The organism is Acinetobacter sp. GG2 (assembly GCF_000292385.1).
GTDB classification, from domain to species: Bacteria; Pseudomonadota; Gammaproteobacteria; order Pseudomonadales; family Moraxellaceae; genus Acinetobacter; species Acinetobacter seifertii.
In genome coordinates this window covers 1-57,671 of record NZ_ALOW01000026.1, presented here as the reverse complement: position 1 = coordinate 57,671, position 57,671 = coordinate 1, and the positions used below count along the sequence as shown (strand labels likewise).

Annotated in this window: 57 protein-coding genes and 1 tRNA gene (1 of these 58 running past the window's edge); 35 read left to right on the top strand and 23 right to left on the bottom strand. The window is 38.2% G+C overall.

Annotated features, from left to right (window positions below; translation table 11 throughout):
• A protein-coding gene (gene tsaA / locus B554_RS0104580; RefSeq protein ID WP_081400301.1) for a tRNA (N6-threonylcarbamoyladenosine(37)-N6)-methyltransferase TrmO crosses the window boundary here: on the top strand, window positions 1-20 show its end. It extends 709 nt beyond the left edge of the window; the window shows 20 of its 729 coding nt (coding positions 710-729); the start codon falls outside the window, past its left edge; it ends in the stop codon at window positions 18-20.
• A gap of 10 nt (window positions 21-30) precedes the next feature.
• Here tsaA and B554_RS0104575 read toward each other — a convergent pair whose 3' ends face one another.
• Complete coding sequence (locus B554_RS0104575; RefSeq protein ID WP_019457135.1) at window positions 31-1,299, bottom strand: MgtC/SapB family protein; 1,269 nt, start codon at window positions 1,297-1,299, stop codon at window positions 31-33.
• Window positions 1,300-1,587: 288 nt separating this feature from the next.
• Between B554_RS0104575 and B554_RS0104570 the strand changes: the two genes are divergently transcribed.
• The 4 genes from B554_RS0104570 to B554_RS0104555 all read left to right on the top strand — a co-directional run bounded on the left by B554_RS0104570 (window position 1,588) and on the right by B554_RS0104555 (window position 5,893).
• A complete protein-coding gene (locus tag B554_RS0104570; protein WP_019457134.1) occupies window positions 1,588-3,345 on the top strand; it encodes a GspE/PulE family protein in 1,758 nt (585 codons plus the stop codon).
• Window positions 3,346-3,420: 75 nt separating this feature from the next.
• Window positions 3,421-3,771, top strand: coding sequence for a NirD/YgiW/YdeI family stress tolerance protein (locus B554_RS0104565; protein ID WP_004700511.1), 351 nt, complete (start codon window positions 3,421-3,423; stop codon window positions 3,769-3,771).
• A gap of 104 nt (window positions 3,772-3,875) precedes the next feature.
• Complete coding sequence (locus B554_RS0104560) at window positions 3,876-4,538, top strand: response regulator transcription factor (protein ID WP_019457133.1); 663 nt, start codon at window positions 3,876-3,878, stop codon at window positions 4,536-4,538.
• On the top strand, window positions 4,535-5,893 hold the full coding sequence (locus tag B554_RS0104555; protein ID WP_019457132.1) for an ATP-binding protein: 1,359 nt from the start codon (window positions 4,535-4,537) through the stop codon (window positions 5,891-5,893). The genes B554_RS0104560 and B554_RS0104555 overlap by 4 nt, the downstream gene beginning before the upstream one ends.
• Window positions 5,894-5,958: 65 nt before the next feature.
• On the opposite strand, the gene hemP is transcribed toward B554_RS0104555, so the two are convergent.
• Window positions 5,959-6,129 (bottom strand): hemin uptake protein HemP, encoded by a 171-nt coding sequence (gene hemP / locus B554_RS0104550; protein ID WP_000993415.1) that lies wholly within the window; start codon window positions 6,127-6,129, stop codon window positions 5,959-5,961.
• A gap of 136 nt (window positions 6,130-6,265) precedes the next feature.
• Here hemP and B554_RS0104545 point away from each other — a divergent pair, with 136 nt between their 5' ends.
• On the top strand, window positions 6,266-7,168 hold the full coding sequence (locus B554_RS0104545) for an NUDIX domain-containing protein (protein WP_019457131.1): 903 nt from the start codon (window positions 6,266-6,268) through the stop codon (window positions 7,166-7,168).
• A gap of 22 nt (window positions 7,169-7,190) precedes the next feature.
• Here the strand turns inward: B554_RS0104545 and B554_RS0104540 are convergent, their stop codons facing one another.
• Together B554_RS0104540 and mrcB are read right to left on the bottom strand one after the other, a co-directional pair.
• On the bottom strand, window positions 7,191-7,742 hold the full coding sequence (locus B554_RS0104540) for a tetratricopeptide repeat protein (RefSeq protein WP_019457130.1): 552 nt from the start codon (window positions 7,740-7,742) through the stop codon (window positions 7,191-7,193).
• Window positions 7,743-7,762: 20 nt separating this feature from the next.
• On the bottom strand, window positions 7,763-10,159 hold the full coding sequence (gene mrcB / locus B554_RS0104535; protein ID WP_019457129.1) for a penicillin-binding protein 1B: 2,397 nt from the start codon (window positions 10,157-10,159) through the stop codon (window positions 7,763-7,765).
• 185 nt (window positions 10,160-10,344) lie between these two features.
• Here mrcB and B554_RS0104530 point away from each other — a divergent pair, with 185 nt between their 5' ends.
• Together B554_RS0104530 and B554_RS0104525 are read left to right on the top strand one after the other, a co-directional pair.
• Complete coding sequence (locus B554_RS0104530; RefSeq protein WP_002049094.1) at window positions 10,345-11,253, top strand: NAD(+) kinase; 909 nt, start codon at window positions 10,345-10,347, stop codon at window positions 11,251-11,253.
• The gene (locus tag B554_RS0104525) at window positions 11,250-11,522 is read left to right on the top strand and encodes a YeaC family protein (RefSeq protein WP_019457128.1); all 273 of its coding nucleotides are present in this window, start codon (window positions 11,250-11,252) and stop codon (window positions 11,520-11,522) included. Before B554_RS0104530 ends, B554_RS0104525 begins: the two co-directional genes overlap by 4 nt.
• Window positions 11,523-11,723: 201 nt before the next feature.
• Here B554_RS0104525 and B554_RS0104520 read toward each other — a convergent pair whose 3' ends face one another.
• Window positions 11,724-12,737 carry a glycosyl transferase family protein gene (locus B554_RS0104520; protein ID WP_019457127.1) on the bottom strand — a complete coding sequence of 338 codons (1,014 nt, stop codon included), beginning with the start codon at window positions 12,735-12,737 and terminating at the stop codon, window positions 11,724-11,726.
• Window positions 12,738-13,236: 499 nt separating this feature from the next.
• Between B554_RS0104520 and B554_RS0104515 the strand changes: the two genes are divergently transcribed.
• Both B554_RS0104515 and B554_RS0104510 read left to right on the top strand, forming a co-directional pair.
• Complete coding sequence (locus B554_RS0104515) at window positions 13,237-14,592, top strand: dicarboxylate/amino acid:cation symporter (RefSeq protein ID WP_019457126.1); 1,356 nt, start codon at window positions 13,237-13,239, stop codon at window positions 14,590-14,592.
• A gap of 159 nt (window positions 14,593-14,751) precedes the next feature.
• Window positions 14,752-15,897: an acyl-CoA dehydrogenase family protein gene (locus B554_RS0104510; protein WP_019457125.1), complete on the top strand. Its 1,146-nt coding sequence runs from the start codon at window positions 14,752-14,754 to the stop codon at window positions 15,895-15,897.
• 50 nt (window positions 15,898-15,947) lie between these two features.
• Here B554_RS0104510 and B554_RS0104505 read toward each other — a convergent pair whose 3' ends face one another.
• Together B554_RS0104505 and B554_RS0104500 are read right to left on the bottom strand one after the other, a co-directional pair.
• Entirely contained in the window at window positions 15,948-16,571 is a 624-nt protein-coding gene (locus B554_RS0104505) for a hypothetical protein (RefSeq protein ID WP_025465084.1), read from the bottom strand.
• Window positions 16,572-16,660: 89 nt separating this feature from the next.
• Window positions 16,661-17,605: an alpha/beta hydrolase gene (locus B554_RS0104500; protein WP_025465083.1), complete on the bottom strand. Its 945-nt coding sequence runs from the start codon at window positions 17,603-17,605 to the stop codon at window positions 16,661-16,663.
• Window positions 17,606-17,789: 184 nt separating this feature from the next.
• Between B554_RS0104500 and pheA the strand changes: the two genes are divergently transcribed.
• The 5 genes from pheA (at window position 17,790) to B554_RS0104475 (ending at window position 25,041) form a co-directional block, all read left to right on the top strand.
• On the top strand, window positions 17,790-18,899 hold the full coding sequence (gene pheA / locus B554_RS0104495; RefSeq protein WP_002049199.1) for a prephenate dehydratase: 1,110 nt from the start codon (window positions 17,790-17,792) through the stop codon (window positions 18,897-18,899).
• Window positions 18,900-19,007: 108 nt separating this feature from the next.
• The gene (locus tag B554_RS0104490; RefSeq protein WP_019457122.1) at window positions 19,008-21,254 is read left to right on the top strand and encodes a bifunctional prephenate dehydrogenase/3-phosphoshikimate 1-carboxyvinyltransferase; all 2,247 of its coding nucleotides are present in this window, start codon (window positions 19,008-19,010) and stop codon (window positions 21,252-21,254) included.
• A 127-nt stretch (window positions 21,255-21,381) separates the two neighbouring features.
• Complete coding sequence (locus B554_RS0104485; RefSeq protein ID WP_004700537.1) at window positions 21,382-21,765, top strand: hypothetical protein; 384 nt, start codon at window positions 21,382-21,384, stop codon at window positions 21,763-21,765.
• Window positions 21,766-21,998: 233 nt separating this feature from the next.
• The gene (locus B554_RS0104480; RefSeq protein ID WP_019457121.1) at window positions 21,999-23,429 is read left to right on the top strand and encodes a formylglycine-generating enzyme family protein; all 1,431 of its coding nucleotides are present in this window, start codon (window positions 21,999-22,001) and stop codon (window positions 23,427-23,429) included.
• A gap of 151 nt (window positions 23,430-23,580) precedes the next feature.
• Complete coding sequence (locus B554_RS0104475; RefSeq protein ID WP_019457120.1) at window positions 23,581-25,041, top strand: aminoacyl-histidine dipeptidase; 1,461 nt, start codon at window positions 23,581-23,583, stop codon at window positions 25,039-25,041.
• Between the two features lie 33 nt (window positions 25,042-25,074).
• Here the strand turns inward: B554_RS0104475 and rtcA are convergent, their stop codons facing one another.
• From rtcA to B554_RS0104450, 5 genes are all read right to left on the bottom strand, one after another.
• Window positions 25,075-26,121 (bottom strand): RNA 3'-terminal phosphate cyclase, encoded by a 1,047-nt coding sequence (rtcA, locus tag B554_RS0104470; RefSeq protein ID WP_019457119.1) that lies wholly within the window; start codon window positions 26,119-26,121, stop codon window positions 25,075-25,077.
• A 259-nt stretch (window positions 26,122-26,380) separates the two neighbouring features.
• Window positions 26,381-26,839 carry a DIP1984 family protein gene (locus B554_RS0104465; protein WP_019457118.1) on the bottom strand — a complete coding sequence of 153 codons (459 nt, stop codon included), beginning with the start codon at window positions 26,837-26,839 and terminating at the stop codon, window positions 26,381-26,383.
• Between the two features lie 20 nt (window positions 26,840-26,859).
• Window positions 26,860-27,360: a hypothetical protein gene (locus tag B554_RS0104460; RefSeq protein WP_019457117.1), complete on the bottom strand. Its 501-nt coding sequence runs from the start codon at window positions 27,358-27,360 to the stop codon at window positions 26,860-26,862.
• A gap of 4 nt (window positions 27,361-27,364) precedes the next feature.
• The gene (locus tag B554_RS0104455; RefSeq protein ID WP_019457116.1) at window positions 27,365-28,633 is read right to left on the bottom strand and encodes an RtcB family protein; all 1,269 of its coding nucleotides are present in this window, start codon (window positions 28,631-28,633) and stop codon (window positions 27,365-27,367) included.
• Between the two features lie 255 nt (window positions 28,634-28,888).
• Window positions 28,889-29,863, bottom strand: coding sequence for a ribonuclease Z (locus B554_RS0104450; RefSeq protein ID WP_019457115.1), 975 nt, complete (start codon window positions 29,861-29,863; stop codon window positions 28,889-28,891).
• 67 nt (window positions 29,864-29,930) lie between these two features.
• Between B554_RS0104450 and rtcR the strand changes: the two genes are divergently transcribed.
• Window positions 29,931-31,529 (top strand): RNA repair transcriptional activator RtcR, encoded by a 1,599-nt coding sequence (gene rtcR / locus B554_RS0104445; protein WP_019457114.1) that lies wholly within the window; start codon window positions 29,931-29,933, stop codon window positions 31,527-31,529.
• 59 nt (window positions 31,530-31,588) lie between these two features.
• On the opposite strand, the gene B554_RS0104440 is transcribed toward rtcR, so the two are convergent.
• On the bottom strand, window positions 31,589-32,221 hold the full coding sequence (locus B554_RS0104440; RefSeq protein WP_019457113.1) for an alpha/beta hydrolase: 633 nt from the start codon (window positions 32,219-32,221) through the stop codon (window positions 31,589-31,591).
• Window positions 32,222-32,346: 125 nt separating this feature from the next.
• Here B554_RS0104440 and yaaA point away from each other — a divergent pair, with 125 nt between their 5' ends.
• Entirely contained in the window at window positions 32,347-33,126 is a 780-nt protein-coding gene (gene yaaA, locus B554_RS0104435) for a peroxide stress protein YaaA (protein ID WP_019457112.1), read from the top strand.
• A gap of 198 nt (window positions 33,127-33,324) precedes the next feature.
• Here the strand turns inward: yaaA and B554_RS0104430 are convergent, their stop codons facing one another.
• The 5 genes from B554_RS0104430 to B554_RS0104410 form a co-directional block, all read right to left on the bottom strand.
• Window positions 33,325-34,110, bottom strand: a complete 786-nt coding sequence (locus tag B554_RS0104430; RefSeq protein ID WP_019457111.1) for a thiazole synthase — start codon at window positions 34,108-34,110, stop codon at window positions 33,325-33,327.
• A gap of 13 nt (window positions 34,111-34,123) precedes the next feature.
• On the bottom strand, window positions 34,124-34,321 hold the full coding sequence (gene thiS, locus B554_RS0104425) for a sulfur carrier protein ThiS (RefSeq protein WP_004700562.1): 198 nt from the start codon (window positions 34,319-34,321) through the stop codon (window positions 34,124-34,126).
• 13 nt (window positions 34,322-34,334) lie between these two features.
• Window positions 34,335-34,700, bottom strand: coding sequence for a DUF423 domain-containing protein (locus B554_RS0104420; RefSeq protein ID WP_019457110.1), 366 nt, complete (start codon window positions 34,698-34,700; stop codon window positions 34,335-34,337).
• Window positions 34,701-34,811: 111 nt separating this feature from the next.
• On the bottom strand, window positions 34,812-35,678 hold the full coding sequence (rpoH, locus tag B554_RS0104415; RefSeq protein WP_002049311.1) for an RNA polymerase sigma factor RpoH: 867 nt from the start codon (window positions 35,676-35,678) through the stop codon (window positions 34,812-34,814).
• A 133-nt stretch (window positions 35,679-35,811) separates the two neighbouring features.
• Window positions 35,812-36,057 (bottom strand): sulfurtransferase TusA family protein, encoded by a 246-nt coding sequence (locus tag B554_RS0104410; protein ID WP_019457109.1) that lies wholly within the window; start codon window positions 36,055-36,057, stop codon window positions 35,812-35,814.
• A gap of 375 nt (window positions 36,058-36,432) precedes the next feature.
• Here B554_RS0104410 and B554_RS0104405 point away from each other — a divergent pair, with 375 nt between their 5' ends.
• On the top strand, window positions 36,433-36,645 hold the full coding sequence (locus tag B554_RS0104405; RefSeq protein WP_000126912.1) for a cold-shock protein: 213 nt from the start codon (window positions 36,433-36,435) through the stop codon (window positions 36,643-36,645).
• Window positions 36,646-36,755: 110 nt separating this feature from the next.
• Window positions 36,756-37,907, top strand: coding sequence for an ATP-dependent RNA helicase RhlB (gene rhlB, locus B554_RS0104400; protein ID WP_004700570.1), 1,152 nt, complete (start codon window positions 36,756-36,758; stop codon window positions 37,905-37,907).
• A 39-nt stretch (window positions 37,908-37,946) separates the two neighbouring features.
• Here rhlB and B554_RS0104395 read toward each other — a convergent pair whose 3' ends face one another.
• The gene (locus tag B554_RS0104395; RefSeq protein ID WP_019457108.1) at window positions 37,947-38,327 is read right to left on the bottom strand and encodes a hypothetical protein; all 381 of its coding nucleotides are present in this window, start codon (window positions 38,325-38,327) and stop codon (window positions 37,947-37,949) included.
• Window positions 38,328-38,530: 203 nt separating this feature from the next.
• On the opposite strand from B554_RS0104395, the gene B554_RS0104390 reads away from it, so the two are divergent.
• The 12 genes from B554_RS0104390 (at window position 38,531) to B554_RS0104335 (ending at window position 50,894) form a co-directional block, all read left to right on the top strand.
• Window positions 38,531-39,106, top strand: coding sequence for a nitroreductase (locus B554_RS0104390; protein WP_019457107.1), 576 nt, complete (start codon window positions 38,531-38,533; stop codon window positions 39,104-39,106).
• A 34-nt stretch (window positions 39,107-39,140) separates the two neighbouring features.
• Window positions 39,141-40,214, top strand: a complete 1,074-nt coding sequence (locus tag B554_RS0104385; RefSeq protein WP_019457106.1) for an NAD(P)H-dependent glycerol-3-phosphate dehydrogenase — start codon at window positions 39,141-39,143, stop codon at window positions 40,212-40,214.
• 56 nt (window positions 40,215-40,270) lie between these two features.
• Window positions 40,271-40,726, top strand: coding sequence for a SixA phosphatase family protein (locus B554_RS0104380; RefSeq protein ID WP_019457105.1), 456 nt, complete (start codon window positions 40,271-40,273; stop codon window positions 40,724-40,726).
• 22 nt (window positions 40,727-40,748) lie between these two features.
• Entirely contained in the window at window positions 40,749-41,888 is a 1,140-nt protein-coding gene (gene gspL / locus B554_RS0104375; RefSeq protein WP_019457104.1) for a type II secretion system protein GspL, read from the top strand.
• A complete protein-coding gene (gene gspM / locus B554_RS0104370) occupies window positions 41,888-42,367 on the top strand; it encodes a type II secretion system protein GspM (RefSeq protein WP_004700580.1) in 480 nt (159 codons plus the stop codon). The genes gspL and gspM overlap by 1 nt, the downstream gene beginning before the upstream one ends.
• An 89-nt stretch (window positions 42,368-42,456) precedes the next feature.
• Complete coding sequence (locus B554_RS0104365; RefSeq protein ID WP_019457103.1) at window positions 42,457-43,461, top strand: quinone-dependent dihydroorotate dehydrogenase; 1,005 nt, start codon at window positions 42,457-42,459, stop codon at window positions 43,459-43,461.
• A gap of 6 nt (window positions 43,462-43,467) precedes the next feature.
• Window positions 43,468-44,055: a CvpA family protein gene (locus tag B554_RS0104360; RefSeq protein ID WP_004700582.1), complete on the top strand. Its 588-nt coding sequence runs from the start codon at window positions 43,468-43,470 to the stop codon at window positions 44,053-44,055.
• 25 nt (window positions 44,056-44,080) lie between these two features.
• Window positions 44,081-45,622 (top strand): amidophosphoribosyltransferase, encoded by a 1,542-nt coding sequence (gene purF / locus B554_RS0104355; RefSeq protein WP_019457102.1) that lies wholly within the window; start codon window positions 44,081-44,083, stop codon window positions 45,620-45,622.
• 78 nt (window positions 45,623-45,700) lie between these two features.
• The gene (locus tag B554_RS0104350) at window positions 45,701-47,590 is read left to right on the top strand and encodes a M48 family metalloprotease (protein WP_031944923.1); all 1,890 of its coding nucleotides are present in this window, start codon (window positions 45,701-45,703) and stop codon (window positions 47,588-47,590) included.
• A 100-nt stretch (window positions 47,591-47,690) separates the two neighbouring features.
• On the top strand, window positions 47,691-48,344 hold the full coding sequence (locus B554_RS0104345) for a hypothetical protein (protein ID WP_019457100.1): 654 nt from the start codon (window positions 47,691-47,693) through the stop codon (window positions 48,342-48,344).
• Window positions 48,345-48,355: 11 nt separating this feature from the next.
• Window positions 48,356-49,321 carry a 2-hydroxyacid dehydrogenase gene (locus B554_RS0104340; RefSeq protein WP_019457099.1) on the top strand — a complete coding sequence of 322 codons (966 nt, stop codon included), beginning with the start codon at window positions 48,356-48,358 and terminating at the stop codon, window positions 49,319-49,321.
• Between the two features lie 145 nt (window positions 49,322-49,466).
• On the top strand, window positions 49,467-50,894 hold the full coding sequence (locus B554_RS0104335; RefSeq protein ID WP_081400300.1) for a M48 family metalloprotease: 1,428 nt from the start codon (window positions 49,467-49,469) through the stop codon (window positions 50,892-50,894).
• Window positions 50,895-50,995: 101 nt separating this feature from the next.
• Here the strand turns inward: B554_RS0104335 and B554_RS0104330 are convergent, their stop codons facing one another.
• Both B554_RS0104330 and rpsU read right to left on the bottom strand, forming a co-directional pair.
• The gene (locus B554_RS0104330) at window positions 50,996-51,442 is read right to left on the bottom strand and encodes a GatB/YqeY domain-containing protein (RefSeq protein ID WP_004700591.1); all 447 of its coding nucleotides are present in this window, start codon (window positions 51,440-51,442) and stop codon (window positions 50,996-50,998) included.
• A gap of 26 nt (window positions 51,443-51,468) precedes the next feature.
• On the bottom strand, window positions 51,469-51,684 hold the full coding sequence (gene rpsU / locus B554_RS0104325; protein ID WP_001136722.1) for a 30S ribosomal protein S21: 216 nt from the start codon (window positions 51,682-51,684) through the stop codon (window positions 51,469-51,471).
• A gap of 145 nt (window positions 51,685-51,829) precedes the next feature.
• Between rpsU and tsaD the strand changes: the two genes are divergently transcribed.
• Window positions 51,830-52,840: a tRNA (adenosine(37)-N6)-threonylcarbamoyltransferase complex transferase subunit TsaD gene (tsaD, locus tag B554_RS0104320; protein WP_019457097.1), complete on the top strand. Its 1,011-nt coding sequence runs from the start codon at window positions 51,830-51,832 to the stop codon at window positions 52,838-52,840.
• 2 nt (window positions 52,841-52,842) lie between these two features.
• On the opposite strand, the gene B554_RS0104315 is transcribed toward tsaD, so the two are convergent.
• Together B554_RS0104315 and B554_RS0104310 are read right to left on the bottom strand one after the other, a co-directional pair.
• A complete protein-coding gene (locus B554_RS0104315; RefSeq protein ID WP_019457096.1) occupies window positions 52,843-53,946 on the bottom strand; it encodes a DUF6670 family protein in 1,104 nt (367 codons plus the stop codon).
• Window positions 53,947-54,049: 103 nt separating this feature from the next.
• Entirely contained in the window at window positions 54,050-54,931 is an 882-nt protein-coding gene (locus B554_RS0104310; protein WP_004700597.1) for an ATP-binding protein, read from the bottom strand.
• 178 nt (window positions 54,932-55,109) lie between these two features.
• On the opposite strand from B554_RS0104310, the gene B554_RS0104305 reads away from it, so the two are divergent.
• The 3 genes from B554_RS0104305 (at window position 55,110) to B554_RS0104295 (ending at window position 57,598) form a co-directional block, all read left to right on the top strand.
• Window positions 55,110-56,618, top strand: a complete 1,509-nt coding sequence (locus B554_RS0104305; RefSeq protein WP_004700599.1) for a DUF3336 domain-containing protein — start codon at window positions 55,110-55,112, stop codon at window positions 56,616-56,618.
• Window positions 56,605-57,411: a protein kinase domain-containing protein gene (locus B554_RS0104300; protein WP_019457094.1), complete on the top strand. Its 807-nt coding sequence runs from the start codon at window positions 56,605-56,607 to the stop codon at window positions 57,409-57,411. Before B554_RS0104305 ends, B554_RS0104300 begins: the two co-directional genes overlap by 14 nt.
• 102 nt (window positions 57,412-57,513) lie before the next feature.
• Window positions 57,514-57,598: transfer RNA gene (locus B554_RS0104295), tRNA-Leu, on the top strand.
• The last annotated feature ends 73 nt before the right edge of the window (window positions 57,599-57,671 follow it).

Sequence of the window (57,671 nt, the reverse complement as noted above, 5' to 3'; positions counted from 1 at the left end):
AAGATGTTTTACTCGCTTAAGCGTCTCATTTTAAAACCAATGTATGTTCATCCAGAGTAGGCAAATTAATATCGCCATGTGAGTGAGTTGTGCGGGAATAAAAGCAAGGGCATAGCGTATTCCACCTGAAATAGCCGAATTAATGCTCTTGGCAATTGCATGCACTGCAAAACCACTCATAAAAGCGATTAGTAGCGATGTGTGAGCGTTATTCGGTTCTCCTTGTACAATTACTGCTGCAATTGCTGCGTGTATTTCAAACAAAGAAGCGAGTAGAGTCCCTGCGATTAAACCAGCATCTCCTAAATATAGACTTAGGCCATAAACACCAATCTGAATGAGTGTGAGTGTTCCCGCAATAATCACGGCTTCTTTTAAGCTGAACATTCTGGAGTCTAATTCGGCTGAAGTCGAACTTGGTTCCGCCTTACGCAATAAAATAAAGGCCCACACCGCTAAAAAAACCAATGCAATCAGCATTGGAAATATAATGACTTTGAACCATGCTAAGCTAATTCCAATCACAATAATTAAGGTCTGAATGAGTGTAGAAACACACGACATTAATGCAGCACCAGCATTTGTGGTGGCGTTCGCACGACCAGAACGAACTTCTAAACCTAGAGTTGCAATAGTCGCTGTACTCGATACAAAACCAGATGCTAAAGAAGAAAGTAATAGAGCATTTTTCGATGACAAAAGCCGCTTTGCAATATGTGCGAGCGCTTGCACAAATAAAATCAAAGTCAGTAATTTTAAAATCACATGTGGGTTTAAAACAGGTCCCCAAAATGGTTTATTGGGGGCTAACGGTAAGGCAATTAAAAGTAATGCCAGTAAAAAAATCCCATCACGCAATTCGGACTCGGTGATCCACTGACTGGCAATACCATGCATCGATTGTTTTGCTAATAAAATAATCGTCATAATGACGGCGAGACCCGCAGCTAACGAAATATTCCAGATACAAAGCGCTCCTATAAAATAAGTCATAATAAAAGCGAGTTCTGTAGTAACACCGGGGTCATTCGGCTGGTTTTTAAGGGAGACTATGCTGATTGCGCCAATAAGTAGAGCGCCTACAATTCCAATTTCAGTACCAAATAAAAAGCAGATTGCACCAAGTAGGGAGCTAATTGCAAAAGATCGAAAACCTGCAAAAGTCTTATATTCGTGTTTGAGCTTGCTGCGTTCACGTTCCAAACCAATTAATAACCCGCAGCCCAATGCTGCTGCAATAATGGTGATAAATTCTTCAAAATATGCAGTTTGTAATGACATTGTCATTGGAAGATTCATAATACTTCCTCATTGGTTTATTGTTATATACAGGTGTTAATCATATTTAAATCATGTATTCATATGCAGTGTATGCTTTTTATTGTATTGAGCCTAGTCTCTTTTTTAATCAAACTATCATAATAAATATCTTTATAAATATGATCTATGCCACAAAACAATAATAAGTTGAGAATTGGTTTAATTAATTGAAGTTAAAAGGTATTTAAAAGCTGAATTTGGAAATTTTCATACCAGTTAAATCTAAAACATCTCTGCTATATTATAAAAATATATTGGGGATAACACATGAATGCACATGTAGAAATAGACGCACATTGGTGCCTAGAACAACTATTACAAGAAGGCCGTATTACTGAGCGTGATAAATTACTGGTACAAACGACAAATAGACAAAAAGATCAATTGAAGTGGCATCCATTACAGTGGATTGCGCATTTTAATTTAAAAGACCAACACCACGTACAGGCACATTTAAGTTTAAACCGCCTGTGCCAATGGTTTGCCGATCGGGCGCAATTGCCTTTATTTGTGATTGATCCTTTAAAGGCAGATGTCAGCGCTTTAACTCAAGTCATGTCACAAGAGTTTGCGATTCGAAACCACATTTTAGCTGTAGAAGTCCATGCGGACCGAATTGTGATTGGTACCGACCAACCTTTTAAAATAGATTGGTTAAACAATCTGGAACGAAGTTTGGCACCGAAAAAAATTGAACGGGTACTGCTAAATCCTGAACAGTTGCAACGTTATTTGCGAGAGTATTATCAGGTTAGCCGTGCAGTAAATTCAGCTCAGAAAGATGCTGCGCATGATCGTGATAACAAGGGGGTAGAAGCACTTTTACAGCTTGGTGATAGCCAAAACCCTGATGCCAATGATCAACACATTGTGAAATTGGTCGACTGGATTTTACAGTTTGCGTTTGAACAAAGCGCCAGTGACATTCACATGGAACCGCGTAAAGACAATGGTAAAGTTCGGTTCCGTATTGATGGCGTTTTACACACTATTTATAATATGCCTTCAAATACACTGACCGCCGTGATTTCCCGAATTAAAATTTTAGGACGGTTAAATGTAGCGGAAAAGCGTAAACCGCAAGATGGTCGATTAAAAACACGCACACCGAAAGGACAAGAAACCGAACTACGTTTATCAACTTTGCCGACTGCATTTGGTGAAAAACTGGTGATGCGTATTTTTGACCCAGATGTATTGGTACGTTCTTTTCAGCAATTAGGTTTTGATCAGTCTTTATTACAACAGTGGCAACGCATAACACAAAATAGTCACGGTATTATTTTGGTTACTGGTCCAACAGGTTCTGGTAAAACCACAACGCTATATTCTTCTTTAAAGCAACTCGCAACTGATCAAGTCAATGTCTGTACCATTGAAGACCCGATTGAAATGCTAGAGCCTAGTTTTAACCAAATGCAGGTCAATAATGCAATTGATCTGGGCTTTGCTGATGGTGTGCGTGCTTTAATGCGTCAAGACCCCGACATTATTATGATTGGAGAAATTCGTGACCAAGACACTGCGAACATGGCCATTCAGGCGGCACTCACAGGGCATTTGGTGCTGTCAACTTTACATACCAATGATGCGCCGTCAAGTTTGACTCGTTTGCATGATTTAGGTGTACAACCATTTCTGACAGCAGCAACTATTTTAGGTGTATTGGCACAGCGTTTAGTACGACAGCTTTGCCCACACTGTAAGCAACAAACTCATATTAATGAGGATGAATGGCAGCACCTAACATTCGACTACATTATGGAAATGCCAGAAAAAGTGTATCAAGCAGTAGGCTGTGAACAATGCCGTCATACAGGCTATAAAGGCCGAGTCGGTATTTATGAATTTATGCCTGTTAGTCTTGAGCTTAAGCATCTGATTGGTAGTCACGCAACATTAAATGAACTAAGAAGCCAAACTAAAAAAGAAAGTGTGGAGCCTTTGCGAATTGCTGGAGCGCATAAAGTCATTGAAGGACTTACTACTTTGGAAGAGGTATTACGTGTTGTGCCTTTAAATTAAATTTTTCTTAAGATTCACCTCATTTATGCTTGTTTTACTGATGTCATTCCAAGATGTAATCAAATAGGTGATTTTATGAAAACATTTAAAGTGATCTTGATGACAGCTATTACTGGTATCGCCATAGCACATCTATCTACGAGTCAGGCAGCAGCGATACCTGCAACGGTCACTACTGTTAAGCAAGCATTAAAGGCAAAAGACAATACGCCTGTAAAATTACATGGGCAAGTCGTGAAGTCTATAGGCGATGAGAAATATCAGTTCCGAGATAAAACAGGCACTATCATTATTAATGTAGATGATGAACTTTGGCAGGGTCATCCTATTTCTCCAACGACTAATATTGGTCTGGTTGGTGAAGTCGATATAGACTTTAAACCCTCAAAACATGTTGAAATTGATGTAGAGCAAGTCCAATTTTAAGCATTGGACTTTGCTTATACCATTTATAGCCGCACGAATGATGCGGCTTTGCTTTTTTAATAAATGCTTGGCAAGATCAAGTCAGAATATAACAGGATAAATAGATGAGAATTTTGCTTGCAGAAGATGATCGCTCTCAAGCGGAAAGTATTCAATCTTGGTTAGAGTTAGATGGCTATCAAGTCGACTGGGTTGAAAGAGGTGATTACGCGCTTACTGCGATTGAACAGCATGACTATGACTGTATTCTACTTGATCGAGGTTTGCCTGAATTGGCGGGTGAAAAAGTCTTAACAACAATACGTTATAAACAAAAAAATGTACCTGTCATTTTTATTACAGCGCGTGACAGCATTCATGACCGAGTAGAGGGGCTAGATTTAGGTGCTAATGACTACTTGGTTAAACCTTTTAGTTTAGAAGAGTTATCTGCCCGTATCCGAGCTCAATTGCGCAAACAAACTTTGAGTCAGCAATCGATTTTAATGTGGGGAGATTTACACCTCGATACTCAAGCGAAAGTTGTATTATTGGCTGGAATCTCTATTGATTTAACAGCAAAAGAGTTCCAAATCTTACGTAAGCTCATGGTTCATCCTGAACATATTATTACGCGTGATCAGTTAGAAGAAGCGCTCTATGCATGGGGTGACGAGATTGAAAGTAATGCAATAGAAGTTTTTATTTATCAACTTCGAAAAAAAATCGGCAGTAGCAGCATTAAAACCATACGGGGACTAGGCTACCGTATGGGAGATGTAAAATGAAACTGAACCGTTCATCTTTACAGTCTCAACTGGTTAAGACCACCATGTGGAGCAGTGTAGTTGTAGGGCTGTTGGCTTTAGGTTTGCTGACTATATTCTCGATTTACCACAACATGTCCGTGCAAGATCAAATTATGGATGAAATTTCAGATACTTTGTTGGTTTCTGATCTTTCTAACCATCCTATGAAGCAGTTTGATGAGCTTAGTGATGAATTTGATATTCAGTATGAATTATTAAACTCTGGTCAATTGCTTACTCATTCTCATACTTATCAACATGAGCTTTTTGAGCAGGGTAATTTATCCAAAGGGTTTTCATACTTTTGGTTTGATGGTCAATTATGGCGTAGTCTAGCCACACAGCAAAAAGATTCAGAGCTGCAAGTTGAAGTCTTTCAGCCCATGAGTACACGTGTTGAAGAGGTACTCAAAGCACTCGCTGGATATAGCGGTCTTATGGTTCTGTTCTGGCTATTACAATGGGTGATTGTAAGCTGGCGTACAGAACAACAATTGGCGGCTTTAAATCTACTTTCTAAGCGTATTGCTCAAAAAACTGCTTCAGATTTAGAACCAATTCAAGACCCGGATGTCATTACAGAAATTCAACCAGTCATAGATGCTTTAAATCAGTTACTTGCAAGACTCCAGCGGGCGCTTGTTGCTGAACAACGCTTTACTGCAGATGCCTCACATGAGTTACGTTCACCTTTATCAGCAATACAAATGCGGCTTCAAGTTTTACAGCGTAAATACCAGCAAGTTCCAGAACTTGACCAAGACTTTGAGCGCATCCAACAAGACGTTTCAAGAAGTACAAAGATTCTTGAAAATTTACTACTACTTGCTCGTTTGGAGCCTAATGAAACAGAACAGCCAGCTCTGTTTAAGAGTGTGATTGATTTAAACCATATATTGGCTCGAGTCATTGAAACCGTAAATATTGATGCGCAAGCCAAACAAATGATGATTGATACCAATATTTTGTCAAATGAAACCAAAGTGTTTGCGAATGAAGAGTTACTCTTTATTGCTTTTCGAAATCTATTTGATAACGCGATTCGCTATAGTCCTACTTTAGGATTTATTCATGTTGAACTGAGTCAGTCCCAGCAACAACTGAAAATTTCTATAGAAGACGCTGGAAATGGGGTAGATGATGAAGTTTTAAGACGTCTAGGACAGCGTTTTTTTCGGGTATTAGGTACGCAGCAGCAAGGGTCAGGACTAGGACTCTCAATTACTAAAAAAATTATTCAACTCCATAGTGGAGAACTACAATTTATGCATGCAAGCCAAGGTGGTTTAAAAGTTGAAGTGATAATGCCTTTTAATCAGGAAATACAAAAATAGCATGGTTGCCCATGCTATCCATTTTTTGTTTTCCCACGAATATTGTTGAAACGCGAGGGTGGTTCTTATTTAGTTAAAATGAGACGGTTATTGCGTGTAAGGCGTAAACGATATTCCTCGCCAGCATGCATAATTCGAATTTCACGACCTAATGCAAATAGGTTGTTAGAATGCAGCATTGGTAAGGCATGAGCTGAGTCAGTGTTACGAGTAAATAAGCTAAAAGGTGCGTTCATTTGTTGTGCTCCGTGGTATATTCTTGAACGATTTAAATGATAATCATTATCGAATAGATCTGTCAATGAGATTTTAAAGAATTTATAAATTGATAAAATTTGCTTACACTTATGAAAAACTTGAGTGAGTAGAAAAATGCCTAAACCGATCGTCGATGTTGCAATAGCTATCTTAATTCATCGTGGGAAAATATTAGTTGGATGGCGTGGGGAGCAGCAGCATCAAGGTGGAAAGCATGAGTTTCCAGGAGGAAAGGTTGAGCAAGGTGAAACACCAGAAGAAGCCTGCCGCCGTGAAATTTATGAAGAAGTCGGTATTGGTTTAAAAGAATGGCATCAATTTGATTATATTCACCATGAATATGATGACATTATTGTCAATCTTCATTTGTTCCATAGTTATGTACCTGATGAGTTATTAAATCTTATTCACCAGCCTTGGACATGGTATACGCGTGATCAGCTAGTTAACTTAAACTTCCCGAAAGCTAATAAAGACATCATAAAAAGATTGTATTGGCCACATTTCATTAAAATTAATTCTACGCTCGTACTAGCCGAAAATGAGGACACTTTAGTGTATTGGCGTAGTGAAAAAGATAGTTTTAATCCAGAAGATATAGAAAAGTTAGCGCTGTTAAATACAGAGCAGCTTTCAAAATTAATCATAAATATCGATATTTGGCGCAGACTAAAACCTGAGTTAAAAAGCCACATAAAAACAGTTCATCTTAAACAGTCTCAATTAATGAGTTTGCATAAAGGTGATTTAGAGGTGGGAGTGCGTTTTATTGCAGCTTGCCACGATGCAGTTTCTTTACAACACGCGCAGCAAATCGGCTGTGATGCTGTTTTTGTAAGTCCTGTCAAAGTAACTGAAACTCACCCAGAAGCGAGAGCACTAGGGTGGGATCGTTTTGCTGACTTGATTGAGAAATGCCAGATTCCCGTATTTGCTTTGGGAGGTATGAGTCCTGATGATTTAGCCACAGCACAGCAACACGGTGCGTATGGCTTGGCAGGTATTCGTAATTTTTAAAAAGACATAAAAGCATTAAAAGCTAGAGCGCTTTTAATGCTTGCTGAGCTTCTTGAATAGTTTTTTGGTTATTGCGTTGTTGCCCAGCTTTTAAAATGGTTAGCCAAAGCTGTTTTTTCATCGCTTGGCTTTGAGCAAAGCTTAAACCACGTCTTGCAAGAGACTCAGCATTAGCATATTGCTGTTTATGATTTGCACTAAGTGCTAAAAATAAATAAGTCTCGGCGGCTTGTGGTGCTAAACGCTGCGCTTGAAGGGCGTAGCGCTCAGCCTCCGACCATTGCTGGTTTTTGTAAGCTTGCTCAGTTTTTTGCATTAACGTTTTAAAAGCAGGTAATTGGCTTCCATCATCATTAAAGCGTTGGGGCTTTTTCTGCTGAGGAACAATCACCTGTAAACTTTTACGTTGAATATCTGGATGATCATAAGGTGTAATTTTTACACCAGATGGTGTCTCAGTACTCTTTTTTTCGGCAACAGGTGGTGTTTTCTCTTTTGGGACTGAATGATCTGGTAAAGTTGTACAGCCGACCATAAGTACAGCACCAATATAAAAAACACCCTTCTTTAACATATCCTGTTTCCTGTTAACACTTAGTTGTTATAACTACCACTAGAAATCACTCGTGTGTTATTCGACAGATCTTGTTCCATCTGACTTTCACTATCACGAATATAGCTATCGCTATTATCCGGTTGAGATGCTGGTGCTGTGTTATCACTTTGTGGTGCGTATGTTGGATCAACTTGATAGTAAGGTGCTGCACATGGCGTAGCACGATGTGGCACTGTATGCGTCAGCATAGGAATATACATTGCGCCAGCACAAGCCTGTGCAGACAAATCACCTGTTGCATGATCAATCCATTGCCACTGTACAGTGTCTGGTTGACGTAGATTTACTGGGGTTTGACGTAACTGTTTCATCACATTAATCCACACAGGTAATGCTCCAGATGAACCAGTTAAGCCAGTTACTTTATTGTCATCTAGACCTAACCAGACTACAGCAACATGGTTACCTGAATATCCAGCGAACCATGAATCACGTGTATCGTTGGTTGTACCTGATTTACCAGCCAATTTTAAAGTAGGTGATAAGCTGTTATAAGCTGCACGACCAGTACCTGAAGACATAACCTGTTGTAGACCATAGTTCATGATATAGCCAACAGATGGATCAATTGTTTGTTGTACGTTTAAACCATAACGATCAAGTAAACGACCCTTGGCATCTACTACAGAACGAATTGCACGAGTTGGATATTTAAAACCACCGGTAGCAAAGTTTTCATAAATACCGAGTACTTCCATTGGTGACATATTAACTGCACCAAGGAAAATAGAAGGGTAGGCTGGAATTGGTGATTCGACACCAAATTTCTTTAAGTTGTTGGTAAATGTAGATAACCCAAATTCTTGACCTAAACGCACAGCAGAAAGGTTATAAGAGTTTGCTAATGCTTCACTTAAACTTACAACGCCATGACCACCGCCACTATAGTTTTTCGGTGTCCAGCTTTTACCACCATCTACAGGAATGCTAATTGGCGCATCTTCGATCTTGCTTGCCCAGTTATAACGTCCAGACTCCATTGCGCTTAAATAAATCACTGGCTTCAATAGGGAACCGACTTGACGTTTTGCGTCTAGAGTACGGTTGAATCCAGTAAAGTCTTGAGTCGAACCGACAGCTGCAATCAATTCGCCGTTTTCTGGATGTGCTATGAGCACAGCACCTTGCAAGTTTTTCAAACGAGCAGGGTTACTTTGACTAAGACGTTCTACAGATGCTTTAAATGCATCTTGAACTTGAGTTTGAGCAATTGGGTCCAAGGTCGTAAAAATACGTAGTCCTTGATTTGTTAAATCACTTTCTTGATATTCGGTACGTAACTGACGACGTACAATATCTAAAAAGTCAGGGAATTTTGCAGGCCCTAAGCTTGGTTTACTTAGAATACCTAAAGGACGTGCAATTTCAGTTTCGTATTCTGCTTGAGTTAAATAACCCATTACACGCATGTTATTGAGCACTGTATCGCGACGATTTTTTGCTCCTTCAGGGTTTTTCCAAGGGTTATATAACGATGGCCCTTGAACTAAACCGACTAAATAAGCTTGTTGTGCGACATTGAGTTCACGAAGTGGTAAACCAAAGTAAAATTGTGAAGCTAAGCCATAACCATTGATTGAATAGTTACCATTTTGACCTAAATTTACTTCGTTTAAATAAGCTTCTAAAATTTCATCTTTGCTGTAATGCAACTCAATAAGTAAAGCCATTAATGCTTCATTTACTTTACGTTTTAAGGTGCGTTCAGGTGTTAAATAGAAGTTTTTAACTAACTGTTGTGTGAGTGTTGAACCACCTTGGCGGCGTCCTCCAGTGACATTACTCACCAAAGCACGTGCTGTACCACGAATCGAGATACCGTGGTGGTGATAGAAGTTACGGTCTTCGGTAGAAATTAAAGCTTCAATCAGTGGTTTAGGAACACTATTAAGTTTAATCAGGACACGGTCTTCATTATGCTGGGTATAAATGCCCCCAATGAGTAAAGGTTCTAAACGGGCCACACCTGTTGATGATGGTTTTGTACTACGTACATCTGCAACTTGATCGTTTGCAAAGCTGAGCTCTAAAACCTGTTCAGGTTCTACGCTATCACCATAGTCGAAACCACGTGTATGCACATACATGTTGCTACCATGAGCAACAAAGGTTCCTGACTTGTCATAATTACTTGAAGTTTTGTAACCTAATAATTTTAATTCTTGAGTGAAATTTGCTTGGGTAATGGGTGCATTATTATAAATTTCCAAAGGCCGAGCAAACACTTTGGCCGGAATGTCCCAGCGCTGTCCTTCAAATTTTTCACGAATAATATTATCTAAACGAATCAGATAGATACTAAGAGCAATAAAAGCACCAATCACCAAAATTGAAAAGATTAGCGCGAAGAAACCGATACCACGTTCAAACTTCATATAAATGAGATAAAACCCTAAACAATACGCTAATGATGCGATAGCTTGTAATCAATTTGCAATGATAAAACTGTGAATAAATTGAAAACTTAGATTGAATTTTACTGCATCTTGTTGTTATGTTTTTTTAAATTAATCAGGATAATGTTATGATAACGTAGAATCGCAGCGGAGCTTACTCATTCGTGCAAATTTCACATAAGTCCTTCAGAAACGTCGGGTTAATTGGTCGACCGGATAAATCATCAGTTGTAGAAACACTATGTTTAATTCATGACCATTTGCTAAGTTTAGGCCTAAACCCCATTTTTGATCAGGAAACTGCCGAATTAGTGCCCTATGATCATGCGCAAGTTGTTAGTCGTCACTTATTAGGTGAAGTCGCTGATCTGGTCATTGTAGTAGGTGGAGATGGTTCTTTGCTTCATGCGGCCAGAGCTTTAGTTCGCTACAATACACCTGTTATTGGTATTAACCGTGGGCGTTTAGGATTTTTAACCGATATTAAGCCTGCTGAAGCTATTTTTAAACTTGATCAGGTATTACAAGGTCATTTTCAACTTGATCGCCGTTTCTTGCTTGAAATGGAAGTACGTACCAATGGCGAAGTCATTTACGACGCAATTGCTTTAAATGATGTCGTACTACACTCAGGTAAGTCGGTACACATGATCGACTTTGAACTTAATATTGATGGTCAATATGTCTACCGTCAGCATAGTGATGGTTTAATTGTTTCGACACCAACAGGATCAACTGCTTATGCATTATCAGGTGGTGGCCCAATTTTACATCCGAGTATGGATGCGATTGCATTAGTTCCTATGCATCCCCATACATTATCTTCACGCCCAATCGTAGTCGGTGGGCAAAGTGAAATTAAAATTGTCATTCGCGAAAACCGGGTATTACCGATGGTGAGTGCAGACGGACAGCACAGTGTATCGCTCAATGTCGGTGATAGTTTGCACATCCGCAAACACCCATTTAAATTAAGTTTATTACACCCACCAGGTTATGATTTCTATATGGCTTGTCGTACCAAACTGGGTTGGAACCAAGATTTTGAATCTTTTCAAAGAGATGAATCATGAATATTGAACAAATGCTATCTGTTTTAAACCCTGAAATTGTCGAGCGTTTAAGAACAGCCGTAGAGATTGGTAAATGGCCAAATGGTGTTGTCTTGACAAAAGAACAGCGCGAAACATGTATGCAAGCTGTGATTGCTTGGGAGTTAAAGAACTTACCGGAAGATCAGCGTAGTGGTTATATTGACCGCGGAACGAAAGAAGAGGGTGAAGAGTGTGAGGATGATCATCACAAGCATGAGCCTGAGTTTAAACCGATTCGTTTTGTTTAAAACTTAATAAGACAGAAAAAATATTTTTGGTTATCCCATACAGCCTTATATAGCATGTTTTTCATAACTTATAGCATATAGGCTTTTATTACTTTTGAAGGACCAAAAGTAACCAAAAATCCTCTGTATCACTGACGATACTTCCTGTATCGCAGTGATACGGTCGACATCCATGTCGACCTTCACGATAGCATCTGTTAACTACGAATTAAGATTGCTTAAATTTCGTGTTTCCCATAGCACTTTTGCTTTTTGCATCGCTTCTTCAAAGCTAGCAACAACGCCCATTGTATATAAAGCAATACCCATGGTTTCTGTTACTGCCATTTCACCATATTCATGATGCTGCTGACCAAGCCAGACCGCTTTAAACGTTGCTAAATCTAACTCTTCTTCAATTGGGCTACGTTCAGGCGTAAGCTTTGGTAACTCATGTTCATAGAGTTCACCATTTTTAATGCCGCAAATGAGAGTTTTAGCATCGGGGTTTCGCTCAAATTCACCGCCTTCACCTTTAATGACGGCACTATTTTGATAGCCTAAGCGAAGCGCACTATGTTGATGAGAGGTTCTATACGCGGGATGGAATATCGCTTGTAAGGTGGCTTTCGCATTAAATGGGTTAATGAGACGAGCCAAAGTGTGAATAGGTGAGCGTAAGCCCATCACATTTCTCAAAGAAATTAAATCGCTTAAAACAGGTGAAATTACATCTAATGGTAAGTAAGCAAAATTCTGTTCGGCTAATTGTGTGCGGACTTCTTGTTCAGAATGGCAAATTTTATAATCTAAATATTCCAAAACTTGTTCAGTATAGATTCGGTTAATCGTATGCCCAGAAGCGCCATGCATGACGATTTTGTAGCCGTGATGCGCAAGTGTCAGGGCAGCCAATAAAAACCATGGATAATGTTTGCGCTTGCCTGCATAAGATGACCAGTCTAGGTCAACGTCTAAAGGTTGAAAATTAAGTTGGTCTTTGGTGGCTTGTACAAATCCCGCAAGCTCATCAATAGATTCTTCTTTAACACGTAGTAGCATTAAAAAAGCACCCAACTGAACATCAAGAACTTCGCCTTTTAAAATCATGGTAAAAGCTTGATAGGCTTCTTCATAACTCAGTGATCGAGATCCGGTTTTCCCCTTACCTAAAATACGGACATATTGCGCAAAGGGATGTTCAGCATCTTTATAGATATTACGTTTAGTATTCATGGCAGTTCAAAACAGTAAAAATAAGGGGTATGCAGCTCAAAATGAAATGTCTGCAAGTGCTTATCAATATGACATAAAAATCTGCTGAAAAAATATCAAAAGCGTTTCTCATACTAAAGTCTTAAGGCCGCATGGGTGTTTTTTATACGTATTAGCCAAAATTTTAACCGAATCGTGATTTAATTCGAGTAAACTTTCATGTGCTTTTTTGAGCACTCATATCATAATTTTCTGTGATTCTCCTATATCTTCAGCTTTTTATTGAAAAAGTAAGAGGTTATTTCTGGCTACTCAAAGTGGTTGGAAACTTCAGGTATTCTCCTGTTTTAGAAAACAGCTTTTTTGTTTTCGTTGAGGTAGTAGGAAGGTTTTTTGTTATTAAAAAACCGTTTCCCTTTTGCGGTGTTCATGTGAAAGGTTAGGGCTGTGTATTCGTAAAGAATAGACGTTTCATTTTGATATTTCCAACGGACTTGGAAATATAGATTGAAGTAAAGTTATGGCTAAAAAACCGATTTATAAATCACTTTATTTTCAGGTGATTATTGCGATTATTGCGGGTGTTTTGGTAGGGCATTTCTCTCCAAGTACAACGCAAATTGTTAATGGTGTTGAACATCATATTCCAGGTTTAGGTGAGCAACTCAAGCCATTAGGTGATGCTTTTATTCGTTTGATTAAAATGATCATCGCACCTGTTATTTTCTGTACAGTGGTCAGTGGTATTGCTGGTATGGAAAGTATGAAGTCAGTTGGTAAAACTGGCGGTGTTGCGTTGTTATACTTCGAGATCGTTTCAACAATCGCACTTCTGATTGGCCTTGTGGTGATTAACATTGCAAAGCCAGGCGTAGGAATGAATATTGATCCTGCGACTCTGGACACTTCAGGTATCCAAAAATACGTCACTTCTGGTGAGTCACAATCTACCGTTGATTTCTTAATGCATATCATCCCAGATACAGTGGTGGGTGCATTTGCAAATGGTGAAATCTTACAGGTCCTTCTTTTTGCAATTTTATTTGGCTTTGCACTGCATAAGTTAGGTGATGCAGGACGTCCAGTTTTAAAGTTAATTGATCAAATTGCACATGTATTTTTTAACATTGTAAATATGATCATGAAGCTTGCTCCATTGGGTGCATTTGGAGCAATGGCATTTACTATTGGTAAATATGGTGTGGGGTCACTCGTACAATTAGGGCAACTTATTATTTGCTTCTATATTACGTGTCTGCTCTTTATCTTCTTGATTTTGGGTACAATCAGCCGTATCAGCGGTTTTAGCATCCTTAAGATGATTCGTCTAATTCGTGAAGAACTCTTAATTGTGCTTGGTACTTCTTCTTCGGAATCAGTCTTACCACGTATGCTGCGTAAACTTGAGATTGCTGGTTGTGAAAAGTCTGTAGTCGGTTTAGTCATTCCGACGGGTTACTCGTTTAACCTTGACGGCACTTCAATTTATTTGACCATGGCTGCAATTTTTATTGCTCAAGCCACAAATACACAGCTTGATATCCAGCATCAAATTACTTTGCTTTTGGTACTTTTAATTTCATCTAAAGGTGCAGCAGGTGTAACAGGTTCTGGTTTTATTGTTATGGCGGCAACTTTATCTGCTGTTGGTCATATTCCAGTTGCAGGTTTGGCATTAATTTTAGGTATTGACCGTTTTATGTCAGAAGCACGTGCTTTAACCAACCTTGTTGGTAACTCTCTAGCGACGATTGTGGTTGCTAAATGGGTAGGTGCTTTAGACAAAGATAAATTAAATGATGCATTAAATAATCCAGAGGAAGTGGATAGAAAAATGCTTGAGCCAAAAAGTGTTGTTGCTGAAGCATCTCACTAAAAATTATGATTGATAAAAAGGGAGCTTAGGCTTCCTTTTTTATTGGCTGACTGAAAAGTACAGTTTTAATGAGCAGCTATGCCATGACAGTAACTAAAAAAATGATTAGCATGCTCAGCAATGAGAATTGATAAAACAATAAAGCTGAAGGAAAATATTATGTTGGCATACGATGCAGATTTAGAATTATTTCGTGATAATTTTAAACGTTTTATGAATGAGCATATCGCTCCACATTATGACCAATGGGAACACGAAGGAATTATGCCGCGTTCAGTTTGGAGTCAACTGGGCGAAAATGGCTTTTTATGTGTAGATGTTCCAGAAGAATACGGTGGTTATGGCGTTCCAACTTACTATTCATTAATGTTGGTTGAAGAATCTGCTCGAGCTGGTTTTTGCGCATTATCAACTGCTATTTCTTGTCACTCTGAAATTGCTGCACCTTATATTTTACATATTGGAACTGAAGAGCAAAAACAATACTGGTTACCAAAAATGGTTACTGGTGAAGTGGTTGGTGCAATTGGTATGACTGAACCGGGTGCTGGTTCAGACTTACAATCAATGCGTACGAGCGCCATTTTGCAAGATGACCATTATTTACTAAATGGATCAAAAACATTTATTTCAAATGGTCAACATGCTGACCTTGTGGTGCTTGCAGTAAAAACCGATCCTCAAGCGCGTGCGAAAGGGGTGTCGTTATTATTGGCAGATACACATTTGGATGGCTTTAAGAAAGGTACCAACCTCGACAAAATCGGTTTACATTCTCAAGATACTTCTGAGCTATTTTTTGACAATGTTAAGGTTCCTAAAAACCAGTTACTCGGTCAAGCTGGGCAGGGGTTTGCTTACTTAATGCAAGAGTTACCACGTGAACGTACAGCCATTGCATCTACCGCTATTGGCGCTATTCGTGGTGCAATTGATTTGGCAACGGCTTATGTAAAAGAGCGTCATGCATTTGGTCAACCTATTTCACAGTTCCAAAATACGCGTTTTGTCTTAGCACAAGCAAAAATTGATGAGCTTGCTACGGCTGCTTTTTACGAGAGAAACGTTGCTCTATATCAAGAAGGTAAGTTAGATGTGGAAACAGCAGCCGCACTCAAAAGTTTTAGTACGGATATGCAAATGAAAGTCGCAGACAACTTGCTGCAACTCTTTGGTGGTTATGGTTATATGACTGAATATCCAATTTCACGTTTCTTTGTAGATGCTCGTATTCAGCGTATTTACGGTGGTACAAATGAAATTATGAAAGAAATCGTAGCGCGTGGCTTAATTGGTAAAGCCTAATTAAATAGTTTTAAAAAAAGCCTACCTTTGAGTAGGCTTTTTTATATTACCTATTTGTTAGTTCGATAAATGACAGGATAGTCTTGTTGCTTGGGTAACTTGTGTAAGGCCTGATTGATCTTTATTAAAAATGCATCGGCTTCATCTTGACGAAAAGAGTCTTCGGTATATTTGCTACGTTTTTGATTGATGCCACAACCCGTTATTTCCATATTTTCAGGATTAAATGACCAGTCATTTGGGTCCTTTAAGTTAATGTTTAAATCACTTTCACAGCTTTTCCATAAACGTAAAAACTCATTTGATAATTCTGTTTTAAATCCTCGTGCTGGATAGACCGAGAAGCCTTTCATTTCGGGATTAGAAAACTGTATAAACATGTCTACTGGCATACCACCCCAAATAATTGCTGTATCTGCTGGCAAGTATATACCTGATAGATTTTTCTCATTTAAAGCATGTTTTTGCTCAAATTTCTGCCGGAAGTGTTGCGACCGATAGGTCAGTTTTGTTTGGGCTGGGATTGGAATACCACGAACTTGATTGCTGGTAGTTGTCATATAGTACGGAGAATTATCAGTACCATTATATCCTGCTATTATCGGACAACCGCTACAAGCCGTTAAACTATAACTTGCAAGACTCAGTAGACTTAAGACAATAATTTTATTCATTCTATTTTACTGTTCTTTTAACATCTTTAAGCAGTATAGCTAATCTAGGTTTTAAGATGAGTTCAGCATTTTGAAATTTGAGTAATTTCTTATTCCGCTGCCTTCTCACTCTGTTCATGAAATAAAGATTTGCAGTTTTCTAGATCTTTGCACGAAGCAAACATAAGGGCTTTAGGTAGACTTGCATATAAATTTGTAATGTGTTGCTCAGCAGGATTATAAAAATGCCAATAATTAAATTGGTTTGAACGTTTGTTTTCTAAAGCTTTAAAGAAATCTGTTTCATTAAACTTATTATTAGATTGAGTACGAGGCCCACCTTGCTCATGTGTACCGACTGTGGTCATAAGTAAAGGAGAATGATTTGATTTTTGACTTTGCCAATGCTTTAACTGTTGAAATAACATACCTTGGTCAAACCACAGGGAAGGGCTTGCAGCGAAGTAACGTTGAAATGCATCTGGCTTTTGAAAAAAATGATAAAGCACAAACAAGCCTCCAAAAGAGTGCCCATAGATACTTTGTTGCTGGCTATTAATTGGAAACTGTTGTGCAATTTCAGGTTTGAGTTCGTTATTTAAAAATGCAATAAATTGATCAGCACCACCATATTTATATTTACCTTGAGCCTGAAATTCAGAAGAAGGTTTTGGTGTGTAATCGTAAGCACGCTTTTGCACATCAAAAGTTTTTTGCTGAGGATAACCAACCGCTACAATCATAAGTGGATCAAGTCCTAATTTTGTAGAGCCAGCGCCAATCGACTGAGCAATATTGACAGCACTTGGGAAAGTTGCATTTCCGTCTAGTATATATAGTACGGGATACCCATGTTGTGGTGGGGCAACAGGTGGTTTATAAATTTGAATAAGATAATCATGGCCTGTATTTTTAGATTTGATTTGGAATTGTGCCTGATTATTTTGAAAAACGATTTTTGATTGATTTTGTATAGGCATTTCAGCTAGAACATTACTGCTTATTAAAGTACTCAAGATAAAACTAGAAGAAAAAAAGAAAAATGATTTATGCATAACAGATGAAAATAAAATTTATTACTCAAATCATAAATGAAAATCATTATCAAATAAAGCTATCAAAAGAATGTCCGCAAAAAGGTTAATGAAAAATGCTCTTACAGCCATATTGCCTAACAAATCAAAGCAGACTATTGTTATACTCTCGTTTAAAAGATGATTTTACTGAGGCTGCATTCCAATGATCAACGATGATCAAAACAAAACGACTTCTCTTAGTTTAGAACAAATTCGCGAAGATATTGATAGTGTTGATCAACAGATTCAAGAATTATTAAATCGCCGCGCAAGCCTTGCTGAAGCTGTTGCTAAAGCTAAATTTGCTTCCGAAGAGAATCCTTTGTTTTATCGTCCTGAACGTGAAGCACAAGTCTTACGTAAAGTGATGGAGCGTAACCAAGGTCCTTTGTCTGACGTTACCATGGCGCGTTTGTTCCGTGAAATTATGTCGGCTTGCCTTGCTTTAGAGGCGCCGCAAAGCATTGCATTTTTAGGGCCAGAAGGTACTTTTACTCAATCTGCTGTGCTTAAACATTTTGGTAAGGATGCAGTTGTTCGTCCACTACCAACTATTGATGAAGTGTTCCGTGAGGTGGAAGCGGGTAGTGCACATTACGGTGTAGTTCCAGTTGAAAACTCATCTGAAGGTATTGTGAACCATACTTTAGATTGTTTTAAAACATCTAACTTAAATGTGATTGGTGAAGTTGAATTGCGTATTCATCATCAATTCTTAGTCTCTGAAAATACACGTAAAGACAGCATTAAACAGATTTATGCTCACCAGCAAACTTTGGCCCAATGTCGTCAGTGGTTAGACGCGCATTATCCAGGTGTTGAACGTGTTGCCTTAAACTCAAATGCAGAAGCTGCACGCCGTATTCGCAACGAATGGCATTCAGCAGCAATTGCATCTGATATTGCAGCAGGTATGTATAACCTTGAAATCTTACATAGCAATATTGAAGATAACCCGGAAAATACCACTCGTTTCTTAGTCATTGGTCGTGAAAAAATTCCACAAAGTGGCAATGACAAAACATCGTTATTAATTTCAGCACATGATCGTGCAGGTGCTTTATTAGAAATTTTAGCGCCGTTTGCAAAACATAATATTAGCTTAACGAGTATTGAGACCCGTCCAGCATTACCTGAAAAATGGGCTTATGTATTCTTTATCGATTTAGAAGGTCATATTGATCAAGAGAACGTTGCTGCGGCAATCAATGATATTCGTCCAATGGTAAAAGAGCTTCGTATTCTAGGTTCTTATCCTGCTGCTGTTCTCTAATCACTTATGTTGGAATAATGGCATGTATCCAAATAGAGCATGTCATTATGCTTAAAAATAAATTGCTCAGAGGTTTAAATCACTTTGAGCAAAAACAAAGTTGAAGTTATGTCACAACCCCTATTTAAAAAAGTTGCATTTATTGGTTTAGGACTCATCGGGTCGAGTTTGGCGCGTGTTATTTTTGCAGAAAAATTGGCGACAACAGTTGTTGCATCCACACGCTCACAGAAAACTTTAGAAGATGCAAAATCACTTGGCTTAATACAAGAAGGTTTTTCCGATCCTGTAGAAGCTGTGAAAGGGGCCGATTTAGTTGTTTTAGCCTTGCCAGTGCGTGCTACACAAAAAGTGCTTGAGCAAATTAAACCGTATTTGTCAGAAACTACGATTGTAACTGACGTGGGTAGTACAAAAGGTAATGTCGTTGATGCAGCAAAAGCTGTATTTGGTGAAGACTTACCTGTAGGTTTTGTGCCGGGACATCCTATTGCTGGTAGTGAGCACACAGGTGTTCATGCAGGTAAGGTTGATCTATTTGCAAATCATAAAGTGATTTTAACGCCGTTGCCAACAAGTGCAGAATGGGCTGTTGATAAACTGATTCAACTATGGTCGGCTGCTAAAGCTGAAGTGATTTGTATGGATGTTGCCAAGCACGATGAGGTTTTGGCACATACGAGTCATTTACCGCACTTAATGGCATTTAATTTGGTTGAGCAACTTGCAAACCGTGAAGATAATCTTGATATTTTCCGTTATGCAGCTGGTGGCTTTCGTGATTTCTCACGGATTGCAGCCAGTGATCCTCAAATGTGGCATGACATTTTCTTTGCCAATAAAACAGCGATCTTAAATGCTGTCGATGGCTTCGAAAAGCAACTTACAGTACTTAGAAAATTGATTGAAAACGAAGACTCTCATGCATTAATGGGGTTACTCGGCCATGCTCAGGCAGCACGTCAGCATTTCAATCATATGTTAGCCAAAAAACCTTTAATGGAGAAAAATAAGGTGACACAGCAATTCAGTATCTTACCGGGAAATAAGGCATTTAAAGGTAAATTTACCGTACCGGGTGACAAATCTGTGTCACATCGCTCCATTATGTTTGGTGCTATTGCCGAAGGCACGACTCATGTCACTGGCTTCCTTGAGGGCGAAGATGCTTTGGCAACTTTGCAAGCTTTCCGTGATATGGGGGTAAGCATTGAAGGCCCTAAAAATGGTGAAGTGACCATCCATGGCGTAGGCATGCATGGTTTAAAAGCGCCAGCAAGTGCATTGTATATGGGTAACTCTGGTACAAGTATGCGTTTGCTTTCAGGCATGTTATCAGCGCAACAGTTTGATTCAGTGATGACAGGTGATGCATCACTTTCTAAGCGTCCAATGGAGCGTATTGCTAAGCCATTACGTTTAATGGGTGCGCAAATTCAGACTACAGGTGAGAAAGGTACTCCACCTGTCAGCATTACGGGTAGCCAGCAATTAAAAGGTATTCAATACGACTTGCCAATGGCATCTGCTCAGGTGAAATCAGGTATTTTACTTGCTGGTTTGTGGGCTGAAGGCGAAACTTCAGTAACTGAACCAGAACCAACTCGTGACCACACAGAGCGCATGCTTCGTGCATTTGGTTATGACGTTAAAACTGAAGGCAATAAAATTTCACTCGTTGGTGGCGGTAAATTAGTAGGTACTGATATTCAAGTTCCATCTGATATTTCATCTGCTGCTTTCTTTATGGTGGGGGCTGCAATCACAGAAGGTTCAGACGTTGTGCTTGAGGCAGTAGGTATTAACCCTACACGTACTGGTGTAATTGAAATTTTAAAACAGATGGGTGCAGATCTGACTGTTGAAAATGAACGTATTGCTGGTGGCGAACCTATTGCTGATATTCATATTAAAGGTTCACGCACGCTTAAAGGCATTCATATGCCTGAAGACCAAGTACCTTTAGCAATTGATGAATTCCCAGCTTTATTTATTGCAGCGGCTTGTGCTGAAGGCCAAACAGTATTAACTGGTGCGGCAGAACTTCGTGTGAAAGAGTCTGACCGTATTCAGGTTATGGCAGATGGCTTAAAAATTATGGGCATTGACTGCACACCAACTGATGATGGCATCATTATCGAAGGTAAAGGTAAGTCAGGTGATTGGTCACCAATCTTCGCTGGCGGTGAAATTGAATCACACCACGACCACCGTATTGCTATGAGTTTTAGTATGGCAGGTCTTCGTAATTCTGGTCCGATTACAATTCATGGTACTGAAACCGTTGCTACAAGTTTCCCGACTTTCACTGAGTTGGCGAATCGTGCAGGTTTAACAATAGAAGTTAGCCAATAACTTTTTACCTAACACATTTTATAATTGCTAACACAATAGCAACGGCAGCAGCGAGCTAAAAGCTTGGCTGCTGTTTGTTTATTGCTTATGCTAAGTGCAGATAATGATAATAGTGTTAGGACAAAGGATGAAAAAATTACAATTTATTGCCAGTTGCCCACAACATGGGGTGCTTGATCATCCACCAAATGAATGCCATATCACTCAAGAATATGTAGCGGCTTTATTATTTAAACAATTGGGGCATTATGGTTTCGATGCACAGCATATTGTGCATGAACATGAAAAGGTAGAAGTGAGTATTGATAATCATCTTTTACCTTTGTCTATTACTTGTCAAAAAACAGACCATGATGGACACCTGATGTGTGAAATTTCTGCCAATCCAGATGAAGAACAAGACTGGTTTGAGAAAATTGAAACACAAAGCATTATTCGCCAGCTTGCACAGGCCGTTGAAAATAGTTTGAAAGCCGATCAGAGTTTTTCCCAATTTGTTTGGAAGTCTTGATCACTTAAATATATTTTATGAAGTAAGGGTGAACATATTTGTTCACCCTTTTTATTTATTAATATTGATAAGAATTATTTATTTTTGTAGTGACATTATTTAATAAAATTTAACAAACGAAAAAATAATATTGTTTGAATTTTGAACTAATTTTCTATTAATTTAAAAATGCTTTTTAACAAAGAACAACTCAATTTCCTCTTCTTATTTATATTATTTTACAGAGAATTAATATGAACATAATTTCCAGTAATTATTCAAAAGGCTTTGGTATATTGATTATCTCCTTATTATCAGCGTGTAATAGTGATGATAAAGATACGACCATAAACTCAACAAACCAGAAGTTGCTAGAAGGAACAATTACTTCTTTAGAGAATCTTAAGCAAAATCTAGTATGGCAAGAAAATCAGTGTGATAGTGTCTATTCTAAAGTGATCAGTGAGGCAGCAATTGCTCAAAAATCAGCGGCAGAACTAAGAGCCAATATCACTACTTCAAATAATTTAGGAGTTTTTCTTGATAATCAAATTATCCCGAAACTAGCTCAGCTTACTGATGAGTCGACTGTATTAAGAGCGAGGTGTAATGCTCCAGACTATGATGCAACAGGCGTAAGTATTGAACGACCTGCCATGCTAAGGGAAATGTTAAGTGAATGGCAAGGAACAATTAATTTATTAATTCGTCAAATCAATAACCCGCCAAATATGAATCCTGAAATTAAATTAGCGTCATTAACCAACACCAATATTAATCAATCAACACTAGCAAAGTCTAAATTCAAAGATTGTTCAGATAGTTTTTGTCCGGAAATGACGGTTATTCCAGCTGGCAGCTTTTTAATGGGTGGAAATATAAATGAACAAGAGCAACAAAATGTACCGGCTCAATCTCGACCATATGAATTACCTCAACATTTAGTACAAGTCGAAAAACCATTTGCAATGTCAACTTATGAAACAACAATTGCTGAGTTTCAGGCTTTCCAAAAGGAAACTGGATGGGAAGTCGAGGGGTGTCGTAATTGGGAAACACGCAATGGTGTTTTCAATATGTGGTATCGAGATGATTTAAATCCGAATAATTCGGGTATGAATCAAACATCTCAGGATCCTGTTGTATGTGTACGCCGTGAAGATGGAAGAGAATTTGCGAAATGGTTATCTAAAAAAACAGGCCAGACCTACCGTTTACCAACAGAGGTTGAGTGGGAATATGCAGCGCGTGCTGGAACGACAACAGCGTATTATTGGGGAGATGACCTTAATCTTGACCAAGCTTGTAAATATGCAAATGTATTAGATCCATCTACAGCGGCGGCATTACCCCAAACCAGTGGTTGGAGTCTATTTAAATGTACGGATGGTTATGCATTTACGTCACCAGTCGGGAAGTTTTTACCAAACAATTTTGGTTTATATGATATGAGTGCCAACGCACGAGAATGGGTGGATGACTGCTGGCATTCAAATTATGAAAATGCTCCTAGTGTGAATCGTCGCTGGGGTGAAGAAAATAATGGACAGTGTAATTTCCCAGTTTTACGTGGAGGGGCATGGATATATAACACTTATAACGTACGAACTGCTTATCGTAATGCGTATGTAACTTCACAAGCTCGTTCAATTATGTGGGGATTCCGATTGGTTCGCGAAATTTAGCTTTGATTTTTATACCTAATATATTCTACATTTAAAGTCATTTTTTTAATTTATCAGCGTCGATTTTAATAAAAAGCTAAAACTGCGCTGATAAGTTCTTATCTTTCAATAAACCTACGTTTATTAAGAATATTTGTGAGAGTATAAATATATGGTGCCATTTGATTTTTCGAACTTATCTCCTCAAGTGGTTTGGCAGCATTTTCAAACACTTTGCACTATTCCACGTCCCTCAAAGCACGAACAGCAGCTTCGTGAGTTTTTAAAAAACTGGGCTGAAAGTCGAAATTTAGAAACTTACGTAGATGAAGTTGGTAATTTAATTATCCGTAAGAATGCGACCACGGGTAAAGAACATGTGTCTGGCGTTATTCTTCAAGGCCACTTAGATATGGTCACACAAGCTAACACTGGCACAGTACATGATTTCTTTAAAGACCCGATTTGTCCAGTCCTCGAAGATGGCTGGTTAATTGCTAAAGATACTACTTTAGGTGCCGATAATGGTATTGGCGTAGCCTTAGCTTTAGCTGTATTAGATTCAAATGATATTGCTCATGGACCAATTGAAGTTCTTTTAACAGTCGATGAAGAAGCGGGTATGAGTGGTGCACGGCTTTTACAGGCAGGTGTGCTAAAAGGAAAATGGTTATTTAATATTGATACAGAAGAGTGGGGCGAGTTATATCTCGGATGTGCTGGCAGTATTGATGTTGAAGTAGAGCAGCCGCTTAGTTATGAACCAATCCCTGAAAATTTGAATATTATGAATATTCAGGTAGCTGGTCTTAAAGGTGGTCACTCTGGCGTAGATATTCATTTAGGACGTGGCAATGCTAACGTTATTTTGGCTCGCTTTTTAAATCAATATTTAGGCTCACTTGGTGGGCATCTTGTTGAGTTTACAGGTGGCACGGCGCGTAATGCTTTACCGAGAGAAGCTGTAGCGACTATTGCAATTTCATCTAACCAATTGCCTAAATTAGAAAAATTACTCGATGAATATCAAACAGCATGGAAAAAACAGCTACAAGGTATTGATGACAATCTGCAATTAATTATTCAGCCTAATAGTGCTGAAGTGACTGAAGTGATTACTCAACAACAGCAAAACGAGTGGTTACAAGCTTTAGCAACAAGTCCTTATGGCGTTGCAAGTATGAGTCAAGCTTTACCAGACGTAGTTGAAACTTCAAATAATATTGGAGTGGTGAGACTAAATAGAGAAGGCGGAAAAGCTGTTTTAATGGTTCGCTCAATGGTGAACCAAGAAGCTCAAGATTTTGCAGAAAAAATTCAGGCACATTTTAGTCAATTTAATATCACCTCTATACTCACACCGTTAGTTTCAGGTTGGACACCAAACCCTGACTCGGCTGCTCTAAAGTGCTTACAACAAGCCTATCAAAATGCATTTAATATTGAGCCAAATCTTAAAGTGATTCATGCAGGCTTGGAGTGTGGAATTATTGCTGAACATTACCCACATTTACAGATGGTTTCTTTTGGCCCGGATATTCAAGGGGCGCATGCGCCGGGCGAACGAGTAAAAGTAGATACTGTAGAGAAATGCTGGAAGCTACTGGTAACCGCTTTGGCATCCATAGAGTAATTTTTAGGTTTAAGAAGCTCAGTTATGAGCTTCTTAAATTTTAACCTTTACATGAAAATGATCTGGATTTAACTCAACAAACTCGATTTCACAATCAATAAATTTTTCAATCATGGCCGCTTGAGTACGAGTGTGTTCGCTAATACATTGTGCGGTGAATTCACCCCCTTGAGCTAATGTCAAAGGTAGCAGTAACTGGTCTGCCAAATATTCATCTACAACAGCCTGCGAAGATAAATATAGCTTTACATCTTTTGCTAAATGATCAGCTATTTGCTCTGCACTTTTGCTCTTCTCACCTAAAGCTGTAAATAGTTGGCTGTGATATTGATGAGTAACTTTCACATATACTGTATTGCCTTGGCTAATTCCATTTAAATGAAATTGCTGCTGAGAGCTTAAGTTTAGCTTTTTACTTAATGTGGTTAATTCGCGTTGTGCAATTTGTACTTCTTCTGAAAGATTTAATACTGCTGCAAAAGCCTCATTGCTTTGTAAAACACTACGATCTAATAAATTTAGCTTGTTTCGATTTTGCCATGGCTGAATGGTAACTTGAATTTCACCCGCACCAATTGGAAAGAAGCCAGCTTTATTTAATTTAAAATCTACGTTAATTCCAATCTTCGCTAGAGCAGGTAAAAAGCAATGTTCAATAAAATCTGCTGTTGGTGCAAGTGGATTATGTGTACCGCCTGAAATGGTGAGTTCGCTAGCTTCATTTTGTAATAACAAAACAGGTAGAAGCGTTTGTAAAACCAGTGTTGTACTACCCGCTGAACCAATTTGAAATTGATATTTACCACTTTGAACATGCTGAGGTGCGAAATATAAACGCTGGCTATGTAATTCAGCGCCTTCCACATAAGCTTGGCTAATTTGTTGAGATGCCTGTACGCAAACTAAATGCTGGCGCATTAAACCTGGTTTTTTACGTCCTGCACGTATATTAATTAATTCAAACGGTTGGCCTGTAATCATTGAAAGCGCAAGGGCAGTTCTTAAAATCTGTCCACCACCTTCACCTTGTGAGCCATCAATTTGAATGGCTTTTGGCATATTTGCCAAAACTGTATTCACTTCTATTTTCCTTATTTTCTAATTTAATGAACATACTGTCAGTACATGGTAATGCGAAGTAACGCGTGACTTTGCTTTTGACAAAGGTTTGCTAAGTGCATAGTGCTGAGTCTGATAAGTGAATATCGATGCACGGCTCACATGCTGCCATAGCCGCCTGAATTATTTTCAATCCCTCAGATCGGAGTAATGCAGGATCTTGTACTCGCCCAGTATGTCCAAACTTTGATTGTGAAAATGATTTCACAAAATCTATTGTTTAATCGATTAGATCAATTTGCCAATTAGCAGCCTGAATTTTTACGTTTAAGTCACGTAGTTTCGCACTGATATCATCCGCCTGTTTTTGTAAGTTAGAAACAGGAATGACTTTCTTCCACTTAATTTCACGTGAGCTATAACGATCAGGTTCTCGATGTGTATTAGCAATTGCATCGATTAAAATCTTATGCTGTTCAGCATAATTATCGCGCAAGCTTAATAGAGACAATAATACTTTGCCATCTTCCAGTTTTGCTTGTGCATTGGTCAAATGAATACGACAAATCAATTGATTGCTTTCCTGAGTTAAAGCAAATATCTGTTTGATCAGTTCATTTGGATCTTCACTAGGTTCATCACCGTCTTGTACCAATACATTGGCATTGATTCGTTGTTTTAACGAAGCGAGCTTTTTTTGTTGATCGCTTCGAAGTAAAAGTGCTTCTGCGAGTTTCATTTTATTTACCCGTAACAGTTTTAAGTGTTGGCTTCAAAAGTAACCAGAATTTCTGCATCTTTACCTTGGAGGTAAAGATGCTGCCAATGTTGGAGATACTTTGGAAGATATTTATTTGGTGGTCTTATATAGCCCTGTTGGGAATCTTTTAATTCTCCGATTAGACCTTCAATATATGATTTTAAATAAACTGCAATTACCGTGAATTGCTTATCACTTAACGTGGAAAATAGATTTTTACGAAAAAAGTAATCTATTGTTTCAGTGGGTGTTCCTATACTTTTCATTTGAAATTGCCAGTCTACAAATTGTGGATCATCACACATTTTCTTCATGTTTCTCCAAATGGAGTTAGAAGTAAAGAATTGCTTGAAGTTCTCATAAATTGGCATATTTTCATTGAAATTTAATAGTTCTATATAACAGTCAAATTGTGGTTGAAATGCTGGATCTAAAGCATTTGCTGTTATACATATCCCTTCTAAAATGTGATTGAATTTTTCTATATCTATATTTTGCATAGCATTAACCCTTAACACACACCACTTGTCTTAATGTATAAACCACTTCAACCAAATCGCTTTGTGCTTTCATTACATCTTCAATCGGTTTATATGCCGATGGAATTTCATCAATAACCGCAGCATCTTTACGGCATTCCACACCTTCAGTTTGTGCAATCTGATCTTCTACGGTAAAGCGTCGTTTTGCTTCAGTACGGCTCATAACACGTCCAGCACCATGCGAACATGAACAGAAAGATTCCTGATTTCCAAGTCCACGGACAATAAATGACTTCGCTCCCATTGAACCCGGAATAATTCCGTATTCACCTAGACGTGCACGGACTGCACCTTTACGAGTGACCATTACTTCTTCACCGTAATGTTCTTCTTTTTCCACATAGTTATGGTGACAGTTCACTGCTTCCAAACGTGCCTGAAAAGGCTTTGGTACAATAGTAGCCAAGGCTTTAATCGCAGATTGCATCATGATTTCTCGGTTCTTCATCGCAAAGCGTTGAGCCCAACCTACTGCAAACCAGTAATCATCAAAGTGTTCAGTTCCTTCTACTAGGTATGCTAAATCTTTATTTGGCAAATTAATGAAATGCTTCTGCATGTCTTTACGGGCAAGTTCGATAAAATGATTACCGATAGCATTTCCAACACCACGAGAACCTGAGTGCAACATAATCCAAACATGATCATGCTCATCTAAACAGATTTCGACAAAGTGGTTTCCAGTACCTAAAGTCCCCAAATGTTTGCGGTTATTGGTGTTTTTCAAACGTGGATGTTTTGCACAAATGTATTCAAAATCTGCAACAAGATTGGCCCAAGCTTGATCTACCATTTCTGGTGGAGTTTCCCATGAACCACGATCACGTCCGCGCTTAGTCATTCCATGGGGAATTAATCGTTCAAGTTCAGTACGTAGAGCATGTAAGTTATCTGGTAAATCTGAAGCAGTTAAGCTTGTACGGGTTGCCATCATTCCACAACCAATATCTACACCCACAGCAGCAGGAATAATTGCCCCTTTGGTTGGAATTACGCTACCAATAGTTGCTCCTAAACCGAAGTGTACATCTGGCATTACAGCCATCCATTTATAAATAAAAGGCATTTGAGCTGTTTGTAATAATTGTTGTTTTGAGTTGTCATCAACAAGCACGCCTTTAGTCCACATTTTGACTGGCATACTTTTTCCATTTTGCAGAACTTCATAAGAACGTTGTTGCTGCTTTTGTTCAAACTGAGCTTGTTGGTTAATTTCTTCAATGACAGACATTTTCTTTTCCTTTCAAAGCCTGCCTGCCAAGCGTTTGCAGGCAGGTGTTATTCACAATATCCGAATGATGTTGTGTGCTTTGTACTATTGCACTGAGTGTGCCAACTTTTAAAAATATACTTAATTAAAAATATAAGTTATTGAAAATAATATATAAAAACAATTGTTATTTCTGCGCAACTAATTTCTGTTGGAAATTTTAATATTTAAAAGATATCTAAAAGTATATTTAAATATCTTTTTGGATATATGTATTTAATGGGTCTTCCCGTTTTTATCGACTTTTAAAAGCTGTCCAGCTTCATTTAAAGTAAATTCATCAAAATCATTTGCTAAATAAAAATGACCTTTATAAAACTGGCGAACTTCTTCAGTAATAGCTTGCTGCCCAGCTTTATCCTGATGTCGGGGGCTAAAATGCGTCAGAATTAAATTGCTTAAAGATTGCTGTTCTACAAATTCAGCCACCATTTTTGCTGAGCTATGCATTGGACCTTTGCCGACTTTATCTAAAACCGTTTGTAAGTATGTGGACTCATGAATAAGGAGTTGGGCATCTTTGCAAGCGTCAGTTAATAGTTCTGGTTGGTCATTATCACCACCTATAATTGCATGAACTTGTTGATTTTGAATTTTGATAAAGTCTTCAGCTTTTAAGGTTTGTCCTTCAAATTCAATATTGTAGCCTCGTTTCAAAAGGCCCCACATATTGCCTTGAGGTACGCCAAGCTGAGTTAGAGCTTGGGTATCTAACTTCTTCTGAATAGATTTGATATAAATGCTAAAAGCAAAACTTGGAACACGATGGCTTAGTGGATGTGCTTGAACAATGAATTCGTCAGTGATTTGTTGTGGCTGCGTTGCTTCATTCACATCAATAAATTGAAGGGAATAGGGTAAATGTAAATCTGTAAGTTCGGCAGTGATTTCAAACCATTGCTGAATTTCTTTCGGTGCAATCACGATTAAGGGTTTGCTACGGGCATTCATGCCTGCACTTGCTAATAAACCAACTAGACCATAACAATGGTCGCCGTGAACATGTGTAATACAAATGGCAACTAGGTTTTGTAATGAAAGTTTAGCTTGTTGAATACGGTGCTGTGTCCCTTCGCCAGCATCAATTAAAATCCAGTCCTTATTTTTGCTGTTACGAACTGCTAATCCTGAAACATTACGTGTCAGCGTCGGTACACCTGAAGATGTGCCTAAAAAAGTAAAATGAAGCATATTCTTGGAATTTTTTGGTCAAATGCGTATTGTATATTATAGACACTTATAAAATTTTATAGAAATTATGGCGGATGCAAAGAAAACAGTTGTTATTGGCTTTGTCGGTTCTACCCTTGATCAGGGGAGAAGGCCAGATCGCTGGCAGCGTTGGCGTCCTACACTTAGTCTGTTAATGCATGAAGATTTGCTTGTAGATGAATTGGTACTTCTACATGATCGACAGCATCATAATTTAGTTAAATCTATAGCAGCAGATGCTAAAGAGATTTCTCCACAAACTGAGGTTTCTGGACATAAGGTAAGTATTAAAGATCCTTGGGATTTTGCTGAAGTTTATGGTGCACTCTATGACTTTGTAAAAACGTATCCGTTTGATATCGAAAAAAATAACTATTTACTGCATATCACGACAGGAACGCATGTTGCTCAAATTTGTTGGTACTTATTGGTAGATGCACATTATTTGCCAGCTCAACTCATTCAAAGTTCACCTAACCAACACAAGACATCAGAAGGTGAATATAGAATTATTGATCTGGACTTATCTCGATACGATGTTTTAAAACAACGCTTCGATGATGAACAAAAACAAAATTGGCAACAACTTAAAGCCAATATTTCTACTCATAATAAAGCGTTTAATCAGCTTATTGAGGAAGTTGAATTAGTTGCAACCCGCTCAAGTGCGCCTATTTTAATTATGGGGGCAACAGGGGTTGGTAAGTCTCATTTGGCAAAACAAATTTTTCAGTTAAAGAAAGATAAATTTCAATTAAGCGGCCGTTTTATTGATGTTAACTGTGCAACCTTGCGTGGTGATAGTGCCATGTCAACTTTATTTGGTCATATAAAAGGTGCATTTACAGGAGCAGCTGCATCTCGTGCTGGTTTATTAAAAAGTGCTGATCAAGGCATTTTATTTTTAGATGAAATTGGTGAATTGGGACTTGATGAACAAGCTATGTTGCTAAAAGCGCTAGAAGACAAAAGCTTTTTTCCTGTTGGAAGTGATAAGGAAATTCAGGCCGATTTTCAGCTAATAGCGGGTACTAACCGTGATTTGCGCAATGAAGTTCAAGCTGGCCGATTTCGTGAAGATTTATGGGCTCGTTTGAATACGTGGACATTCTTTTTACCAAATTTAAAAGACCGTGTAGAGGATATTGCACCCAATATTGTTTTTGAGTTACAGCGTTTTGCTGCAATTCATCAAAGACAATTACGTTTTCAACGTGATGCATTAGAAACATATTTAAAGTTTGCTAAATCGGCAGATGCATCATGGCAAGGAAATTTTAGAGATTTAGCAGCGAGCGTAACTCGTTTGGCAACTTTATCTCAAGGTGAGTTAATTCGTCGTGAGGCTGTAGAAAAAGAAATTGAGCGCCTAAAGCAACTTTGGCTTATTCAGGGTGAATCTTACAAGGATAAAAATATAGATATTTTGTTGAACTATTTGGATTCTAAACAAATAGAGCAAATAGATGAATTTGATCAGATTCAATTACGAGGTGTGCTCAAAGTCTGTGAAAATTCAAAATCAATGGCAGAGGCGGGAAGACAACTCTTTTCGGTATCTCGCCAACAACGTAATACAACAAATGATAGCGACCGAGTAAAAAAATATTTAGCGCGTTTTGGGTTAAGTTGGAATAATTTTTAGCAGTTACTGTGCTTATGAAATGATGGACATAGACTCAATCTATGCCCATCAAATACACTTTATTTCATGATAATAAAGCGTGTAATGATTTGACGAAGCTGTTTTAAATAACCTGTAAAGAAGTGGTTAGCGCCAGGTAAAATCGTAATTGGATGCTTCTGTGGTTTTGCCCATGCAATTGCATCTGAAAGTAAAGTAATATCATCTTGCTCACCATGAATGAGTAGAATATCACCTTGAATTTCAGGAGTTTTATAGTGACGCAAGCCCACTACAGTTGCTGTTGGTAAGCCACACAAAATTAACTGTACTGGTTGTAATTCTGGGCTAAGCTGCGCATAACATTTTGCCAAAACATGTGAGCCGAAGCTAAAACCGCCTGCATAGAACGGCAAGCCTTCATGAAGCTTACGAACGTGTTCAATGACAGCTAAAATATCTTCAGTTTCGCCATGACCTTCATCATGAACACCTTCACTACCGCCTAAACCACGGAAACTAGGACGGTAAACGATACAACCATATTCATTAAAGATTTGGGTTAAAAGAGCAGGGACTTTATGTTGAGGAGTTCCACCTTGCAATGGGTGCGGATGGCAAACAACCGCAAAGCCTTTGATTTCACCTTCAGGGCGGTCTACAAAAAGTTCAATTTTACCAACTGGACCCTGAATGAAAATTTGCTCAGACATATAAGAATCGATAAATAACAATACGTATTCCTATTTTACCGATAGTCGTCATTGAAAACACAAGTTAGCATTAAAAAAAATCTACTGTTATAGTTGGTATTAAGAATAATTTTTTCAGGTTGTCTATGCTTGCTTTAATTTCTCCTGCAAAAACTTTAGATTATGAAACAGCGTTACCTACAGATGAGTTTACTCAGCCGCGCTTATTAGAAAACTCAGCACAATTAATTGATGTTTGCCGCAAACTTTCCGCTTCGGAAATTGCGACTTTAATGAGTGTTAGTGAAAAAATTGCCACACTCAATGCAGATCGTTTTAGAGATTGGAATCCCGAATTTAATTTCTCAAATGCTCGCCAAGCAATCTATGCATTTAAAGGTGATGTTTACACTGGTTTAGATGCTTATCATTTAAAAGACAAAGATATTGATTTTGCACAGCAGCATTTGCGTATGCTCTCTGGTCTATATGGTTTATTGCGTCCTTTAGATTTAATGATGCCTTATCGTCTTGAGATGGGCACTAAATTAAAAAATACGCGTGGCCATAATTTGTATGAATTTTGGGGTGATATCATCACTAACCAGATTAATGAAGACTTGGCCGCAATTAAATCTGAATTACTAGTAAATCTAGCTTCGGATGAATATTACAAGTCTGTGAATGAAAAGAAAATTAAGGCTGAAATCGTGAAGCCTGTTTTCCTTGACCAGAAAAATGGCAAATATAAAGTCATTAGTTTCTATGCGAAAAAAGCACGCGGTTTAATGGCTCGTTTTATTATTGAAAACCAATTAAATAAAGCTGAAGACATCAAAGCGTTTAATACAGAGGGTTACTACTTTGATGCTGATAACTCATCTGCAAAAGAGTTGGTATTTAAACGTGATGAGCAAGTAGCTTAGCCTTACTCAAATTAAACTCTAGTAAGCTGTAACTATCGTGAGGTGGCATGGATGCCACTGTTTCGCTGTATTACATGGATGTAATATCAGCGAAACAAAAGATTTTTGTTACTTTTCATCTTTGAAAAGTAACATGCCTATACAAGTTGCATTAAAGTTAAAACGGCAATTAAAGGCTGTATTCTCACCAGAAATAGATTATTTAAAGAAATAACCTGTTTCTGGTGAACTTGCATTTGCCATGCGTTTACGTGGCATACGACCAGCTAAAAATGCTTCACGTCCTGCTTCAACAGCTTTTTTCATGGCAGAAGCCATTAAAATAGGGTTTTGCGCAGCTGCAATCGCTGTATTCATGAGCACGCCGTCACAACCGAGTTCCATTGCAATAGCGGCATCACTTGCTGTACCAACTCCTGCATCGACTAGGACAGGTACTTTCGCATTTTCTTTAATAATTGAAATAGTGTGTGGATTTAAGATACCTAAACCTGAACCAATCAAACTACCTAAAGGCATAATTGCGACACAGCCCATACTTTCAAGTTCTTGAGCAATGATTGGGTCATCAGACGTGTAGACCATAATCTCAAAACCGTCATCAATCAAAGTACGAGCGGCTTTTAAAGTCTCGGTTACATTTGGATATAAGGTTTTTTCATCACCTAAAACTTCGAGTTTTACCAAGTTGTGACCGTCTAGAAGTTCACGCGCTAACATACATGTGCGTACTGCGCTATCAGCATCAAAACAACCTGCGGTATTTGGCAAAATTGTATATTTTTCTGGTGGAATGACTGAAAGTAAATTCGGTCGATCTGGATTTTGTCCAATATTCACACGACGAATTGCGACAGTTACAATTTCTGCACCACTGGCTTGAATAGCTAAATCCGTTTCATTTAAGTCTTTATATTTGCCAGTTCCTACCAATAAACGAGATTGAAAAGAACGTGAACCAATAATGAGAGGGGTGTCTTGCATGGATAACTCCGACTTAGCCGCCGCCAACAGCGTGAATAATTTCGATACGGTCATGTTGAGCAATCGTAATTTGCTCTAATTTGCTTTTAGAAACGATTTGCTGATTGTGTTCAACAGCAAAACGTTTTCCTTCAAGTGCCAGTTCCTGAATGAGTTGCAACAGGTTTTGGCTAGGCGTGTCCGTTAATTCGCCATTTAAATAAATTTGCATGATCACATTCCGACTATTTAGCGTATTTGAAAGCATTCCAAGCCAAGATCAGCCATCCAGCAATCATTAAGGCTCCACCGATTGGTGTAATTGCGCCTAATATTCGTGGTAAACCTAGTGCCATGATATAAAGCGAACCACAGAAAAATAGAATACCAATTTGAATAAGCAAGAAAGATAACTTGATTGGAAAGAGAGGAAGAACCTTACTTAAAATACCAAGTGCTAGTAGGCCTAAAGCATGATAAAAAAAGTAATCGGTTGCAGTCTGCCACCAAGCAAGTTGCTCAGGACCCGCGTGAGCTTTAAGACCATGTGCTCCAAAAGCACCCAACATGACTGCAAAAGCAAGATTAAGGGCTGAAATGGCAATCCACATAACAAAAAACGCTACTGAATAATGAAAGGCAACGTTACCATAGAATAGGTTGGCTAAACATAGCCAGATAAAACAAAAGGGCTTATCGCCCTTTTATTTTTTTCATTTAATTTAGCTTGCTGACATTGCGACTTTAATTTTTTCCATCGCATTTTTTTCAAGCTGACGAATACGTTCCGCAGAAACATTATATTCAGCAGCAAGCTCGTGTAGGGTAGATTTATCATCATCTAACCAACGACGCTGCAAAATATTCCGCGAACGATCATCTAACTGATCCATGGCATCATGTAAAGCAGATGTGCTTTGCTCTTCCCAGTCTTCATTTTCAACTAAACGAGCAGGGTCGTAGCGGTTATCTTCAAGATACAACGCAGGCGCTGTGTGTGGTGTGTCATCGTCGTCATCGCCTTGTGCCTCAAAGGCAGCATCATAAGCGGTTAAACGACCTTCCATTTCCAGAACTTGTTCTGGAGTTACATTTAAGTCATTAGCAATCGATTGAGCTTCTTCGAGCGTTAATTTTTTACTCGATTTTTTTAGGCTACGTAAATTGAAAAATAATTTACGTTGAGCTTTTGTCGTTGCAATTTTGACAATACGCCAGTTGCGAATAACGTATTCGTGAATTTCTGCCTTAATCCAGTGGACGGCAAAAGAGACAAGACGTACGCCCATATTTGGGTCGAAACGTTTTACGGCTTTCATTAAGCCTAAGTTACCTTCTTGAATAAGGTCGCCTTGTGGTAGGCCATAACCTGCATAGCTGCGCGCAATATGAACGACAAAACGTAAATGCGACATTACCAGCATTTTTGCGGCATCAAGATCTTGGTCATAATAATAACGTTCAGCAAGTTCTTTTTCTTGCTCGGCCGTTAAAATAGGAATCTGATTGACAGTACTGATATATGCACCAAGGTTTACACCGGGCGCAGACAATGACAGGGGCATCAATTGATTGCTGCTGTCACTCATGAGTTCTCCTTATAGGATAGGATGGATTAACCAATAAATTCATCTTAATTTGAATTGTCTTCATAATTAAGGAAAATTGGGTAGAAAAATGTAAAATTTTATGCAGTTTCTAATCTTTTATTTTATCAAAGAATCATTGAGTTTCAATTAAATAGTGAAATTCTCTTTCCGAAATCTGCGTGGTTTGACACATAAAATGATGTAAATTGCAGTAACGGGTTACATCAATTTCACTATGTGGGTCAGATGACTTTAATAAAAACAGTTGCTTTCCAGATACTTTTTTAAGCTCACGTTTTAGCATTAATAAAGGCATTGGACATGGTTGGCCAAGCGCATTAATTTCAATGGGGGTAATAGCAGAAGAGGTAGTGCTCATTCATCATAAAAACAACTAAAAAAAATATTCTAACAAATTTTCTTATGAACTCTAGCTGTTTTATAAAATTATGAGGTCACGGATTCTTATAAAAATTCTAGTCATAAGGTGTTTAAAAAAAGAGCTAAAAAATAGGGGAAATATTTGAAAAAAATTCTATTAATTGTCATAAACCCGTGTTAAGCTCGAACCGTTTTAGGGATTACCACACAGTTAAATTGTTTTAATAACCTATAACAAATGGATGTAACCGGAAATTGTTGATAGTTTTACAGAATGATTACAAGCTTTAAGATTATAAAAATTTTAAATCCTTGTTTACTCTGCTGTTTGCAACACCGGAAGGTCCTTTTTTCATCATCTGAGGATTGACTTATGACAGCTCGTGAACAAGGCGTAGTAAAGTGGTTTAATGACACTAAAGGCTTTGGTTTTATTCAACGTAACGGCGGCGACGATGTATTCGTTCACTTCCGTGCAATCGTAGGTGACGGTCACCGTTCTCTACGTGACGGTCAACGCGTAGAGTTTAGCGTTGTACAAGGTCAAAAAGGTTTTCAAGCTGAAAACGTTCAGCCTTTAGACTAAGACTAAATTCATCTTTTTGATGAATCATGGACGCTCCAATTTTTGAATTGGAGCGTTTTTGTTTATAATGATCTTCTCATTCGAGAGATTGTTTGTTAGAGCACGTATTTATGACATCTGGTTTTGAAACCTTGAATTTACATCCGCAACTTAAAAAGGCGATTGATGCTTTAGGGTTTACTCAAATGACCCCAATTCAGCAAAAGGTTTTAAAATATACATTAGCCGGGCATGATGCAATTGGGCGAGCACAAACAGGAACAGGTAAGACCGCTGCCTTTCTGATTAGTGTAATCAATGATTTACTCAATAATCCGATTAAAGAGCAACGTTTCCGTGGCGAGCCTCGTGCTTTAATCTTGGCACCTACTCGTGAGTTGGCATTGCAAATTGAAAGTGATGCGAAATTCCTCACAAAATTCTCTAATTTACATGTCGTAACCCTATTGGGTGGTGTCGATTTTGATAAGCAGAAGAAGCAACTTGATGCTAATTTTGTTGATATCATTGTTGCTACACCTGGCCGTTTAATTGATTTCGTAGAACAAAAAGAAGTCTGGCTCGATCAAATTGAATTTTTAGTGATTGATGAAGCTGACCGTTTATTAGATATGGGCTTTATTCCTTCGGTAAAACGTATTGTTCGTTATTCACCACGTAAGGAACAACGACAAACCCTCATGTTTTCAGCGACATTTAGCTACGACGTCTTAAATTTGGCAAGACAGTGGTTGTTTGAACCTGTAACAGTTGAAATTGAACCTGAACAAAAGACCAATAACGATGTTGAACAACGTGTTTATGTTGTAGCCAAACAGGATAAATATCGTCTTTTACAAGATATTTTGCGTGAAGAACCGATTGATAAGGTCATGATCTTTGCAAATCGCCGTGATCAAGTGCGCCGCCTATATGACCATTTGAAAAAAGATGGATATAAAGTGGGAATGCTCTCGGGTGAAATTGCTCAAGACAAACGTATGAAAATGTTAGAGCAGTTTAAGCAAGGTAAACACAACATCATGATTGCAACCGATGTTGCTGGTCGTGGTATTCATGTGGATGGCGTATCGCATGTAATCAACTTTACTTTGCCTGAACAGTCTGATGATTATGTACACCGTATTGGCCGTACTGGTCGTGCAGGGGCGCAAGGTGTAAGTATTAGTTTCTTGTCTGAAGATGATGCTTTCTATTTACCAGAAATTGAAAAAGCAATTGGTAAAAAACTACCGCTCACACGATTAGATGGGTATTGCTAATAAAAAAAATCCCAATCAGTTGATTGGGATTTTTTTCACTTAATTAATTTTACAGTAAAAAGTAAGAGTGGTTTGGTAATCATCATCTTTTGCTAAAGACGCATTTTTACCGGTTAAACTACCAATGACGCCTGCTGCAGCTTCTACCATTTGACCAGTTTTTTCACTGACTACATCTTTTAATACACCATGATAAGTGGTTTTTTCATCAACAATAACTGGGGTTGTGCTCTTAGAGCAGGTTTTTTGTGCGGCAGTCACTGCATTGTTTTTTGCAATTAAATTAGTTTTACCAATACCAGTTACTTCAAACTGATTATTTTCTTTTTGAATTGCTAAAGTGTTTTTAGGAGTAGTTGCACAAGCACCTAGTAATAAAATAACGCTACTCATTGCACTCGCTAAAATTATTTTTTTCATGATTCACCTAAGTTAACCGCCAAAAGATAGGGTTATTTGAACATAAGTTTTCTAATTGATTTTGAAGACGTTGTATGAGTTTTGAAGTTTTGTATTAAAAAATGTCAAACTATGAGTTGGCTAAGTTTATAAGCTAGATTCCATGGTGGATTAACGGTAGATTATGCTAATCTATTTCGAATTTTTGAGTTAGATCAATATTAATGACGGATTCAGCAATACAAATAATTCACCAAAATATTCATCAGCGTCAGTCTATTGGCCAATTAATTGAACCCGCTCCAAACTCAGATCAATTAGAGTTGGCTTTTCAGGCTGCTTTAACAGCTCCAGATCATCATAGACTTAAGCCAACACGTTTTGTAATTGTTTCTGGCGAACAACGTGGAGCTTTTGGTGAGGTTCTAGCAAAAGCTTTGGCAGATTTAGGTGAAACTGATCCTGCTCAACTTGAACGCGTTAAGCAACATCCTTTTCGCGCTCCGCTACTTATTTTAGCGCTTACTCAGTTGCAAGATCATCCTAAAGTGCCACATTTTGAGCAAATCTTAAGTACAGGTGCGGCAGTACAAAATCTTTTGTTATCTTTGCAAGCTCAAGGGTTTTCAACCATGTGGCGTAGTGGTGCTGTTGTCGAATCAAATTGGTTAAAACAGCATTTAGGTTTGCAACCCCATGATTTAATATCAGGTATTATTTACGTTGGCACAGCAGCTAAAGCAATTGCACCGCGTGCAGATATTGAAAGTAAAGAATTCGTAAAAGTTTGGCAGGCTTAAACGTCTGTAAAAGTAAGAAATAGGATAATAAAGCATGGCTGAATTTAAGTTTACAGATTTGGTGGAACCTGTTGCGGTCGATAAAAAAACGGCATTACGCATTACTGTTTTAGGTGGCGGTAGCTTTGGTACAGCCATGGCTAATTTGGCTGCTCGTAATGGCTGCGATACCATGATCTGGATTCGTGATGCCGAAACAGCCGAAGAAATTAATAAAACCCATATTAATAAGCGTTATTTGCCAGACTTCACTTTAGAATCTTCATTGCGCGCTGTTTCGGATTTGGAACAAGCTGTATGTGATCGAGATATTATTTTGGTCGCAATTCCTAGTCATTCTTTCCGCGATGTTTTAAAACAAATCGCGCCTTATATTACTGCGCAAGCAGTCGTGTCTTTAACCAAAGGTGTTGAAGCTAAAACGTTTAGTTTCATGAGCGATATTATTCGTGAAGAATTACCAGAAGTTCCATACGGTGTATTATCGGGTCCAAACCTTGCCAAAGAAATTATGGCAGGTATGCCATCTGGTACGGTGATTGCAAGTGATTCGGAACTTGTTCGTTATGCTGTACAACATGCACTGCATAGTGCGTTATTCCGTGTTTTTGGTAGTGATGATGTGCATGGCGTTGAATTAGGCGGTGCGCTTAAGAATATTTATGCAGTCGCGATGGGAATTGGGGCAGCATATAAAATTGGTGAAAATACCAAGAGTATGATCTTAACGCGTGCTTTGGCTGAAATGAGCCGTTTTGCGGTAAAGCAGGGTGCAAATCCACTTACGTTCTTAGGTTTATCTGGTGTTGGTGACTTATTTGCGACTTGTAATAGTCCATTGAGTCGTAATTATCAAATCGGTTATGCATTAGGTTCTGGTAAGACACTTGATCAGGCAAGTAAAGAGTTGGGTCAAACTGCAGAAGGTATTAATACAATTGTTCAAGTGCGTGGTAAAGCAGAAGAACTGGATGTGTATATGCCAATCACCAATGCCTTATATGAAGTAATTTTTGAGGGTGCTCCACCATTAAATATTGCGCTTTCACTTATGAAAAATGGGCACCGTAGTGATGTTGAGTTTGTTTTACCTCATCATGAAGTCTGACGAATAAATGTCATAAATTGTGGTTATAATGCAGGAATTATTAACAAGGAAATTTTATGCAACTGACATTAGTTCGTCATGGGGAAGCTGCTCCGCCAGTAAATGGTAATGATATTAAACGTCCACTTACTGCGCGTGGACATGCACAGGCTGAGCAAACAGCAATATTTTTAAAAGATATTGTTAAACCAGATATTTTTGTTGTTAGTCCGTTACTGCGTGCTCAAGAAACATTAGCGCATATCCAGACATATTTTAAAGATGTGCCTGTATTATTGTGCGATAAAATTAAGCCAGATGATGATGCAAGAGAAGCGGTTGAGTGGTTGTCTCAAATTCCTTATGAGTCGATTGTGGTGGTTTGCCATATGAATGTTGTCGGTCATATTGCAGAGTTACTTACTCATGAGAACTTCAATCCATTTGCCCTTGCCGAAGCTAGAATTTATGATCAAGCTGTTATTGCAAATGGTTTATCAACACAAAAGAATAGTTTTATACCCACAATATAATTAAAAAGGTTATTTAGCCGACATGCTGTATATAAGGATGCCTGAAACCAATGGAACATGGCATTGGTCTAACGGAGAGAACTGGTTGCAGGCTACAAGTCTCGATCAATTAATACAAGACTTGCAAATACACCAAGGAAAAGAAGCTACAGTCTTTTTTCCGAGTCGTCATGCTCAAATGCTTCAGCAAACTATGGCAAAGTCCCACTATAAACAGCTTGGGGCTGATGGGGTTAAATATCTACTTGAAGAGTTTGTGACTTTGCCGATTGATCATATGAAAGTGGTTCATCATTTTCATGGCGATCAGTTAACTATATTGGGTGTTGCTCAGGGGATGGTCGAGACATGGCAACATTCTTTAGCATTGTTACCAACTAAACTTGCGGCTTTACTACCAGATTTTCTGATTTTACCTGAACCACAAGCTCAGCAAGTTATGCTGTGTAATATTGGTCATCAGCTCTTGGTGCGTGAAAATAAGTGGTTGGGCAATTCAGTTGATGATTTGGGGCTTTTTTTAGAATTTCAGGCAGCCGAAACGCATTATCAATATAGCGGTTTAACCGTAGAGCAGCTCGAAAGTTTAGAGGCGGCTTCAAGTGCTGACGAACGTTCTGAGTTTATTTATCAATTCCAGCCTTTAGATAAAACTAAACAACATCCTTTTAATGTTTTGCCAAAGTCAAAAGGCCAAGAGCGTACTTTTTCTAACTATTGGAAAGCTTGTGCTGCTATTGTTTTAGCAATTATTGTGGTGCAATTTAGTTATGATTTATTGCGTTGGGTTAAATTGAAAAAAGTGGCGAACCAAACCTCTGACCAAACAATTGAACAATATAAATACTGGTTTGGGCCATCTAGTCGCGTAACCGAACAAAATATTAAAGGTCAATTTGAAAGCCATTTAAGAATGAGCCAGCAGGGTGATACTCAAGCACTTTCTTTGTTAAGTCGTGTTGGGCCTATTTTAATGCAAAGACAGATTTTGGCTCAGCAACTTAATTATGATGCTTCAATCCTAACAATGGCATTAAAAGCAAAATCGGCAGATGATTTACAAGCTTTGACACAACAATTGAATCAGCAAGGATTTAAGGCTGAGCTAGGTAATGTCCAAGCAAATGGTAGTGGTGCAATTGGGGTGGTGAAAATACAATAATGAAAATGTTAGCTCAATTGCAAAATCGTTTTGATCAGTGGATTGAACAAGTTGTTCAATATTTGGATCGTTTAACGGTCCGTGAACGTATTATGGTCATCTTTACTACAATTTTTGTGGTGGTGGCGATCATTGGCTCTTCGCTTTGGAAAATGCATTCTTTGGCAGAACAACAGCAAAAGCGCTTAAATGATTTAAAAGACCTAATGGTGTGGATGCAAAGTAATGCTGTTACTATGAAGCCTGCAAATGAGCTTGAACTTGATAAGTCTGGAAAAATTCAAAGAGTCGCTCAACAGCAAGGTTTAACTGTGACTTCTCAGCAAAATGGAGAGCAGTTACAAATTGTTGTAACACATCAAAATTATGCAATTTTAGCTAACTTTTTAACACAACTTGCACAGATGGGTCTTAGTATTCAGAAGATGGAAATGGTTTCCAGTGAAGGTCAGATTAAATTAACAGCGACAGTTCAATAACATATCAAAATATGCTTATGTCAAGCATGGTGTTTTGTGCTACCTGTGCCTATAATATGCGTACCTAAAATCAGTAGATTGTGATTGGTATGTTATATTCACTTGCTCGCCCGATGTTGTTTAGTTTAGCACCAGAGCGTGCCCATGAATTAACATTATCCATGCTTGATAAAGCACATAAGCTAGGCATGATGCGTCAGGCTGTACAAGCAAAGCCGACCAAATGTATGGGAATCGAGTTTCCTAATCCTGTAGGTTTGGCTGCGGGGCTAGATAAAAATGGTGCTCATATTGATGCCTTAGCCGGATTGGGTTTTGGTTTCATTGAAATTGGCACAATTACACCTCGCCCACAATCAGGCAATCCAAAACCACGTTTATTCCGTATTCCTGAAGCTAAAGCCATTATTAACCGTATGGGTTTTAATAATGATGGTGTTGATAAGCTTATTGAAAATGTTAAAGCTTCAAAATTTAGAGGCATTTTAGGAATCAATATTGGTAAAAATGCCGATACGCCTGTTGAAAAGGCGGTTGATGATTACTTAATTTGTCTTGAGAAAGTTTATAACTACGCGTCATATATTACAGTTAATATTTCATCTCCAAATACTAAAAACTTGCGTAGTTTACAAAGTGGTGATGCGTTAACTGAATTGTTGCAAACACTAAAAGCACGTCAACTTGAGTTGGCTGAGCAATATAATCATTATGTTCCTTTGGTTTTAAAAGTCGCTCCTGACCTTACGGCTGAAGATGTTGAATTTATCTCTGCACAATTACTTGATTTTAAAATTGATGGTCTTATTGTGACTAATACGACTTTATCGAGAGAAGGGGTTGAAAACCTGCCTTACGGTAATGAGTCAGGTGGCTTGTCAGGCGCTCCTGTATTTGAAAAAAGTACAGAATGTTTGCGTTTATTTGCTCAATCATTAAAAGGACAAATTCCTTTGATTGGTGTGGGTGGTATCTTGTCTGGTGAGCAGGCTTTAGCGAAACAACAAGCTGGCGCAACACTTGTTCAAATTTATAGTGGTCTAATCTATACGGGACCAACACTTGTAAAGCAATGTGTTGAAGCTATGACCTAATTGAACATGAACACTATTGATATCATCATTCTAATACTTTTGCTCATTGGGGGGCTAAACGGTTTGCGACAAGGATTTATAAAAGCCTTTGCGAACTTGGTAGGATGGATTTTTGCATTAATTATGGGTGCAAAATATGCTGTTCTTCTAGCTCCGTCAATGTCGGGTTTAAGTCAGGATCCGGTGGTTCAAAAGATTGCGGCTTTTGCATTTATTGCACTCATTATTATTGTTTTAACTTGGATCGTCACTGCAATTTTAAATGGCCTCTTGAAAAGTTTGAAATTGGGGCCATTAAATCGTTTAGCAGGTGGCGCTTTTGGTTCCTTAAAAGGTTTACTAGTTGTTCTTGTGACCATGCAAGGCGTAGGACCTTGGGTTGAAAGTTCAGCAAACTGGAAACAGTCCATACTTATACAGTTTTTATTGCCTTATGCACCTTTAGCAACAGAGTTGTCTAAAGATGCAGCAAGTGAGGCGTATCATCAGATAACATCTGGAGGTAGTGCATCAAGCACCCCTTCAAAAACAATGGACGAATCGGATGAATCAGAAACCCGATCCGACCATTCAACAAAGAATCCTTTTTATTAATTCCTAGCTTGTCTGCGAGGTTGCTATGTGTGGAGTTGTTGGTATAGCCGGTAAATCGCCAGTGAACCAAATGTTGTTTGATGCATTAACGATGTTGCAGCATCGTGGGCAAGATGCAGCTGGAATAGTAACCTGCCATGAAGGCCGTCTTTTCCTTCGTAAGGATAACGGTATGGTGCGTGATGTCTTTCATACTCGTCATATGAGAGCATTACTTGGTAATTATGGTATTGGCCATGTACGCTACCCAACTGCTGGCTCTGCTAGCAGTGCTGAAGCTCAACCATTTTATGTGAACTCACCTTATGGGATTACACTTGCACATAATGGTAACTTAACCAATGCAGAAGAAATTCATGATGACCTGTTTAAAACAGATTTACGTCACATGAACACTGATTCTGACTCAGAAGTTCTTTTAAACGTTTTCGCACATGAGTTGCAAAAGAAAGGAACATTAAACCCTACAGCTGAAGATATTTTCCATACAGTTTCTCGTGTGCATGAGCGCTGTCAAGGTGCTTATGGCGTGGTAGCTATGATCACTGGTCATGGTTTGGTTGGTTTCCGTGATCCAAATGGTATTCGTCCACTTATTTATGGTTCGCGTGAGACTGAACAAGGTGAGATGGAATATATTATTGCATCAGAGTCTGTAGCGATTACTGCACTTGGTTTTAAAATCGAGCGTGATATTGCACCAGGTGAAGCAATTTTCATTGATTCAGAAGGTCAATTATTCACTAAACAATGTGCAGCAGAACCAAAATACCGCCCATGTATTTTTGAATATGTTTATTTTGCTCGTCCAGATGCAATTATTGATGGTATTTCAGTTTATAAAGCTCGTTTAAAAATGGGTGAAAAATTAGCGCATAAAATTTTGCGTGACTGGGGTGAAGACCATGATATTGATGTGGTTATCCCAATTCCAGATACCAGTCGTACTTCTGCACTAGAACTTGCAAATATTCTTGGTGTGAAGTTCCGCGAAGGCTTTATGAAAAACCGTTATATCGGTCGTACCTTCATTATGCCGGGTCAACAACAGCGTAAAAAATCTGTACGTCAAAAATTAAACCCTGTTGAGTTAGAGTTTAAAGGTAAGAACGTCTTATTGGTGGATGACTCTATTGTACGTGGTACTACGTGTAATGAGATTATTCAAATGGCGCGTGACTCAGGTGCGAAAAAAGTATACTTTGCTTCAGCAGCACCAAAAGTGATGTATCCAAACGTTTATGGTATCGATATGCCTGCTAAGACTGAGCTTATCGCTTCGGAACGCAGTGTAGAAGAAATTCAAGAAATTATTGGTGCTGACCGTTTAGTATTCCAAGATTTGGAAGACTTGAAGAACGCCGTACGTACAAGTAAGGTTCCTACATTGACTGAGTTTGATTGCTCTGTTTTTGATGGAATTTATGTAACTGGCGGTATCGATGCAGACTATCTGAATAATTTGGAGCAGAAGCGTAATGACTCTGCGAAAAAGAAAAAAGATGGTTATATTGATGTCAATATTGATGCAGCGTCAGTAGATTTGACGGGTATTAAAGAAGAATAGAAATAGCCGAAAAAAGCGGGTGTTTCCCGCTTTTTTCTTTTATGATGAAACTTAACAATGTAATTGGGATTATTTACATTGAAAGAAGTAAGCCACTATTTAATCGAAAATAAGAATATGGCATGGTCCATCACTATGTGTTTGGTCGCTGTGCTTTTAACTATTTTTATTTTAAATCTCATTTTGGGTTTACTTGTTCATTTCTTTGATTATAGCCAGCCAATTTGGTGGCATGCTTTAAGTCCATATTTTGTTGCTCTTTTGCTTTTTATTATGATTTGGTCAGTAGTGACCGAGCTGTATATTTTGCGTAAAGGAGGACATTCACTTGCTAAACAGCTTAAAGCGCGTCGTTTGGTAAAAGGTGAGAGTACACCGGAAGAACATGCTGCATTAAAAATTACAGAACATTTGGCGCAAACATTTTCTCTAAATATTCCAACACTTTATGTTTTGCCTGACGAAGTAGGGGTGAATGCATTAACTGCAGGTTTTCACTCAAACGATATTGTCATTATATTGACTTGGGGAGCTTTGCAGAATCTAGATGAACTAGAGCTGTATGGTCTATTGGGTCATGAGTTTAACCAGATTTTATCCGGGGAAGCTGTAGAAAATACTAAATTAAAAATTTTATACAGTGGTTTAACAACTTTCAGTCAATGGGGTAGTAAGCTCGCCAAGCAGGGTTTTAAACGTTACAGTCCTGGTTATAAGCATAAATTTGAAACAGTCTTTGTAGCTGTCGGTGGTGTAATCTGGCTAGCAGGAAGCTTGGGTGTATTAATCACACGTTTTATTAAATATTTAACATTAAGTGGTCGTACGTTCCGCAACGACCAAAAAACCATGCGGTTGCTAAAAAATAGTACGAACACCCAAACTTTATTGCGTATTTATGTTCACCATTCAGGTTCGCAAATTCATAGTGCTTATTCTGAATCTATTGCACATATGTGTTTTGCAAACTCACTTAGTCCTCAAAGTTGGATGAACATTCACCCAAGTATTCGTGAGCGTATTTACGAACTTAATCCAACTCTATTGCAAGATTTACAATTAGAAAATTTAAAGAAACTTCGCAATAGACCGTTATTTAGTCTTTTTCGTTCATTAGAAGAATCTGAAACAGAAATTTATATTCCGTGGTCATCACCACAGCCTTTGCCTTTGTTGCGCCTTTCTCCAATTAGTTTTGCATTAAATGATGCGATTAAACCTTTAAGTAATGATATTCGACGTAATAAAAAACGCCCGGAGCTCATTCAGCGAGCATTGCAAACCGCTACTGGTTCACGTGAGGTGATGGTTGCAATTTTAATGATTCGCCAATATCGAGAATTTATTCCACAAGAAGCTCCGGTAAGTCATTCGATTGTCGATGCTTTGCTTAATTTAGATGGTCGTATTCATATTCAGATATTTCACGACGCATGTAAAAATATTGGCCATATGCCTGCAAGTATTGCGCGTCAATTTTTGACCAAACTGGCTCTCATTATTCAGGAAGATGGTGAAATAGGACTGCTTGATGCCTTGTTATTAGAGCGGGTTAAATATGAATTGAACCTGATGCCACTTCATTTACCTACGGCATTTGAAGAAGTAAAGCCTCAAATAGTGCGTTTAATTGATGCACTACTTCATGTGCAGCAAATTAATAGTCCAAACCAGTTGGAAGTCCGTGAACGTATTTTACGTTCATTGCTAAACCCAGATGAAATGAATATTTATGATGAAATTTCGGATGAGCCTTTGGATTTGGCTGAAATTTTAAATGACATTGCTGGGCTTTTACTTCGTGATCGTTTAAGCATTTTGGCAATTGCTGAAATGTGCTTATGGAGTGACCGAATTATTACTCAAGATGAACTTGATGTACTTGAGTTGCTCTATTGGCGATTTGGTTTTGAGTCAGATGAAATTGTAGAGCAAATGCAGAAGAAAAATAGCGTTATGATTATTTAAGAAACATATGTGGTTTTGAAAAGAGATCATTTAAAGAAAACGCTGAAAAAAAATCAGAAGCCCGTTAGAATGTGAGTAGATTAGAGGTACTGATTTAAACATGATTGGGCAGCAAAGAAATATACTGGCAACTTTAGGAATCGATGTGTGGATTCCTAGAACACAAGTGTGCCAAAAAAATAATGCTCATACTTTATGGCGTGATCAAGTTGCTGAGCCTCATATTCCAATTAATATACCTGTTGCTGTAGATATTCCTGCATTTGAACAGGCACCATCTAATCCTGAACTGCTTGAAGTTGCTAAAGTGGTTGAGGAGCCTTCAATAGCCATTGTAGATGTTCCACAGCCTGAAGTGGTTGTAGAAAAACCTATAGTTGTTGAGCGAGAGGCAATTGCTCCATTTGAATTGCAGGCTTATTGTCTTGAAAAGTGTGTAATCTTTGTTGATGTAACTGCATTAGAGAAAGAGGAAAAGCAACTTTGGGCAAATATACAAAAGGCCAAAGTTGGACATTATGCTGAATTAAGGTGGCCTTTTCCATTAGTAGCTTATCAAGATCAACGCGGTGTCGGTTCATATATTCAAGGTTTTTTAGATGCTGTAGCGGCAGAAAAAAAGATTTTGTGTTTAGGTAAATGTACCTATATTCAACATGCAAATATTATTCATTTAGCTAGTTTAAAAGAAATGTTAGATAAGCCTCTCCTTAAAAAAAGGCTGTGGCAACTTATGCAAGATAACAATGAGTAGTAGGGATATACATGAAAAAGGTTGTGGTTTTTAGCCAAATTGATGAAGAAATTTTGTCACGGTTACAGCGGGATTATCATGTTGTCGTATTAAACCCTAAACTGGGTGATATTAATGAACAGATAAGAAAAGAAGTTGTAGATGCTGATGGAATGATTGGCGCGGGGCGCTTGCTCAATGAAAGTAATCTTGCTCCATCACAAAAACTAAAAATTATTTCATCTGTGACAGTTGGCTATGATAATTATGATGTTGCTTATTTGAACCAAAAGAAAATTTGGTTATCAAATACACCACATGTTTTGACTGAAACTACGGCAGATCTTGCTTTTACTCTATTATTAAGTGCAGCTAGAAAAGTACCATTTCTAGACCATTGGACCAAACAAGGCGAATGGAAAAGAACAGTTGGGCCACAGCAGTTTGGACTAGATGTTTTTGGGAAGACGCTAGGAATTATTGGGCTTGGTAATATTGGTGCTGCAATTGCACGTCGTGGTTTTTATGGTTTTAACATGAATATTGTTTACCATAATCGACGAGAAAAGCCTGAATTGGCCGAGCCATTGAATGCTCAATATTTAAGTTTGGATGAGTTGTTACAACAGTCTGATTTTGTAGTGACAGCAGTTGATTTAAATACTGACTCTAAAGCTTTAATGGGTAAAGCTCAATTTGAACTTATGCAAAAGCACGCAATTTTTGTCAATATTGCGCGTGGTTCAGTGATCGATGAGCAGGCGCTTATTGAGGCTTTGCAGAATGAAGTTATTTTTGCTGCTGGTCTTGATGTATATGAAAAAGAGCCTTTGCAAGATTCGGCACTCTTCAAATTACCAAATGTTGTTACCTTGCCTCATGTAGGTTCTGCTACAGCTGAAACTCGCAAAAAAATGGCAAACTTAGCTTATAAGAACTTGGTAGAAGCATTGGAAGATAAAACTCCAAGATATTTAGTGAACCCTAATTTTGCATAAAAATTGAATAACACTTCATTGCAAATATAGTCTATTTTCAATGTTATAGTGAAAGCCTATTGATATGATGCAAGATAATTCAAGCATTGTATGAATGGGCTTTTTTGTTGGTCTAATTTTTAATAGAGAAGAACTTTTGAAATTTTTGCCAGTTATTTTAAGTTTGGCTTTTATAACAAATGCCTCTTATGCCGATCCTTTTGATTCCAAACCAGCTTCTGGGCAAGTTGAAATTCCGAATATTGGTAGTGGAATAGGATTGCTTGACCAGCAAAAAGAAAAATTTATTGGTGAAAAAGTTTTTCGTGAAGTTCATAAGCAAATGCCAGTCATACAGGATGTATGGCTGGAAGATCAGTTTTTTCAAGTCTTCTCTAATATTTTGGGTCAAACCCAGCTTGGGCAACCTATTGGTCTAGTTGTAATTAAAGATCCTCAAATTAACGCATTTGCTGTCCCAGGTGGGCTATTTGCATTAAATACTGGCCTTATTTCATCTGCTCGCAATATTGATGAGATTGCTGGTGTGATGGCACACGAAATTGCTCACGTTTCTCAAAGGCACTTTAGTCGTTCAGAAGAAGCCTTTAAAGGGCAAGCACTCTTAAGTTTGGCTGGTTTGCTGGCAGGCGTAGCTTTGGCTGCTCAGGCGGGTGGAGATGCAGGGGCGGCAGTCATGTTAGGTACACAAGCTGCACTTTTGGATAAGCAGCTTACCTATAGCCGTAATCAAGAGCGTGAAGCCGATCGCATCGGAATGCAATACATGTATGCCGCGGGTTATAACCCGCAAAGTATGGCGGATTATTTTGAAACAATGCATAGGGCAACTAGCCATGTAAGTTTTCTGCCGGATTTTTGGCTTACCCATCCTTTAACGACTGAGCGTATGAGTGAGGCTCGTCTAAGAGCTAATCAAATGCCTCGTGTTAAAAGTCGAATATATGATGTCGATTTTGAAATTTTAAAATGGTACACCATGGTGGTTGCTGGAGAAGCTACAGAAAATCAGCTTCAAAGTTTAGCCTCGCAAAAAAATCTGGCAGGGTTATTGGCGTTGTCTGCATTTTATTTAAAACAAGGTGATTATACGCAAGCTCAAACAACCTTAGATCAAGTAAAATCTAGTGGTAAGCCGCTTGTTTCTTTAATTCAAACAGATATTTATTTGGGGCAAAATAAACTTGATCAGGCCTATAATTCTATTGCACCATTGCAAATGACCATGCCTGAAAATAAAGCGTTTAGCTATAAGTTGGCTGAGGTTTTGTTACGTCAGGGGAAATATTCGCAAGTACAGACACTTGTTCAGCGTTTTATTAATAAAAATGCCCGAGATATTCAAGGCTGGCAACTATTACAGCAAGCCGCTAATTTAGATAAAGAGTCGCCTTTAAGGGCGGTAAATGTGTTGCGCTATCGAGCAGAAGCACAATTTTGGTCTGGTAGTGAAGAAAATGCAATTAAATCGATGTTACATGCACAGCGACTTGCAAAAGACAATCATGCAATGTCTGCTAAAATAGATAGCCGCTTAAAGCAAATGCAAGATGAACGACGAATGAAAATTTAGGACGTGTAGAGTAATCTTGTGATTTTCGCAGACACGAATTTACTTAAACTGACAAGTAACTGAAAGCTTGATCTAAGAATGTATAAGGAAAGAGGAGGGAATTAAGCTAACTTAGCTTTAATTTTTGCTGAAACTTGAGCAGGATCGGCACGCCCGGCTATGATCGGACGTAGAGAATTCATCACCTTACCCATATCTTTCATGCTAGTTGCTTCTTGAGCAGCAATCGTTTGCTCAATGATAGAATCAAGCTCTTCCTCAGTCATAGCTTCTGGTAGAAACTGGGAAATAATCTCAGCTTCGGCTTGTTCTTTACTAGCTAAATCATCACGACCAGCACCTTCAAAGGCTTTGATCGATTCTTTACGTTGTTTAATTTGCTTTTCAATGACCGCAAGAACCTGAGCGTCGCCAAGCTCTATGCGCTCATCAACTTCGATTTGCTTAATTGCTGCTTGTAGACTACGCAAAACCGTCACTGTTGCCATATCTTTGGCACGCATAGAAGTTTTTAATGCATCAGTAATTTGGTCTTTTAAAGTAGTCATAATTTCAGCAGTCAATCACAAATTAATTAGTAAAGGCGAGTAGTACGTACAGATTCGCGAGCCAATTTCTTTTGGTAGCGTTTAACTGCAGCAGCTTTTTTGCGCTTACGTTCTTGAGTTGGTTTTTCGTAGAATTCGCGCTTACGAACGTCAGCTAAAACACCAGCTTTTTCGCATGAACGTTTGAAACGACGGATAGCTACGTCAACTGGTTCGCCTTCTTTCAACTTAACTTGTGGCATGTAAAATCCTCTAGATTATGGATAAGATCAGGCACACCATTGCGCCGGATCACAAGTGAAGGTCAGTATTTTACTCATTTACAACTCATATCACAAGTCTATAATAGCGATTGCAATATTTTGACTCATATAAAAGGCAGTTTTGATGATTGTTTTAGGCTTAGAAACTTCTTGTGATGAAACAGGGTTGGCACTTTATGATAGCGAACTCGGCTTGCGGGGACAGGTTCTTTATAGCCAGATAAAACTTCATGCTGAATATGGTGGGGTGGTTCCAGAGTTGGCTTCTCGTGACCATGTTCGTAAGCTTATTCCTTTAATGAATCAATTGCTTGAACAAAGTGGTGTAACGAAACAAGAGATTGATGCAGTTGCTTATACGCGTGGCCCAGGTTTAATGGGAGCATTAATGACAGGTGCATTATTTGGAAGAGCTTTAGCTTTTTCTTTGAATAAGCCTGCGATTGGTGTTCACCATATGGAAGGTCATATGTTGGCTCCATTACTTTCAAGTCAGCCACCCGAATTTCCATTTGTAGCATTGCTTGTTTCAGGTGGTCATACACAATTGATGGCTGCCCATGCAATTGGTCAATATGAACTCTTAGGTGAGTCTATTGATGATGCTGCTGGTGAAGCTTTCGATAAAGTTGCGAAAATGATGAGCTTGCCATATCCGGGTGGGCCAAATATCGCAAAACTTGCGCTATCTGGTGATCCTTTAGCATTTGAATTTCCACGACCAATGCTTCATCAAGGCCTAGACTTTTCTTTTAGTGGTTTAAAAACAGCCGTTTCTGTGCAATTGAAAAAATTGAATGGTGAAAACAGAGATGCTGATATAGCTGCTTCATTCCAAGAAGCAATTGTAGATACCTTGGTGAAAAAATCGGTAAAAGCTTTAAAGCAAACTGGGCTTAAGCGTTTAGTGATTGCTGGTGGGGTAAGTGCAAATTTACGATTACGCGAACAGTTAGAAACTTCCTTAGCGAAAATTAAAGCGCAGGTTTACTATGCAGAACCTGCTTTATGTACAGATAATGGTGCAATGATTGCATTTGCAGGATATCAGCGCTTAAAAGCAGGCCAACATGATGGCTTGGCTGTTACGACTACACCACGTTGGCCAATGACTGAACTTACTATTCCTGAATAAAATTATTTATCTGCAAAGGCTTGTTGGTTTTCAATATCTATATATTCGATATAACCACGGCCTTGCACTTCATTGCCAAAATAATGACCAGTAAATATATAACTACTTGCATAACCTTGCCCATGACTATAGCGGAATGGGCAGTCAATTTCTGCCTGAATATTTAAAATAATTTGCTTTGCTTCATTTCTAGCAATCCAAGAAAAGTATTTGGGAAGTCGCATGTTCTTGCCCGTTGGAGAAATGAAGTCATCAATTTGATATGAAATAATATCAAAGCTGACATCTGTATAAATTTCAGGTGGCCGATCAAGATGTCTAATATGCAATGTATAAGTTACTGTTTGACCCGCAATATCTGCTTTGGTTAGCAGAAGTTGAGTATTTTCATTCAAATTAATGATTTGATAAGTGAAAAAATCAAGCGGTAATTTATGGTTTTCAGGGATAAGTTGATTTGTGAATGAGTGGGGGCCAACTGCTCGGGCATATTCGTAAGTGCAAAGTCCTTCGCTTTCAATGTATTTATCTTGATAGTTTAAAAAACCTTTAAATTTGGCTAATAAACTCAAATGATCATAAACAGGCGTTTTTACAAACCATGAAACATGTGAGGTCACATCAATATCAAAGTCAAAATCTAGACCTTCATAATGTCCATTAATATGAATTTTAGGGAATTTTCCTTGAATTGAAATTTCCTGACCAAGTTCGATTAAGCTTCCATTTTCATTAATTTTTGTATCTTTAGGAATGATATAAGCCTTAAGCAAAGCTTTCTCTAAAGCCGCTGTACTTGAAAAGAAAGTCGCTGTTTTTCTGGGATTGCCAACAATAATGTCATCGTGATCAAAAGCAAGTGCACCAGGTGTGCCTAATAAAATCATAATATTTAAATAGCGATGCGGTTCTGGCAAAAGGGGAAAAAAGATGCCGTAATGAGTCCAGCTATAATATTTTTCGTCAACACGTGGGCGAATGATATGAGATTGAGTAAAAGGAAGCGTTGAATATTTTTTTGCTTGGTCTAAAAAGCCTTGTGCGAATAACAAACTTTTAGTAATAGTTTTGCTTGCGATAGAAAATTTTGGCAATTGTTTTTTCATATATAAACCTGAAAGAGGGCGATCTTGGTTTTAGGTTATGAAAAACAACTGCCAAAGCTAAGCGGTTTACAGGCCAAAGCTAAGGCTTTGTGGGACATTTTATTTAACTGTTAGACAACTCTTTTAAAGCATTTAAACCAATCCAATGCTTAGAAAATTGATAAGCTGCACGACCAGAGCGCTGACCACGCATTTGACACCAACGTAAACTCTCAGCACGAACTTCATCATTAAAAGGCATGTTTGCTTTATCAAGATAATGTTCTACGATTTCTAAATATAAATTTTGATCCATTGGATAAAAAGATAACCATAAGCCAAAACGGTCTGATAGAGAGATCTTTTCTTCAATCGCTTCTTGCGGATGTAGTTCGGTATATTGAGGTACATCAACCTTAGTTACAGGTGTGTTTTCGTGCATGAACTCAGGTAACAAGTGACGGCGGTTACTGGTCGCATAAATAATAAAATTTGTTGAACCAGATTGTAATGAACCATCTAATACACTTTTTAGACTACGATAATTTTCATCTTCAGCATTAAAAGCTAAGTCATCACAGTAGACAATATACTTTTCAGAGCGGTTTTGAATGATTTTTTGAATTTTAGGTAGGTCTGCTAAATCATCACGCTCAATTTCAATTAAACGTAGTCCTTGAGGCGCATATTCAGTGAGTAAAGCGCGCACTATAGAGGATTTACCTGTACCGCGTGATCCCGTTAACAGTACATCATTTGCAGGTAAGCCATTTAAAAACTGCAAAGTATTTTGAATGATTTTTTCTTTTTGACGTTCGATGCCTTTTAAGTCATCAAGATAAATATTCTTAGGCGTATAAATGGCTTTAAGTTGCTGGTTTTCCCATCTAAAAGCTGGTGCAGTGAAATCAGTTTCTTGTTTCGGTTCTGGTAAAACCTGCTGTAACTGATTTAATACAAGTGATAAGGTTTGAACTAAATTGTCGGGTAAATCAATGGTAGCCATGGTTAATCAATCATGTTAAACAGTAATTTACTAGGATACTAACACCGAAATTTGCAAGCTGACAAAAAAGATACTGCCAATCTAGTTTATCTGTTTTGCAATTGATTGAAATGTTCAGACCGCGCATAGTGTTGTCATGTCTATTCAGTAAAATCATCTGTGAAGATGAGGACGAAATATGTTTGAAAAAATACGAAGTGATATGAATCCGCATCAGGCTTACCGTATCAAAAAATTACAACGTCAATTAGACATGGCTGAATCTTATGAAGAGTGGAAGTCTTTTGCATTAAAACTGGATGAAGAAACAGGTGCACAAGAGTGGAAGTTCGATAATAGTTCACCTTATTTTGATGCTGAGCTCATTTCTTATCGTTACACCTTACTGAAAAGATATCGTCAGCAACATCGTACTTTAGATTTGATTTATCTTTTAAAAGAAGGACTAACTTACGATATTGCAAATATTGGTCACCCTATGTTGTTTGCTGCAACGCATGTAGGTACAAAAAAGTTAATTGAAGATTATATTGAAGAAGTCAGCCAAAGCTTGGCTTACATTGCTTCTAGTGAATGTATTACCTTTCAAAGAAAAGAAAAAATCGAGTTTTTTGAAAATTGTGAAAAAGCATATGGGCAACCCGCGCTTATGTTTTCGGGTGGTGCAACTTTAGGTCTTTTTCATACAGGTGTATGTAAGGCTTTAATTGAACAAGACTTAATGCCCAAAGTCCTCTCTGGTTCAAGTGCTGGCGCCATTATGACAGGCATGCTTGGAACTTCTGCCAGTGAAGATGTTCAAAACTTGTTAAATGGCGAGCAATTTTTTAGTGATGCGTTTCATTTTAGAAAACTTCGTGAACTTATAAAAGGGAATGGGGGCATTGCGGATGTCCACTATTTGAAAAAATTCCTTATCGAAAACTTAGGCGATTTGACTTTTGAAGAGGCATTTAAAAAATCGGGTTTAAATATTAATGTGGCCGTTGCACCATACGATGCAACAGAAAACCCGCGAATTATGAATGCAATTATGACACCCAACGTTTTGGTTTGGAGTGCTGTATTGGCTTCTTGTGCTGTGCCAGTTTTATTCCCCCCTGTGCGTTTAACCAGTAAGCGCTATGATGGTGAACATACACCTTATATGGCAAATACAAAATGGGTGGATGGCAGTGTGCGCAGTGATTTTCCACAAGAAAGAATGGCTAGGCTTTATAATTTAAACTACACCATTGCCAGCCAAGTGAATCCGCATGTTGTGCCATTTATGCAAGATGATGCACACCGTTTCCGTAAAGATCTTTTAAGTTGGCCAGAACGAATTTTAAGACGCCAAGGTAAAGTTCTGTCTATGGGAGTAATGGACTTTACTCGTCAAAGACTCGGTGCTATTTCTCCAGTAAGAAGACTGCTTGATCATGGGTATGGGGTAATAGGGCAGCGCTACTATGGCGATGTCAATATTATTGCTAAATATGGTCTAAAACATTATGCCTATACGCTACAAAACCCTCGTCCGCATTTGTTTAAGCGTTTACAACGCGAAGGTGAGCGGGCGACTTGGCCGAAAATCTCTTCTATAGAAACTCATGCGCGTATTGGTAAAACAATTCAGCATTGTTTAGAAGTTCTACGTTTTGAAGAAAAGAGACAACAACCAGAGTCTTATTATGCTGAAGCATGATTTTGCTTCTCATATAGAAAACCTAAAATGTGTGACAAAACCTAAAAGTGCAGATTTAGGACGGCATCTATGGACATGTACTATAGATGCCCATCACTACTGGCTAAAATATCAAGTGCCGCACGTATATGCTCAAAATGAGCAAGATTTTTTGCATGAATTGCAATTTTATGAAGATATTCAGCATAAAAACGCAAATTGGCTTTTACCATTTAAAATAGTTGATGCCGACACTGTTTCCCAACTACAACAACATGAAGGGAAAATATTAATTTTGCCGCATACAGAAGATTGGTTTGATCGTTCCATTGCAAAGCAAAACTTAAAAGATATTTATGAGACAGTCTTTAGCGCACTTAAGGCTTTAACAGCGCTTCATGAGTTGGGATGGATTCATGGAGATATAAAAAGGGAACACTTTCGAAAGTTTGAGCAGCAACTCTATTTAATTGATTTTGAAAAAACACGGCTTATATCGAGTCCTGATTCAATCGTTGATGCTACCCCAAGATATATGGCTCCTGAACTGTTCCATGGAGCAAGTAAGAGTATACAAAGCGATTTATATGCTTTTGGAATTGTTTTATATGAATGGTTAAGCCAAATGCGTTTACAAGCAAATAGTTATCATTATTGGGCTGTATTGCATTGTCAAAATTTAGACATTCAGTTGCCTGATTCAGTTCAAGTTTTTTATCCTTTACTGGCGGGATTATTGCAAAAACAACAGAAAAATCGGTTTTCAAATGCATTTGAAGCGATAAATTGTTTAAAAGTACATTCAAACTTATAAAAATCATTGATCTAGTATCTGTATACAATTTACACGGTCAGTTTTTTTTAGAAAAAAAACACTTGTCACTGTTAGATCTTATCGCTAATATACACAGCCATCGGGGGCGTGGCGAAATTGGTAGACGCACTGGATTTAGGTTCCAGCGCCGCAAGGTGTAAGAGTTCGAGTCTCTTCGCCCCCACCACTTTAAGTTAAGGCTTAAAGTTGATTTGAATGTTAAGTCATTTAAATCTTGGAAGAGGATTGGTGTAATGGTA

Bases quoted from the DNA above. Each gene is read 5' to 3' on its own strand.
- B554_RS0104575 (WP_019457135.1), bottom strand. From the start codon at position 1,299: ATGAATCTTCCAATGACAATGTCATTACAAACTGCATATTTTGAAGAA.
- B554_RS0104570 (WP_019457134.1), top strand. From the start codon at position 1,588: ATGAATGCACATGTAGAAATAGACGCACATTGGTGCCTAGAACAACTA.
- B554_RS0104565 (WP_004700511.1), top strand. From the start codon at position 3,421: ATGAAAACATTTAAAGTGATCTTGATGACAGCTATTACTGGTATCGCC.
- B554_RS0104560 (WP_019457133.1), top strand. From the start codon at position 3,876: ATGAGAATTTTGCTTGCAGAAGATGATCGCTCTCAAGCGGAAAGTATT.
- B554_RS0104555 (WP_019457132.1), top strand. From the start codon at position 4,535: ATGAAACTGAACCGTTCATCTTTACAGTCTCAACTGGTTAAGACCACC.
- hemP (WP_000993415.1), bottom strand. From the start codon at position 6,129: ATGAACGCACCTTTTAGCTTATTTACTCGTAACACTGACTCAGCTCAT.
- B554_RS0104545 (WP_019457131.1), top strand. From the start codon at position 6,266: ATGCCTAAACCGATCGTCGATGTTGCAATAGCTATCTTAATTCATCGT.
- B554_RS0104540 (WP_019457130.1), bottom strand. From the start codon at position 7,742: ATGTTAAAGAAGGGTGTTTTTTATATTGGTGCTGTACTTATGGTCGGC.
- mrcB (WP_019457129.1), bottom strand. From the start codon at position 10,159: ATGAAGTTTGAACGTGGTATCGGTTTCTTCGCGCTAATCTTTTCAATT.
- B554_RS0104525 (WP_019457128.1), top strand. From the start codon at position 11,250: ATGAATATTGAACAAATGCTATCTGTTTTAAACCCTGAAATTGTCGAG.
- B554_RS0104520 (WP_019457127.1), bottom strand. From the start codon at position 12,737: ATGAATACTAAACGTAATATCTATAAAGATGCTGAACATCCCTTTGCG.
- B554_RS0104515 (WP_019457126.1), top strand. From the start codon at position 13,237: ATGGCTAAAAAACCGATTTATAAATCACTTTATTTTCAGGTGATTATT.
- B554_RS0104510 (WP_019457125.1), top strand. From the start codon at position 14,752: ATGTTGGCATACGATGCAGATTTAGAATTATTTCGTGATAATTTTAAA.
- B554_RS0104505 (WP_025465084.1), bottom strand. From the start codon at position 16,571: ATGAATAAAATTATTGTCTTAAGTCTACTGAGTCTTGCAAGTTATAGT.
- B554_RS0104500 (WP_025465083.1), bottom strand. From the start codon at position 17,605: ATGCATAAATCATTTTTCTTTTTTTCTTCTAGTTTTATCTTGAGTACT.
- pheA (WP_002049199.1), top strand. From the start codon at position 17,790: ATGATCAACGATGATCAAAACAAAACGACTTCTCTTAGTTTAGAACAA.
- B554_RS0104490 (WP_019457122.1), top strand. From the start codon at position 19,008: ATGTCACAACCCCTATTTAAAAAAGTTGCATTTATTGGTTTAGGACTC.
- B554_RS0104485 (WP_004700537.1), top strand. From the start codon at position 21,382: ATGAAAAAATTACAATTTATTGCCAGTTGCCCACAACATGGGGTGCTT.
- B554_RS0104480 (WP_019457121.1), top strand. From the start codon at position 21,999: ATGAACATAATTTCCAGTAATTATTCAAAAGGCTTTGGTATATTGATT.
- B554_RS0104475 (WP_019457120.1), top strand. From the start codon at position 23,581: ATGGTGCCATTTGATTTTTCGAACTTATCTCCTCAAGTGGTTTGGCAG.
- B554_RS0104465 (WP_019457118.1), bottom strand. From the start codon at position 26,839: ATGAAACTCGCAGAAGCACTTTTACTTCGAAGCGATCAACAAAAAAAG.
- B554_RS0104460 (WP_019457117.1), bottom strand. From the start codon at position 27,360: ATGCAAAATATAGATATAGAAAAATTCAATCACATTTTAGAAGGGATA.
- B554_RS0104455 (WP_019457116.1), bottom strand. From the start codon at position 28,633: ATGTCTGTCATTGAAGAAATTAACCAACAAGCTCAGTTTGAACAAAAG.
- B554_RS0104450 (WP_019457115.1), bottom strand. From the start codon at position 29,863: ATGCTTCATTTTACTTTTTTAGGCACATCTTCAGGTGTACCGACGCTG.
- rtcR (WP_019457114.1), top strand. From the start codon at position 29,931: ATGGCGGATGCAAAGAAAACAGTTGTTATTGGCTTTGTCGGTTCTACC.
- B554_RS0104440 (WP_019457113.1), bottom strand. From the start codon at position 32,221: ATGTCTGAGCAAATTTTCATTCAGGGTCCAGTTGGTAAAATTGAACTT.
- yaaA (WP_019457112.1), top strand. From the start codon at position 32,347: ATGCTTGCTTTAATTTCTCCTGCAAAAACTTTAGATTATGAAACAGCG.
- B554_RS0104430 (WP_019457111.1), bottom strand. From the start codon at position 34,110: ATGCAAGACACCCCTCTCATTATTGGTTCACGTTCTTTTCAATCTCGT.
- thiS (WP_004700562.1), bottom strand. From the start codon at position 34,321: ATGCAAATTTATTTAAATGGCGAATTAACGGACACGCCTAGCCAAAAC.
- B554_RS0104420 (WP_019457110.1), bottom strand. From the start codon at position 34,700: ATGTGGATTGCCATTTCAGCCCTTAATCTTGCTTTTGCAGTCATGTTG.
- rpoH (WP_002049311.1), bottom strand. From the start codon at position 35,678: ATGAGTGACAGCAGCAATCAATTGATGCCCCTGTCATTGTCTGCGCCC.
- B554_RS0104410 (WP_019457109.1), bottom strand. From the start codon at position 36,057: ATGAGCACTACCTCTTCTGCTATTACCCCCATTGAAATTAATGCGCTT.
- B554_RS0104405 (WP_000126912.1), top strand. From the start codon at position 36,433: ATGACAGCTCGTGAACAAGGCGTAGTAAAGTGGTTTAATGACACTAAA.
- rhlB (WP_004700570.1), top strand. From the start codon at position 36,756: ATGACATCTGGTTTTGAAACCTTGAATTTACATCCGCAACTTAAAAAG.
- B554_RS0104395 (WP_019457108.1), bottom strand. From the start codon at position 38,327: ATGAAAAAAATAATTTTAGCGAGTGCAATGAGTAGCGTTATTTTATTA.
- B554_RS0104390 (WP_019457107.1), top strand. From the start codon at position 38,531: ATGACGGATTCAGCAATACAAATAATTCACCAAAATATTCATCAGCGT.
- B554_RS0104385 (WP_019457106.1), top strand. From the start codon at position 39,141: ATGGCTGAATTTAAGTTTACAGATTTGGTGGAACCTGTTGCGGTCGAT.
- B554_RS0104380 (WP_019457105.1), top strand. From the start codon at position 40,271: ATGCAACTGACATTAGTTCGTCATGGGGAAGCTGCTCCGCCAGTAAAT.
- gspL (WP_019457104.1), top strand. From the start codon at position 40,749: ATGCTGTATATAAGGATGCCTGAAACCAATGGAACATGGCATTGGTCT.
- gspM (WP_004700580.1), top strand. From the start codon at position 41,888: ATGAAAATGTTAGCTCAATTGCAAAATCGTTTTGATCAGTGGATTGAA.
- B554_RS0104365 (WP_019457103.1), top strand. From the start codon at position 42,457: ATGTTATATTCACTTGCTCGCCCGATGTTGTTTAGTTTAGCACCAGAG.
- B554_RS0104360 (WP_004700582.1), top strand. From the start codon at position 43,468: ATGAACACTATTGATATCATCATTCTAATACTTTTGCTCATTGGGGGG.
- purF (WP_019457102.1), top strand. From the start codon at position 44,081: ATGTGTGGAGTTGTTGGTATAGCCGGTAAATCGCCAGTGAACCAAATG.
- B554_RS0104345 (WP_019457100.1), top strand. From the start codon at position 47,691: ATGATTGGGCAGCAAAGAAATATACTGGCAACTTTAGGAATCGATGTG.
- B554_RS0104340 (WP_019457099.1), top strand. From the start codon at position 48,356: ATGAAAAAGGTTGTGGTTTTTAGCCAAATTGATGAAGAAATTTTGTCA.
- B554_RS0104330 (WP_004700591.1), bottom strand. From the start codon at position 51,442: ATGACTACTTTAAAAGACCAAATTACTGATGCATTAAAAACTTCTATG.
- rpsU (WP_001136722.1), bottom strand. From the start codon at position 51,684: ATGCCACAAGTTAAGTTGAAAGAAGGCGAACCAGTTGACGTAGCTATC.
- tsaD (WP_019457097.1), top strand. From the start codon at position 51,830: ATGATTGTTTTAGGCTTAGAAACTTCTTGTGATGAAACAGGGTTGGCA.
- B554_RS0104315 (WP_019457096.1), bottom strand. From the start codon at position 53,946: ATGAAAAAACAATTGCCAAAATTTTCTATCGCAAGCAAAACTATTACT.
- B554_RS0104310 (WP_004700597.1), bottom strand. From the start codon at position 54,931: ATGGCTACCATTGATTTACCCGACAATTTAGTTCAAACCTTATCACTT.
- B554_RS0104305 (WP_004700599.1), top strand. From the start codon at position 55,110: ATGTTTGAAAAAATACGAAGTGATATGAATCCGCATCAGGCTTACCGT.
- B554_RS0104300 (WP_019457094.1), top strand. From the start codon at position 56,605: ATGCTGAAGCATGATTTTGCTTCTCATATAGAAAACCTAAAATGTGTG.